At 53.9% G+C, this 57,110-nt stretch carries 55 protein-coding genes, 2 tRNA genes and 1 pseudogene (2 of these 58 cut by a window edge); 23 read left to right on the forward strand and 35 right to left on the reverse strand.

Going from position 1 to position 57,110, the window contains the following annotated elements; translation table 11 throughout:
• Positions 1-321, reverse strand: partial view of an NAD(P)H-binding protein gene (locus P9J57_RS18370; protein WP_015701089.1) — the 5' portion only. The gene continues 315 nt to the left of window position 1, outside the view; only the first 321 of its 636 coding nucleotides appear in the window; it begins with the start codon at positions 319-321; its stop codon lies beyond the left edge, outside the window.
• 146 nt (positions 322-467) lie between these two features.
• On the opposite strand from P9J57_RS18370, the gene P9J57_RS18375 reads away from it, so the two are divergent.
• Complete coding sequence (locus P9J57_RS18375) at positions 468-989, forward strand: type 1 glutamine amidotransferase domain-containing protein (protein ID WP_013024366.1); 522 nt, start codon at positions 468-470, stop codon at positions 987-989.
• Positions 990-1,028: 39 nt separating this feature from the next.
• On the opposite strand, the gene P9J57_RS18380 is transcribed toward P9J57_RS18375, so the two are convergent.
• Positions 1,029-1,457, reverse strand: a complete 429-nt coding sequence (locus tag P9J57_RS18380) for a YhbP family protein (protein ID WP_014606741.1) — start codon at positions 1,455-1,457, stop codon at positions 1,029-1,031.
• Between the two features lie 82 nt (positions 1,458-1,539).
• Here P9J57_RS18380 and P9J57_RS18385 point away from each other — a divergent pair, with 82 nt between their 5' ends.
• Positions 1,540-1,827: a GIY-YIG nuclease family protein gene (locus P9J57_RS18385; protein ID WP_483279346.1), complete on the forward strand. Its 288-nt coding sequence runs from the start codon at positions 1,540-1,542 to the stop codon at positions 1,825-1,827.
• Here P9J57_RS18385 and P9J57_RS18390 read toward each other — a convergent pair.
• Together P9J57_RS18390 and ubiT are read right to left on the reverse strand one after the other, a co-directional pair.
• Positions 1,811-2,317 (reverse strand): GNAT family N-acetyltransferase, encoded by a 507-nt coding sequence (locus P9J57_RS18390; RefSeq protein ID WP_105082536.1) that lies wholly within the window; start codon positions 2,315-2,317, stop codon positions 1,811-1,813. The genes P9J57_RS18385 and P9J57_RS18390 overlap by 17 nt on opposite strands.
• The gene (ubiT, locus tag P9J57_RS18395) at positions 2,311-2,835 is read right to left on the reverse strand and encodes a ubiquinone anaerobic biosynthesis accessory factor UbiT (protein WP_483279514.1); all 525 of its coding nucleotides are present in this window, start codon (positions 2,833-2,835) and stop codon (positions 2,311-2,313) included. Before ubiT ends, P9J57_RS18390 begins: the two co-directional genes overlap by 7 nt.
• A 205-nt stretch (positions 2,836-3,040) precedes the next feature.
• On the opposite strand from ubiT, the gene ubiU reads away from it, so the two are divergent.
• The 3 genes from ubiU to P9J57_RS18410 all read left to right on the forward strand — a co-directional run bounded on the left by ubiU (position 3,041) and on the right by P9J57_RS18410 (position 6,053).
• A complete protein-coding gene (gene ubiU, locus P9J57_RS18400; RefSeq protein ID WP_210531450.1) occupies positions 3,041-4,036 on the forward strand; it encodes a ubiquinone anaerobic biosynthesis protein UbiU in 996 nt (331 codons plus the stop codon).
• Between the two features lie 9 nt (positions 4,037-4,045).
• The gene (locus tag P9J57_RS18405) at positions 4,046-4,930 is read left to right on the forward strand and encodes a U32 family peptidase (RefSeq protein WP_022622356.1); all 885 of its coding nucleotides are present in this window, start codon (positions 4,046-4,048) and stop codon (positions 4,928-4,930) included.
• 112 nt (positions 4,931-5,042) lie between these two features.
• Positions 5,043-6,053, forward strand: a complete 1,011-nt coding sequence (locus P9J57_RS18410; protein WP_013024359.1) for a luciferase-like monooxygenase — start codon at positions 5,043-5,045, stop codon at positions 6,051-6,053.
• A gap of 91 nt (positions 6,054-6,144) precedes the next feature.
• Here P9J57_RS18410 and P9J57_RS18415 read toward each other — a convergent pair whose 3' ends face one another.
• From P9J57_RS18415 to rlmE, 17 genes are all read right to left on the reverse strand, one after another.
• Positions 6,145-8,037 carry a DEAD/DEAH family ATP-dependent RNA helicase gene (locus tag P9J57_RS18415; protein ID WP_014595165.1) on the reverse strand — a complete coding sequence of 631 codons (1,893 nt, stop codon included), beginning with the start codon at positions 8,035-8,037 and terminating at the stop codon, positions 6,145-6,147.
• Positions 8,030-8,110, reverse strand: coding sequence for a protein YrbN (gene yrbN / locus P9J57_RS18420; RefSeq protein ID WP_100208641.1), 81 nt, complete (start codon positions 8,108-8,110; stop codon positions 8,030-8,032). Before yrbN ends, P9J57_RS18415 begins: the two co-directional genes overlap by 8 nt.
• 104 nt (positions 8,111-8,214) lie before the next feature.
• Positions 8,215-9,099, reverse strand: coding sequence for a lipoprotein NlpI (gene nlpI / locus P9J57_RS18425; protein WP_013024357.1), 885 nt, complete (start codon positions 9,097-9,099; stop codon positions 8,215-8,217).
• A 129-nt stretch (positions 9,100-9,228) separates the two neighbouring features.
• On the reverse strand, positions 9,229-11,358 hold the full coding sequence (pnp, locus tag P9J57_RS18430) for a polyribonucleotide nucleotidyltransferase (RefSeq protein WP_014606747.1): 2,130 nt from the start codon (positions 11,356-11,358) through the stop codon (positions 9,229-9,231).
• A gap of 306 nt (positions 11,359-11,664) precedes the next feature.
• Positions 11,665-11,934 carry a 30S ribosomal protein S15 gene (gene rpsO, locus P9J57_RS18435; RefSeq protein ID WP_006121766.1) on the reverse strand — a complete coding sequence of 90 codons (270 nt, stop codon included), beginning with the start codon at positions 11,932-11,934 and terminating at the stop codon, positions 11,665-11,667.
• Positions 11,935-12,057: 123 nt separating this feature from the next.
• Positions 12,058-13,002 carry a tRNA pseudouridine(55) synthase TruB gene (gene truB / locus P9J57_RS18440; protein ID WP_014595163.1) on the reverse strand — a complete coding sequence of 315 codons (945 nt, stop codon included), beginning with the start codon at positions 13,000-13,002 and terminating at the stop codon, positions 12,058-12,060.
• Positions 13,002-13,409 (reverse strand): 30S ribosome-binding factor RbfA, encoded by a 408-nt coding sequence (gene rbfA / locus P9J57_RS18445; RefSeq protein WP_483279347.1) that lies wholly within the window; start codon positions 13,407-13,409, stop codon positions 13,002-13,004. The genes truB and rbfA overlap by 1 nt, the downstream gene beginning before the upstream one ends.
• A gap of 65 nt (positions 13,410-13,474) precedes the next feature.
• Complete coding sequence (gene infB / locus P9J57_RS18450; protein WP_013024353.1) at positions 13,475-16,159, reverse strand: translation initiation factor IF-2; 2,685 nt, start codon at positions 16,157-16,159, stop codon at positions 13,475-13,477.
• A gap of 17 nt (positions 16,160-16,176) precedes the next feature.
• Positions 16,177-17,664: a transcription termination factor NusA gene (gene nusA, locus P9J57_RS18455; protein WP_014595162.1), complete on the reverse strand. Its 1,488-nt coding sequence runs from the start codon at positions 17,662-17,664 to the stop codon at positions 16,177-16,179.
• A gap of 24 nt (positions 17,665-17,688) precedes the next feature.
• The gene (rimP, locus tag P9J57_RS18460; protein WP_006121761.1) at positions 17,689-18,141 is read right to left on the reverse strand and encodes a ribosome maturation factor RimP; all 453 of its coding nucleotides are present in this window, start codon (positions 18,139-18,141) and stop codon (positions 17,689-17,691) included.
• 211 nt (positions 18,142-18,352) lie between these two features.
• A tRNA-Met gene (locus P9J57_RS18465) sits at positions 18,353-18,429 on the reverse strand.
• 59 nt (positions 18,430-18,488) lie between these two features.
• Positions 18,489-18,575 (reverse strand) — tRNA-Leu (locus tag P9J57_RS18470).
• Between the two features lie 56 nt (positions 18,576-18,631).
• Positions 18,632-18,967, reverse strand: coding sequence for a preprotein translocase subunit SecG (secG, locus tag P9J57_RS18475; protein WP_014606749.1), 336 nt, complete (start codon positions 18,965-18,967; stop codon positions 18,632-18,634).
• Positions 18,968-19,185: 218 nt separating this feature from the next.
• A complete protein-coding gene (gene glmM, locus P9J57_RS18480) occupies positions 19,186-20,520 on the reverse strand; it encodes a phosphoglucosamine mutase (protein WP_013024349.1) in 1,335 nt (444 codons plus the stop codon).
• A 6-nt stretch (positions 20,521-20,526) separates the two neighbouring features.
• A complete protein-coding gene (folP, locus tag P9J57_RS18485; protein WP_014595161.1) occupies positions 20,527-21,360 on the reverse strand; it encodes a dihydropteroate synthase in 834 nt (277 codons plus the stop codon).
• A gap of 80 nt (positions 21,361-21,440) precedes the next feature.
• On the reverse strand, positions 21,441-23,372 hold the full coding sequence (ftsH, locus tag P9J57_RS18490; protein WP_015701098.1) for an ATP-dependent zinc metalloprotease FtsH: 1,932 nt from the start codon (positions 23,370-23,372) through the stop codon (positions 21,441-21,443).
• Positions 23,373-23,485: 113 nt separating this feature from the next.
• The gene (rlmE, locus tag P9J57_RS18495) at positions 23,486-24,115 is read right to left on the reverse strand and encodes a 23S rRNA (uridine(2552)-2'-O)-methyltransferase RlmE (protein WP_014595159.1); all 630 of its coding nucleotides are present in this window, start codon (positions 24,113-24,115) and stop codon (positions 23,486-23,488) included.
• Positions 24,116-24,241: 126 nt separating this feature from the next.
• Here rlmE and yhbY point away from each other — a divergent pair, with 126 nt between their 5' ends.
• A complete protein-coding gene (gene yhbY / locus P9J57_RS18500) occupies positions 24,242-24,535 on the forward strand; it encodes a ribosome assembly RNA-binding protein YhbY (protein WP_013024345.1) in 294 nt (97 codons plus the stop codon).
• A 106-nt stretch (positions 24,536-24,641) separates the two neighbouring features.
• Here yhbY and greA read toward each other — a convergent pair whose 3' ends face one another.
• Positions 24,642-25,118 (reverse strand): transcription elongation factor GreA, encoded by a 477-nt coding sequence (gene greA, locus P9J57_RS18505; RefSeq protein ID WP_006121754.1) that lies wholly within the window; start codon positions 25,116-25,118, stop codon positions 24,642-24,644.
• 246 nt (positions 25,119-25,364) lie between these two features.
• Here greA and dacB point away from each other — a divergent pair, with 246 nt between their 5' ends.
• Entirely contained in the window at positions 25,365-26,798 is a 1,434-nt protein-coding gene (dacB, locus tag P9J57_RS18510; protein WP_014595158.1) for a serine-type D-Ala-D-Ala carboxypeptidase, read from the forward strand.
• Positions 26,799-27,274: 476 nt separating this feature from the next.
• On the forward strand, positions 27,275-27,700 hold the full coding sequence (locus P9J57_RS18515) for a hotdog fold thioesterase (RefSeq protein WP_019106705.1): 426 nt from the start codon (positions 27,275-27,277) through the stop codon (positions 27,698-27,700).
• Between the two features lie 47 nt (positions 27,701-27,747).
• Here the strand turns inward: P9J57_RS18515 and cgtA are convergent, their stop codons facing one another.
• From cgtA to rplU, 3 genes are all read right to left on the reverse strand, one after another.
• Positions 27,748-28,920, reverse strand: coding sequence for an Obg family GTPase CgtA (gene cgtA / locus P9J57_RS18520; protein WP_013024341.1), 1,173 nt, complete (start codon positions 28,918-28,920; stop codon positions 27,748-27,750).
• 241 nt (positions 28,921-29,161) lie between these two features.
• Positions 29,162-29,419, reverse strand: coding sequence for a 50S ribosomal protein L27 (gene rpmA, locus P9J57_RS18525; RefSeq protein WP_009092448.1), 258 nt, complete (start codon positions 29,417-29,419; stop codon positions 29,162-29,164).
• Positions 29,420-29,434: 15 nt separating this feature from the next.
• Entirely contained in the window at positions 29,435-29,746 is a 312-nt protein-coding gene (gene rplU / locus P9J57_RS18530; protein ID WP_013024339.1) for a 50S ribosomal protein L21, read from the reverse strand.
• Between the two features lie 255 nt (positions 29,747-30,001).
• Between rplU and ispB the strand changes: the two genes are divergently transcribed.
• Both ispB and P9J57_RS18540 read left to right on the forward strand, forming a co-directional pair.
• Positions 30,002-30,973: an octaprenyl diphosphate synthase gene (gene ispB / locus P9J57_RS18535; RefSeq protein ID WP_013024338.1), complete on the forward strand. Its 972-nt coding sequence runs from the start codon at positions 30,002-30,004 to the stop codon at positions 30,971-30,973.
• Positions 30,974-31,205: 232 nt separating this feature from the next.
• A complete protein-coding gene (locus P9J57_RS18540) occupies positions 31,206-31,487 on the forward strand; it encodes a helix-turn-helix domain-containing protein (RefSeq protein WP_013024337.1) in 282 nt (93 codons plus the stop codon).
• A 73-nt stretch (positions 31,488-31,560) separates the two neighbouring features.
• Here the strand turns inward: P9J57_RS18540 and murA are convergent, their stop codons facing one another.
• From murA to mlaF, 7 genes are all read right to left on the reverse strand, one after another.
• Positions 31,561-32,820, reverse strand: coding sequence for a UDP-N-acetylglucosamine 1-carboxyvinyltransferase (gene murA / locus P9J57_RS18545; protein WP_014595155.1), 1,260 nt, complete (start codon positions 32,818-32,820; stop codon positions 31,561-31,563).
• 64 nt (positions 32,821-32,884) lie between these two features.
• Positions 32,885-33,142 carry a BolA family iron metabolism protein IbaG gene (gene ibaG, locus P9J57_RS18550; protein WP_010251880.1) on the reverse strand — a complete coding sequence of 86 codons (258 nt, stop codon included), beginning with the start codon at positions 33,140-33,142 and terminating at the stop codon, positions 32,885-32,887.
• Positions 33,143-33,264: 122 nt separating this feature from the next.
• Positions 33,265-33,561 carry a lipid asymmetry maintenance protein MlaB gene (gene mlaB, locus P9J57_RS18555; RefSeq protein WP_013024334.1) on the reverse strand — a complete coding sequence of 99 codons (297 nt, stop codon included), beginning with the start codon at positions 33,559-33,561 and terminating at the stop codon, positions 33,265-33,267.
• Positions 33,561-34,193, reverse strand: coding sequence for a phospholipid-binding protein MlaC (mlaC, locus tag P9J57_RS18560; RefSeq protein ID WP_024472197.1), 633 nt, complete (start codon positions 34,191-34,193; stop codon positions 33,561-33,563). The genes mlaB and mlaC overlap by 1 nt, the downstream gene beginning before the upstream one ends.
• Positions 34,194-34,209: 16 nt before the next feature.
• Complete coding sequence (gene mlaD / locus P9J57_RS18565) at positions 34,210-34,764, reverse strand: outer membrane lipid asymmetry maintenance protein MlaD (protein WP_014595154.1); 555 nt, start codon at positions 34,762-34,764, stop codon at positions 34,210-34,212.
• Positions 34,765-34,768: 4 nt separating this feature from the next.
• Entirely contained in the window at positions 34,769-35,551 is a 783-nt protein-coding gene (gene mlaE / locus P9J57_RS18570; protein ID WP_013024331.1) for a lipid asymmetry maintenance ABC transporter permease subunit MlaE, read from the reverse strand.
• A gap of 4 nt (positions 35,552-35,555) precedes the next feature.
• Positions 35,556-36,371: a phospholipid ABC transporter ATP-binding protein MlaF gene (gene mlaF / locus P9J57_RS18575; RefSeq protein ID WP_014595153.1), complete on the reverse strand. Its 816-nt coding sequence runs from the start codon at positions 36,369-36,371 to the stop codon at positions 35,556-35,558.
• Between the two features lie 212 nt (positions 36,372-36,583).
• Between mlaF and P9J57_RS18580 the strand changes: the two genes are divergently transcribed.
• The 11 genes from P9J57_RS18580 (at position 36,584) to npr (ending at position 44,578) form a co-directional block, all read left to right on the forward strand.
• Positions 36,584-37,564, forward strand: coding sequence for a calcium/sodium antiporter (locus P9J57_RS18580; RefSeq protein ID WP_013024329.1), 981 nt, complete (start codon positions 36,584-36,586; stop codon positions 37,562-37,564).
• Between the two features lie 16 nt (positions 37,565-37,580).
• On the forward strand, positions 37,581-38,567 hold the full coding sequence (gene kdsD / locus P9J57_RS18585; protein ID WP_013024328.1) for an arabinose-5-phosphate isomerase KdsD: 987 nt from the start codon (positions 37,581-37,583) through the stop codon (positions 38,565-38,567).
• A 13-nt stretch (positions 38,568-38,580) separates the two neighbouring features.
• Complete coding sequence (gene kdsC, locus P9J57_RS18590; RefSeq protein ID WP_013024327.1) at positions 38,581-39,147, forward strand: 3-deoxy-manno-octulosonate-8-phosphatase KdsC; 567 nt, start codon at positions 38,581-38,583, stop codon at positions 39,145-39,147.
• A complete protein-coding gene (lptC, locus tag P9J57_RS18595) occupies positions 39,144-39,725 on the forward strand; it encodes an LPS export ABC transporter periplasmic protein LptC (protein ID WP_014606755.1) in 582 nt (193 codons plus the stop codon). The genes kdsC and lptC overlap by 4 nt, the downstream gene beginning before the upstream one ends.
• A complete protein-coding gene (gene lptA / locus P9J57_RS18600; RefSeq protein ID WP_014606756.1) occupies positions 39,694-40,248 on the forward strand; it encodes a lipopolysaccharide ABC transporter substrate-binding protein LptA in 555 nt (184 codons plus the stop codon). Before lptC ends, lptA begins: the two co-directional genes overlap by 32 nt.
• Before the next feature lie 5 nt (positions 40,249-40,253).
• Positions 40,254-40,979 carry an LPS export ABC transporter ATP-binding protein gene (gene lptB, locus P9J57_RS18605; RefSeq protein WP_013024324.1) on the forward strand — a complete coding sequence of 242 codons (726 nt, stop codon included), beginning with the start codon at positions 40,254-40,256 and terminating at the stop codon, positions 40,977-40,979.
• A gap of 48 nt (positions 40,980-41,027) precedes the next feature.
• A complete protein-coding gene (gene rpoN / locus P9J57_RS18610) occupies positions 41,028-42,464 on the forward strand; it encodes an RNA polymerase factor sigma-54 (RefSeq protein WP_013024323.1) in 1,437 nt (478 codons plus the stop codon).
• A gap of 21 nt (positions 42,465-42,485) precedes the next feature.
• Positions 42,486-42,773, forward strand: coding sequence for a ribosome hibernation promoting factor (gene hpf, locus P9J57_RS18615; RefSeq protein ID WP_013024322.1), 288 nt, complete (start codon positions 42,486-42,488; stop codon positions 42,771-42,773).
• A gap of 152 nt (positions 42,774-42,925) precedes the next feature.
• A complete protein-coding gene (gene ptsN, locus P9J57_RS18620; protein ID WP_013024321.1) occupies positions 42,926-43,405 on the forward strand; it encodes a PTS IIA-like nitrogen regulatory protein PtsN in 480 nt (159 codons plus the stop codon).
• Positions 43,406-43,454: 49 nt separating this feature from the next.
• A complete protein-coding gene (gene rapZ, locus P9J57_RS18625) occupies positions 43,455-44,309 on the forward strand; it encodes an RNase adapter RapZ (RefSeq protein ID WP_013024320.1) in 855 nt (284 codons plus the stop codon).
• Entirely contained in the window at positions 44,306-44,578 is a 273-nt protein-coding gene (npr, locus tag P9J57_RS18630) for a PTS phosphocarrier protein NPr (protein WP_013024319.1), read from the forward strand. Before rapZ ends, npr begins: the two co-directional genes overlap by 4 nt.
• A gap of 2 nt (positions 44,579-44,580) precedes the next feature.
• Here the strand turns inward: npr and mtgA are convergent, their stop codons facing one another.
• The gene (gene mtgA, locus P9J57_RS18635; RefSeq protein ID WP_013024318.1) at positions 44,581-45,300 is read right to left on the reverse strand and encodes a monofunctional biosynthetic peptidoglycan transglycosylase; all 720 of its coding nucleotides are present in this window, start codon (positions 45,298-45,300) and stop codon (positions 44,581-44,583) included.
• A gap of 796 nt (positions 45,301-46,096) precedes the next feature.
• A pseudogene (arcB, locus tag P9J57_RS18640) lies at positions 46,097-48,516 on the reverse strand (aerobic respiration two-component sensor histidine kinase ArcB).
• A gap of 890 nt (positions 48,517-49,406) precedes the next feature.
• On the opposite strand from arcB, the gene P9J57_RS18645 reads away from it, so the two are divergent.
• Together P9J57_RS18645 and P9J57_RS18650 are read left to right on the forward strand one after the other, a co-directional pair.
• On the forward strand, positions 49,407-54,938 hold the full coding sequence (locus tag P9J57_RS18645; RefSeq protein WP_014606757.1) for a glutamate synthase-related protein: 5,532 nt from the start codon (positions 49,407-49,409) through the stop codon (positions 54,936-54,938).
• Positions 54,939-55,115: 177 nt separating this feature from the next.
• Positions 55,116-56,873, forward strand: a complete 1,758-nt coding sequence (locus P9J57_RS18650) for a sulfite reductase subunit alpha (protein WP_013024315.1) — start codon at positions 55,116-55,118, stop codon at positions 56,871-56,873.
• Between the two features lie 113 nt (positions 56,874-56,986).
• Here the strand turns inward: P9J57_RS18650 and sspB are convergent, their stop codons facing one another.
• On the reverse strand, positions 56,987-57,110 hold the end of the coding sequence (gene sspB / locus P9J57_RS18655) for a ClpXP protease specificity-enhancing factor (protein WP_013024314.1). It continues 362 nt past the right edge of the window; only the last 124 of its 486 coding nucleotides appear in the window; its start codon lies off the right edge, out of view; its stop codon occupies positions 56,987-56,989.

Genomic DNA, 57,110 nt, shown 5'->3' on the forward strand with positions numbered 1-57,110 from the left:
CAGCATCTTTCTGGCCCCCAGACGTAACGCGTTCAGGGCGGTATCCACCACCAGCGTGTAATCCACGTGAATAAAGGCCTCTTTACTGCCCGCCTGCTTACGCGTGGTGCCCAGACAGCAAAATACCGTCGTCAGCGGTGCCTCCAGCGGGCGCAGGACATCCGTGAGATCGGCTTCAACAGGGTTGACGACCTTGTTCATTGCGGGAAGCGCACGACGGCTGGGCGCAATAATTTCATCCACGCGCGGATCGTCAATCAGTAAACGCAGCAGACAGGATCCCACTAAGCCGGTTGCGCCCGTCAGTAATACACGATTCATCTCAGAATATTCCCTGTTTTGCTGCCAGCCGTGCAAAATCTGGCCAATGTGAGCCGCCTGGCTTGCGTTCTCAGAATCGACAACCAGGCTTAACAGGTCATCAGGATAGCGCAGTATGCGCCTGACATGCCTAAAGGAGAGTATAGATGAGCACCAGAATTGCGGTTCTGATCACCGATGAATTTGAAGACTCTGAGTTTACCTCGCCAGCCGAAGTCTACAAACGTGCGGGCTATGAGGTGGTTACCATTGAGGAGCAGGCGGGTAAAACCGTGAAGGGCAAACAGGGCGATGCTGAAGTCACCATCGATCGCAGCATCGACGACGTTAGCCCGGCGGAATTCGACGCACTGCTGCTACCGGGTGGACACTCGCCGGATGCACTGCGCGGTGACGACCGCTTTGTTGCTTTTACCAAAGACTTTGTGGCCAGCGGCAAACCCATATTTGCTATCTGCCACGGGCCACAACTGCTGATCAGCGCCAACGGCGTTCGCGGTCGTAAAATGACCAGCGTGAAGGCCATTGCGATCGACCTGATCAATGCGGGTGCCGACTTCCGTGATGAGGAAGTGGTGGTTGACGGTGACAAGCTGGTCACCAGCCGTACGCCGGCGGATCTGCCTGCCTTTAACCGTGAGTCCCTGCGTATTCTGCAGGCACTGTAACGGCCCACGCCCTTTTCCGCCAGGAAGGGGGCGCTTTATTTACGCCTCGCGTTGCCAGACAATTTTTTTGCCGAAACCCAGCGCATTGTCGGTCATTTTCAGCTCATCAAGCGTAATTTCCCACAGGGGCGCAGAAACCTTGCGCGAAACCGGGAAGCGACGTTGGTACGCGGTGCGCGCCTCAGACGCGTCTTCTTCGCTGAGCGGCCGGATATGACCCCGATACTGCACGCCTTTTATCAGCAGTACCGTCTTCGGCTGTCCATTGATTGTCCCCGCCACGCGGTTATTTTTCATTGCTAACAGGCCATGACGCGTATCCGACTCCGTCATGAGCCAGAAAGCCATGCGTAATTCATCAAACACGTAGTAGCAGTTTGCACACCACAGATCATCGTCAGCACAGCAGCACAGGGACAGCACATGCTGCTTTTTCAGGTAGCGAACAAGATGGGCAAGGTCAGACACAATCAACTCCGGGTAAGGGCGACGGATAGCACGGCGCAAAGAAGCGCGCTACACTGCCGGGCGGGCATTTCTGGAACACATTATGAGTCAGCACTGGCAACTTTACCTGATACAAACGGCCGCAGGCATGCTATATACCGGCATCACAACCGACGTTGCGCGCCGCCTTGGACAACATGCCTGTGGGCGCGGGGCCCGGGCCCTGCGCGGTAAGGGCCCATTGGCGCTGGTCTATGCCTGCGCGGCGGGCGACCGGTCGCAGGCTTCCGCGCTGGAGTACCAGGTTAAGCAACTGACCCGTCAACGAAAACTACAGTTGGTTGCCGAGCAACCCGTAAGCCTTACCGCCTGGCTCACGGCAGTGGATTAAAAGGCGCGGAATACTCAATGCGCCCTTCGGCCCCGTCAAACGCGTTGTCTGCCAGAGGGTACACCAGGAAAGAGGCTTCACTATCCGGCCAGCGGCAGTGCAACCCATGCCGTGCTGCGGGCTCGAAACCCAGGTGGCTATACAATGCGGGATCGCCCCTTACCACAACGGCGCTGTAGCCAAACTCATTCAGCGTATCCAGACCTTCGTAGACCAACTGTTTCGCTATGCCCTGACCACGCAGGCTTTCATCCACGGCCAGCGGAGCCAGTCCGACCCAGTTGCGATCTTCCCCCTGCAGGGTAACCGGGCTGAAGGCGGCATAGCCCAGCACCTGCCCTTCATCGTCTGTGGCGACGACGCCCAGCGTTAGCAGCCCGTCTTCACGCAGGGCCTGAGTCAACTCGGCTTCGGCTGAGGTGGGAAAACAGCGTCGCAGTAATGCATCGATACCGGCGGCATCCACGCCAATTTCTGTACGTATTAACATGAGACACCCGCGCGTGCCTGTGCGGCTTTCGCGTCCTGTTGCATTGTTGTCTCCACGATTGCGGCCATCTGTTCAATGGCGGTACGTAACCCCTTGGGCATGGTGTTGAGTTCAATTGCATCCATTACGTTCTTAACCTCCAGTCCCAGTTCCGTATCCCCTTCGATCAGCAGTCGGCGCTGAAAGAAAAGCATATCAGGATCCGCTTTGCGTGCTGCTACCAGCAACAAATCATTGGCGTTGCCCCGGAACCAGACATCTGCTTCGGCATGCTGCAACACCCTCAGTTGGCCGCCTTCCAGCGTGGTGATCCACGTGAGATTAATATCGCTAATCTCAATCCCCAAAAAGCGTCCCTGAAGAAAGTCTAACTCACCTTCGGCTAAAACATGACGAAATTGCCAGTTTAAGAGTTGTTGCAAGAGCTGCTTCTTCAACATGAAGGGAGCAAGTGTTGCAGGTAAACTAAGGATTTTAGGGCCGTTTTTGACTAAACTGGCAGATAACCGCTGGAACACGTTTTGCACTCCTGTCACAAAAATTTTAGCTATATTGCCATAGAGTGCCATTCCCGCCTCCTTTGAGATCAATAAAACCTATCGTAAGCGGGTTAAAAAAAAGCCAGGCTATCTCATCAATGACCGTTTCACTGCCCTAAATCAACATTTGCCCAAAGCGCCATGACTAGACTCGTGCTCCATCTGCATCACGAGAGGATTGAGTATGGAGCTGCTGTGTCCGGCCGGAAACCTGCCTGCGATACGAAGTGCGGTCGAAAATGGTGCCGATGCGGTTTATGTCGGACTGAAAGACGACACCAACGCGCGTCACTTTGCAGGATTGAATTTTACAGATAAGAAACTGCACGAAGCGGCGTACTACCTTCATCAGCATCGCCGTAAGCTGCACGTGGCGATCAATACCTTTGCACATCCTGACGGCATGCAGCGCTGGCAGCGGGCTATCAATGTGGCGGCAGACAGCGGTGCTGATGCGCTGATCCTGGCGGATATTGCAACGCTGGAATATGCCACCGCGCGCTATCCTCACATCGAACGTCATCTGTCAGTGCAGGCTTCCGCCACCAATCTTGAGGCCATTCGTTTTTATCATCGCCATTTCGATTTGCACCGAGTGGTGCTGCCGCGCGTACTGTCGATTCATCAGGTAAAACAGCTGGCGCGCAGTACACCGGTTCCGCTGGAGGTCTTTGCCTTTGGCAGCCTGTGCATCATGGCCGAGGGCCGCTGCTACCTCTCTTCCTGGCTAACCGGTGAATCGCCAAACAGTAAAGGCGCCTGCTCCCCCGCGAAGTTTGTTCGCTGGCAACAAACGCCGGCCGGCATGGAGGTGCGCCTTAATGACGTGCTGATCGATCGCTATCGCGCAGAGGAAAGCGCCGGCTATCCCACGCTGTGCAAAGGCCGTTATCAGGTTGACGACCAGCGCTATCACGTGCTGGAAGAGCCCACCAGCCTGAATACGCTTGAACTGTTGCCAGAGCTGATGCGGGCAGGCATTGCCTCCGTAAAAATCGAAGGCCGTCAGCGCAGCCCTGCCTACGTATCCGATGTCGCCCGCGTCTGGCGTCAGGCTATCGATCGCTGTCAAGCTCAGCCGGATAACTTTGAAGTGGCACAGCAGTGGATGAAAACGCTGGGGGCCCTGTCAGAAGGCACGCAGACCACCTTAGGCGCCTATCATCGTGACTGGCAGTGAGGAAAAACCATGAAATACTCTCTCGGCCCCGTGCTCTGGTACTGGCCCACCGCCACGCTGGAACATTTTTATCACCTCACTGCTGACAGCAGCGCTGACATTGTTTGTCTTGGGGAAGCCGTCTGCAGCAAGCGACGCGCCACGCCTTTTGCCGCCTGGATGGATTTAGCACGAATGCTGTCAGCCCGTGGGAAGCAGGTGGTCATTAGCACGCTGGCTTTGCTGCAATCCCCTTCTGAGCTCAAAGAGCTACAGCGCTATGTAGAGAACGGCGAGTTTATTATTGAGGCCAACGACCTGGGCACCGTGAATATGGCGGCAGAGCGCAAGCTGCCCTTCGTTGCGGGACCCACGCTCAATGTTTATAACGCCGATACGCTGCAGCTTTTAGTCAAAGAGGGCATGACGCGCTGGTGCTTGCCCGTTGAAATGCCGCGCGACTGGCTAGTGGAGCTGCTCCAGCAGTGTGAGACAAGAGGCATCCGCCAGCAGTTCGAGGTGGAGGTGCTGGGTTATGGTCATTTGCCGCTGGCCCTGTCAGCCCGCTGCTTTACAGCACGTTCGGAGAATCGCGCCAAAGATGCCTGCGAAACCTGCTGTATTCATTATCCCCATGGACGCCGGGTCCTCTCACAGGAATCGCAACAGGTTTTCGTCCTGAACGGTATCCAGACTCTGAGCGGTTACTGCTATAACCTGGGGAACGATCTGGTTGGTATGCACAACTATGTAGATATCGTGCGGTTGTCACCTCAGGATGAGGAAACCTTAAGCCTTATTGACCGTTTCCGCGCAAATGAAGAGGGGCAGGCCCCCCTGGATCTGACGAAAAATCGGGACTGTAATGGCTACTGGCGCAAGCTGCCGGGCATGGTTTTGCAGGCTGGAGACTGAAAGGCACATACAGGCAACATACGGCGAGTGTAAAAAGTTTTAATATGGCGGATGTTACGCAATACTTGATGGCGCAGGGTATGACACCTGCGCTATACACTCTGGAGTACTCATGTCTGAGAAAAAAAGCGTTCGCCTCTCCGTACTCGATCTTGCCCCTGTTCCTCAGGGCGCCACGCCTCGTGATGCGTTTCACCATTCACTCGCGCTGGCGCGTCAGGCTGAAGCCCTGGGATTCGAACGTTACTGGCTGGCTGAACACCATAATATGACCGGCATTGCCAGTGCCGCCACGTCTGTGCTGATTGGCTATCTGGCCGCGAACACCACAACGCTGCGTCTGGGTTCGGGCGGCATTATGTTGCCGAATCACGCGCCGCTGGTGATTGCAGAACAGTTCGGCACCCTGGCCTCGCTTTATCCCGACCGTATCGATCTGGGATTAGGCCGCGCCCCCGGCTCGGATCAGCGCACCATGCTGGCCCTGCGCCGCAACCTGTCGGGCATTCAGGCCGATACCTTCCCGGACGATGTCGCTGAGTTGATCGACTGGTTTGATGCGGAAGCCGGCGCGCAGCCACCTGTTCAGCCGGTGCCCGGTTTAGGCCTGAAAATTCCGGTGTGGCTGCTGGGTTCCAGCCTTTACAGCGCACAGCTGTCGGCCAAAATGGGACTGCCGTTTGCCTTCGCCTCGCACTTTGCACCGGACCAGCTGTTCCAGGCTCTGCATGTCTATCGCGAGAACTTTACGCCTTCAGCCCGTCTCGCCGAGCCGTACGCTACGGTGTGCATTAACGTGGTTGCCGCTGACAGCGAAAGTGACGCGCGTTTCCTGTTCACTTCAATGCAGCAGCAGTTTATTAATCTGCGCCGCGGCAAGCCGGGCCCGCTGCCTGCCCCGGTCCAGAACATGGACAGCCTGTGGTCGCCGTCAGAACAGTATGGCGTTCAGCAGGCGCTGAGCATGTCGCTGGTAGGGGATGTCGAGAAAGTGCGTCACGGACTGGCTTCACTGCTGCGTGAAACCCAGGCGGATGAGATAATGGTTAACGGTCAGATTTACGATACGCAAGCCCGTCTGCACTCGTTTAAGCTGGCGATGGACGCTGCACGCAGCCTGTAAATCAGCAGCCGCCCTTCTGGGATAAGCCAGAAGCAGGACAAAAAAAGGGAAGCCCGCAGGCTTCCCTTTTTATTACGACGATTTAGCTCGCTTACGCGTCACGACGACGTGGTGCAGCCGCACCGTCTTCACGACGTGGACCACGACCGCCTTCGCGGTTGAAGCTGCGTCCGCCTTCACGACCACCTTCACGGCGCTCAGAAGAGAAACGACGCGGGCCCTGACCTTCAGGACGTGCACCGCCGCCACGACGTTCGCCAGCACCGGCGCCAGGACGACGCTCGCCACGGCCACCTTCGTGCGGCTGAGCATCACCCAGCAGCTGCATATTCATTGGCTTGTTCAGAATACGCGTACGGGTAAAGTGCTGCAGCACGTCACCTGGCATGCCTTTCGGCAGCTCGATGGTGGAGTGCGTACCAAACAGTTTGATGTTACCGATGTAACGGCTGCTGATATCGCCTTCGTTGGCAATTGCGCCCACGATATGACGCACTTCAACACCGTCGTCACGGCCCACTTCAATGCGGTACAGTTGCATATCGCCAACGTCACGACGTTCGCGACGTGGACGGTCGCCATCACGGCTTTCGCGTGGACCACGTGCATCACGGCTCTCACGACGATCGTCACGCTCACGGAATTCACGACGCGCTGGACGTGGTGCATCAGCAGGAACGATCAGCGGACGCTCACCCTGTGCCATTTTCAGCAGCGCAGCAGCCAGCGTTTCGATATCCAGCTCTTCTTCAGGCTGCATCTTCGCCAGCAGCGCACGGTACTGTTCCAGATCGCTGCTTTCCAGCTGCTGCTGAACTTTTGCCGCGAACTTAGCCAGACGACGCTGACCCAGCAGTTCTGCATTTGGCAGCTCAACTTCTGGAATGGTCAGCTTCATGGTGCGTTCGATGTTACGCAGCAGACGACGCTCGCGGTTCTCTACGAACAGCAGTGCGCGACCTGCACGACCAGCACGACCGGTACGGCCGATACGGTGAACGTAAGATTCTGCGTCCATCGGAATATCGTAGTTAACAACCAGGCTGATACGCTCAACGTCCAGGCCACGGGCCGCAACGTCGGTAGCAATCAGGATATCCAGACGACCATCTTTCAGGCGCTCCAGCGTCTGCTCACGCAGTGCCTGGTTCATATCGCCGTTCAGTGCCGCACTGTTGTAACCGCTGCGCTCCAGCGCTTCAGCCACTTCCAGCGTTGCGTTTTTAGTGCGCACGAAAATGATCGCAGCATCGAAGTCTTCTGCTTCAAGGAAGCGAACCAGCGCGTCAGTTTTACGGCCGTAAGCCGTCCAGTAACTCTGGCTGATGTCTGGGCGCGTAGTCATGCTTGACTGAATGCGCACTTCCTGCGGATCTTTCATAAAACGCTTGGTAATACGACGAATCGCTTCTGGCATGGTGGCAGAGAACAGTGCGGTCTGATGACCTTCTGGGATCTGCGCCATGATAGTTTCAACGTCTTCGATGAAGCCCATGCGTAACATTTCATCGGCTTCGTCCAGCACCAGACCACGCAGGTTAGACAGATCTAACGTGCCACGTTTCAGGTGATCCAGCAGACGGCCTGGAGTACCTACGACAACCTGTGGTCCCTGGCGCAGGGCGCGCAACTGCACGTCATAACGCTGGCCGCCGTAAAGGGCAACCACGTTCAGACCGCGCATATGTTTAGAGAATTCGGTAACAGCTTCAGCTACCTGCACCGCCAGTTCGCGGGTCGGTGCCAGCACCAAAATTTGCGGTGCTTTAACAGTTGGATCGATGTTGTGTAACAGCGGCAGCGAGAACGCTGCAGTTTTACCACTCCCGGTCTGCGCCATACCTAATACGTCACGGCCCGCCAGCAGGTGAGGAATACACTCAGCCTGGATTGGGGATGGCTTGACATAGCCCATGCCGTTCAGTGATTCAAGGAGTTCGGCGTTCAGGCCAAGTTCTGCAAAAGTGGTTTGAATATCAGTCATGTAGTACACGTGCCTCGTTGATTGCGGCGGCCAGTCTACATAACTCGTCGTGAAAACTTTCAGTCATTTTCATCAAAAAGTGTGAACCGGCTCAAATTAGAAGTTTTGACGAACAGAAAAGCCCTCATCCCTGAAGATGATGACTTGACAGGTTTTACAGGCAAAAAAGTTCGTCAGCTATTGCTGGTCAGATTCTGATAAATCGTCTTGTGCCTGGCCGAGTTGCGCCAGTTCCAACAATGCGTATCGGTGTTCAACAAAGTTATTCACGTTGTTGGCAACCGCCAGTTTGAACAACGCTTCTGCGTTGTCCTTCTCCCCCAGACTTAGGTAATACTTACCTAAATAGAAGTTGGTTTCACTGAGATGTTCAGCGAGCGAGGTGTTATCCGTTGCGTCCGCCTTGAGACGTTCCATCAGTGTTGCTTCGCTGATGTCGCCCAGGTAGAACTCGACAATATTCCATCCCCATTGGTCCTTGACCGCTTTGTCGTAACGCTGCTTAAGCGCCACTTTTGCTTTGTCGGCATCCATCCTGCTTTCAACCAGGTAGAGCCACAAGCTGCGGAAAGGATCGTTAGGATCGTCTTGATAAAACGCCAGCAGATCATCTTGCGCTAACTTGTATCGACCGCCGTAATAGAGGGCGATACCACGATTTAAATGCGCATAGTTGTAAGTTGGATCAAGCTCAAGTACAGAATCAAACGCTTCATAGGCGGCATCAAAGTTGCCCGCCTGCGTTAAGTATATACCAAGATAGTTAAACACTTCTGGCATATCTGGTCTTATAGACAGCGCTTGCGAAAAATCGTTCCGCGCTAATGCCCTCAGACCCAAACTATCATACAACACTCCGCGCTCATATAACAGCTGTGCGCGTTCATCATCGGTAAGGGCTCGACTGGCAAGAATTTGTTCCATGCGAGCCAGAATCACTTCCTGTTGCAGTGTGGGCTGTAAAGGTACTGCAAGAACTTCGTTCTTACGCCAATTGGAGTTGCTGCATCCTGCCAGCGTCAAAGCTGTCGCAACAAAACACCAGCGCAAAAAAGGCTTCATTTCCCACTCCCGAATACAAACATTGGGACAACCATCCTGTTATCCGCCTGCTGTGCACAAGGATTCCCGCCCTCGCGATGACACAAAAGCCTCTCCCTGCCAGGCAAGGAGAGGCAAATCAGGAAAGACTTATTCAGCGTCAGGTGCGCTCTCAGCTGCAACAGCTTCAGGCTTGGTTTCTGTCGCTTCTTTGATGCTCAGACGTACGCGGCCCTGGCGATCGACTTCCATCACCTTCACCGGGACTTCCTGACCCATCTGCAGATAGTCAGTCACTTTCTCAACGCGCTTATCGGCGATTTGAGAAATATGCACCAGACCTTCTTTACCACCGCCGATAGCGACGAAGGCACCAAAGTCTACGATACGTGTGACTTTACCGCTGTAGATACGGCCCACTTCGATTTCTGCGGTGATCTCTTCGATACGACGAATCGCTTCTTTCGCTTTCAGACCATCGGTTGCTGCGATTTTCACGGTACCGTCATCTTCGATTTCGATGGTTGTACCGGTTTCTTCGGTCAGCGCACGGATCACAGAACCGCCTTTACCAATCACATCTTTGATCTTGTCTGAATTGATCTTGATGGTGTAAATGCGCGGTGCGAACTCAGAGATTTCCTGACGCGGCGTGCTGATAGCCTGTTCCATTACGCCCAGAATGTGCAGACGCGCACCTTTGGCCTGGTTCAGCGCAACCTGCATGATCTCGCGGGTGATGCCTTCAATTTTAATGTCCATCTGCAGCGCAGTGATACCTTCACGGCTACCGGCGACTTTAAAGTCCATATCGCCCAGATGATCTTCATCACCCAGGATGTCGGACAGGACAACAAACTTGTCGTCTTCTTTCACCAGGCCCATTGCGATACCCGCAACAGAGGCCTTGATTGGCACACCGGCATCCATCAGTGCCAGAGAGGCACCACAGACCGAGGCCATAGAAGAGGAACCGTTAGATTCGGTGATTTCAGAAACCACACGCACGGTATACGGGAAATCTTCAGCTTTAGGCATCACGGCCAGCACGCCGCGCTTCGCCAGACGACCGTGACCGATTTCACGACGCTTAGGCGAGCCCACCATACCAGTCTCACCAACGGAGTACGGAGGGAAGTTATAGTGGAACAGGAAGCTGTCGGTGCGTTCGCCCATCAGCTCATCCAGGTTCTGCGCATCGCGGGTGGTGCCCAGCGTCGCGGTCACCAGCGCCTGTGTTTCACCACGGGTGAACAGTGCGGAACCGTGTGTACGTGGCAGAACGCCCGTGCGCACGTCCAGACCACGGATCATGTCTTTTTCACGGCCATCAATACGTGGCTCGCCGTTCAGGATGCGGGTACGAACCACATTCTTTTCCAGGCTGTGAACGATATCGCCGATTTCGGCCGCATCGAGTGATTCATCTTCTGCCAGAAGCGCAGCAATGGTTTCGTCTTTAATGACGCCAACCTGGGTGTAACGCTCTTGCTTATCGGTAATGCGGTATGCATCGCTGATACGGGTTTCGGCCAGCGCCGCAACGCGTGAAATCAGTGCAGTATTTGCCTGCTCTGGCTGCCAGTCCCAACGCGGTTTGCCCGCTTCGGCAACCAGTGAGTTGATGTTTTCAATCACGATCTGCTGCTGATCGTGGCCAAACACCACCGCACCCAGCATCTGCTCTTCAGACAGGATTTCCGCTTCAGATTCCACCATCAGAACGGCGTTCTGTGTACCGGCAACCACCAGGTCCAGACGGGATGTTTTCAGCTCATCAGCCGTTGGGTTCAGTACGTACTGGTCATTGATATAACCTACGCGTGCCGCACCGATAGGGCCGTTGAAAGGCAGACCTGACAGCGCCAGGGCTGCAGAAGCACCGATCATGGCAACGATGTCCGGGTGAACCTGTGGGTTAACTGAAACAACGGTCGCAATAACCTGCACTTCGTTGACGAAACCTTCCGGGAACAGCGGACGCACCGGACGGTCAATCAGACGTGAAATCAGGGTTTCGCCTTCGCTTGGGCGACCTTCACGACGGAAGAAGCTACCTGGGATACGACCAGCAGCGTAAGTACGCTCCTGATAGTTAACGGTCAGTGGGAAAAAGTCCTGACCTGGCTTGGTTTTTTTCTGACCAACAACGGTGACAAATACTGCGGTATCGTCCATGCTCACCATCACGGCGGCGGTCGCCTGGCGAGCCATCATGCCGGTTTCCAGCGTGACGGTATGTTGACCATATTGGAATTTGCGTACGATCGGATTAAGCAAAATCAAAGTCCTTAACATCGGGGCAGTGCTATATTGAGCCTGCCATTGATTACCGATCCTCGTTGCATCCTCGCGACTAATGACAACCCTTAACCGCCCCTGCGGTAAAAGCCTCTCATTAGCCGCGCGAACCTCTGCAAACAAAGATCACACCCAACAACAATACATGAGTTTGCTCAGGATTGCTGCGCATTGCTCGAAAAAAGGGGCCATAAAGGCCCCCTTTTCATGAAACTCGCACAAATCAGATCGCCAGTCGGGTTTTAGCGCACTTAAGTGGCATCCCTGACGACCCGATTTTAAGACTTAGCGACGCAGACCGAGACTTTCGATCAGGCTGCTGTAGCGTGCAACGTCTTTACGCTTCAGGTAGTCCAGCAGCTTACGACGCTGAGATACCATGCGCAGCAGACCGCGGCGGCTGTGGTGGTCTTTCTTGTGCTCAGAGAAGTGGCCCTGCAGATGGCTGATCTGCGCGGTCAACAGTGCAACCTGAACTTCGGTTGAACCGCTGTCGTTAGCACCACGACCATATTTAGCAACGATCTCTGCTTTAGCTTCTACGCTTAGAGACATAATAAACTCCAGTTAAATGAATGTATGGGCGCCGATCTCTAATTCAGCATCCCGCTTTAAAGCCGCGCCATTCTACTCTTCGCCAGAGGGCAACGCAAATGCCCAACGCGGAAAGCGCACAACTTAATTCTGATACTCCACCACTAAACGGCGGGGAGCAATTCGGCCATCCTCGGCAATTTCAGCCATGCCGATAAATTTGCCCTCTTCACCTTCGGTGACGCGTACTAAGCCCTGGGCTGGCGCCTGACTGGCGTGAACCGGCTGCCCCTGCTTAAAGTACGCGGCGACATCGGATGAGACGTTAACCGCCGGATAATCGGACGCCGGGCTGTCCATTGGCAGAAGCAGCGGATCAAGGTGCTGCGCCAGATCTTCACCTGTCTCACTGGCGCGATGCTGCAGTGCCTGGAGCTGCTCCAGTGTGACCATCTTCTCAAACGGATAACGGGCAACCTGTACCCGGCGCAGCATGATGACGTGCGCACCGCAGCCAAGCTTCTCGCCCAGATCGTCAATAATGGTGCGAATGTAGGTGCCTTTGGAACAGTGGACGTCCAGCTCCAGCTCATTGCCCTGCCAGCGAATAAACTGCAGCGCATAAACGGTAATCGGGCGGGGTTCACGTTCGATGGTGATGCCTTCACGTGCGTACTCATACAGTTTTCTGCCCTGATGTTTCAGTGCAGAAAACATGGAAGGCACCTGCATGATATCGCCACGAAAACTGTCCAGCGCCGTGTCGAGTTCTGACTGAGTGAAGGTCACAGGACGAGTCTGCACCAGATTGCCGTCCGCATCGGAGGTATCGGTGCGTTCACCCAGGCGGGCAATCACACGATAGCGCTTATCGGAGTCCAGCAGATACTGAGAAAACTTGGTGGCTTCACCCAGGCAAATCGGCAACATGCCGGTGGCCAGAGGATCGAGCGCGCCGGTATGTCCTGCACGGTTAGCGTTGAAAATACGCTTGACCTTTTGCAGGACATCGTTGGATGACATCCCTTGTGGTTTATCCAGCAATAAGACGCCATGGACGTCGCGACCGCGACGACGAGGACGACTCATTACACCTCCTCGTCATCGTCCGTGGCCTCAGGACCACGACGCTCAACGTCTTTTTTCACCACGTTGGTGACGAGGTTAGACATGCGCATCCCTTCGATCAACGAGTTGTCGTAGAAGAAGGTCAGTTCCGGCACGATACGCAGGCGCATGGCTTTACCCAGCAGCGTGCGGATATAACCCGAGGCTTCTTTTAACGCTTTCAGGCCATTTTGTACGGCTTCTTCATCTTTATCATTGAGGAAGGTAACAAACACTTTGGCGTAAGCGAGGTCACGGGATACCTCAACGCCAGAAACGGTCACCATCATGCCCAGGCGCGGATCTTTAATTTCACGCTGCAGGATCATGGCTATCTCTTTTTGCAGCTCCTGCGAAACACGCTGCGGACGGCCAAATTCTTTCGCCATTTTTATTTCTCCCAAATAATTCGGGAGGCCAGCGGCCTCCCAAATTGCATCATTAACGCTAAGACTTAAGCGATAGTGCGTTTAACTTCAATCACTTCGAAGACTTCGATCATATCGCCGACACGAACGTCATTATAGTTCTTCACGCCGATACCGCACTCCATGCCGTTACGCACTTCGTTCACGTCATCTTTAAAGCGACGCAGTGATTCCAGTTCGCCTTCGTAAATCACCACGTTATCGCGCAGTACGCGGATTGGGTTGTGACGTTTGATATTGCCTTCCGTCACCATACAACCTGCCACTGCACCAAATTTCGGTGATTTGAACACGTCACGCACTTCAGCCAGACCGATAATCTGCTGTTTGTACTCTGGAGCCAGCATACCGCTCATCGCGGCTTTCACTTCGTCAATCAGGTTATAGATGACGGAGTAGTAACGCAGATCCAGGCTTTCAGCATCGATCACGCGGCGCGCGGACGCGTCAGCACGAACGTTGAAGCCCAGCAGGATAGCGTTGGATGCCGCTGCCAGCGTGGCGTCGGTTTCGGTGATCCCGCCTACGCCTGAACCGACAATCTTCACCTTCACTTCGTCGGTGGAGAGTTTCAGCAAGGAGTCGGAGATCGCTTCCACAGAACCCTGTACGTCAGCTTTGAGCACGATGTTCAGTTCGGACACTTCGCCTTCGGTCATGTTCGCAAACATGTTTTCCAGCTTAGATTTCTGCTGACGCGCCAGTTTCACTTCGCGGAATTTGCCCTGACGATACAGTGCCACTTCACGCGCTTTCTTCTCGTCACGTACCACGGTCGCTTCATCACCCGCTGCCGGTACACCGGACAGGCCGAGGATCTCAACCGGGATTGAAGGACCCGCTTCCATCACTTCGCGGCCCAGCTCGTCACGCATCGCACGGACACGGCCGTATTCGAAGCCGCACAGGACGATGTCGCCCTTGTTCAGCGTACCTTCGCGTACCAGCACGGTGGCAACCGGACCACGACCTTTGTCGAGGAACGATTCAATCACCACGCCGCTCGCCATACCTTCACGTATAGCGGTCAGCTCAAGAACTTCAGCCTGCAGCAGGATAGCATTTAACAGGTCATCGATACCGGTACCCGCTTTCGCAGAGACGTTAACGAACATGTTTTCGCCGCCCCACTCTTCCGGGATGATCCCGTACTGCGTCAGCTCGTTTTTAACACGATCCGGATCGGCTTCTGGCTTATCGCACTTGTTCACCGCAACCACTACCGGCACTTTCGCCGCTTTGGCGTGCTGGATAGCTTCAACGGTCTGTGGCATCACGCCATCATCTGCCGCGACGACCAGGATAACGATATCCGTTGCCTGCGCACCACGTGCACGCATCGCGGTAAACGCGGCGTGGCCCGGGGTATCCAGGAAGGTTACCATGCCGTTTTCAGTTTCGACGTGATACGCACCGATGTGCTGCGTAATACCGCCCGCTTCGCCAGAGGCGATTTTGGTCGAGCGGATATAGTCCAGCAGGGAGGTTTTACCGTGGTCAACGTGGCCCATGATGGTCACGACCGGCGCACGGGATTCCTGTGCGGCATCGGTATCACGATCGTCCATTACCGCTTCTTCCAGCTCGTTCTCACGACGAAGGGTCACTTTGTGGCCCATTTCTTCGGCAACCAGCTGTGCGGTTTCCTGGTCGATGACCTGATTGATGGTCGCCATGGCGCCCATTTTCATCATCGCTTTAATGACCAGTGAACCTTTGACGGCCATTTTGTTAGCCAGTTCGGCAACGGTAATGGTTTCGCCAATGATGACATCACGGTTAACCGCCTGCGCTGGCTTGTTAAAGCCCTGCTGCAGTGCGCTTGGTTTGCGATGCTTACCGCCTTTACCGCCACGAACCTGCGCACGCGCTTCTTCGCGGTCAGTTTTGGCTTCTGAATGCTTGTTGCCTTTTTTCACCGGACGGGCAGCTTTCGCACTGCGGGTACGGGCACGGCCTGCTTCAACCTGACGATCGTTCTCGTCTTCGGCCTGGCGGGCATGCGTAGAGGTGGTGACATGATAGTCGCCCTTATCCTCTTCTTCAGGCTTTTCCCATTCAGCCGCTTTTTCTACGGCTAAACGGCGGGCTTCTTCCGCAGCGAGGCGGGCAGCCTCTTCCAGCTTACGGCGCGCTTCTTCTTCCGCTTTACGCTTCAGTTCGGCGGCTTCCGCTTCACGACGTGCTTTATCGGACTGCGCGGCCTTGGTCACTTCGTCGGTAGGTTGATTAGTCACTTTCTCATTTTCCGCTGCTGCACGCTTGGCCTTTTCAGCGGCTTCGCGCCTGGCTTTCTCTTCGGCTTCACGTTGCGCTTTCTGTTCCGCTTCACGACGCGCTTGTTCAGCGGCCTCGCGTTGCGCCTGCTCTTCCGCTTCACGCTGTGCCTCAGCTTCCGCTTCTGCCTGAGCTTGCTCAGACTCTGCATCACCTTTCACGTACGTACGCTTTTTGCGGACTTCGATTTGCACCGACTTACTTTTACCCCCGGTGCCAGGAATATTCAAGGTGCTACGCGTTTTGCGCTGCAATGTCAGTTTGCCTGAACCGGCCTGACCATGCTTCAGGTGAGACAGTAAGGTTTCTTTCTCGTGCTGGGTCACCGCATCATTTTCAGACTTTGGGATCCCCGCATCAGCAAACTGCTGTACCAGGCGATCGACCGAAGTCTGAATTTCTGCTGCCAGCGATTTTACGGTTACATCTGTCATGCTGTTCCTTCCTGTTATTACGCGTCATCGCCGAACCAGCAGATATTGCGTGCGGCCATAATTAGCGCGCCAGCTTGCTCATCAGTCAGCCCTTCAATATCCGTCAGGTCGTCAACACCTTGCTCGGCGAGATCTTCCAGCGTGCAAACGCCTTTCGATGCCAGACGGAAAGCCAGTGCACGATCCAGACCTTCGAGATTCAGGAGGTCTTCTGCAGGTTCCTGATTACCCAGGCTCTCTTCTTTTGCCAGTGCCAGGGTGGTTAACGCATTTTTTGCTCGTTCACGCAGGGCTTCAATGGTCTCTTCGTCGAGGCCGTCAATTTCCAACAGCTCGTTGATTGGCACATAGGCCATTTCTTCCAACGTTGAGAAGCCCTCTTCCACCAGAATGGTGGCGAACTCTTCGTCGATGTCGAGATGTTTAGTGAACATATCGATCGCCGCATGTGCTTCAGCCTGATGCTTGGCCTGCAGATCATCGACGGTCATCACGTTCAGCTCCCAGCCACTCAGCTGTGAAGCCAGACGCACGTTTTGGCCATTACGGCCGATCGCCTGGGCCAGATTGCCAGCCTCAACAGCGATATCCATCGTGTGGTTATCTTCATCAACCACGATTGACGCCACATCGGCCGGAGCCATGGCGTTAATCACAAACTGTGCCGGGTTGTCGTCCCACAGCACGATATCGATTCGCTCGCCGCCCAGCTCACTAGACACTGCCTGAACACGCGCACCGCGCATACCCACACAGGCACCAACGGGATCGATACGTTTGTCATTGGTTTTTACTGCAATTTTGGCACGCGAACCCGGATCGCGGGCAGCGGCTTTAATTTCAAGGACTTCTTCGCCAATTTCTGGCACCTCAATGCGGAACAGTTCGATCAGCATTTCAGGTTTAGAACGCGTCACAAACAGCTGCGCGCCGCGTGCTTCAGGACGCACGGCATACAAAACGCCGCGGATACGATCGCCCGGGCGGAAGTTTTCACGTGGCAGCATGTCTTCACGCAGGATCACGGCTTCAGCATTGTTGCCCAGGTCCAGCGAGATGTTGTCGCGGTTAACTTTTTTCACCACACCGGTGATGATTTCGCCTTCCTGCTCGCGGAACTGATCCACCACCATCGCACGTTCGGCTTCGCGCACTTTTTGTACGATAACCTGTTTCGCCGTCTGCGTCGTGATACGGTCAAACGTAACAGATTCAATCTGGTCTTCTACGTATTCGCCCAGATTGAGAGACTCGTCTTCGTAGCGCGCCGCATCCAGCGTAATTTCGCGCGTAGGCTGCGTAACCTGCTCTACGATTTCCCAACGACGGAACGTGTCGAAATCGCCGCTCTTACGGTCGATGCTGACGCGTACGTCAATTTCCTGCTCGTACTTTTTCTTGGTCGCAGTCGCCAGCGCGCTCTCCAGCGCTTCGAAGATTTTCTCACGCGGCAGGGCTTTTTCGTTAGAAACGGCTTCTACAACAGCTAAGATCTCTTTGTTCATCCTGGTTAGCCTCAATCCGGACTTTTAAAAGTGGGGGACCAGGTTCGCTTTCTGAATATTACTCAGCGCGAACACCTCGTCGTTACCCTCAACGTTTACCGTTATCATCTCGCCCTCAACAGACTTGATGATTCCCTGCCATTTACGGCGGTTTTGAACGGCCATACGCAGCACCAGGCTCACCTCATCGCCGGTAAAGCGTGCATAATGTTCTGCAGTGAACAGAGGACGATCGAGCCCCGGTGAGGACACTTCAAGGTGGTAAGGCACCGTGATGGGATCTTCCACATCCATCACCGCACTCACCTGGTGGCTGACGTCCGCGCAATCGTCAACATTGATGCCATCTTCACTATCAATATAGATGCGCAGGGTTGATGTGCGACCACGAACGAATTCAATTCCGACCAGTTCGTAGCCGAGCGCTTCTACCGGAGCAGATACCAACTCTGTCAATTTTTGCTCTAATGTGGACAAGCCCACCCCCAAGACATAAAAAAAGGGCCTATAGCCCAGTATTACGATTCGCTAATAACAAAAAACCCCGAATATTCGGGGCTTTTTATCACTGGACCCTGTATGCCGCACTGCGGCCCGGACGCCCATCCAAAAGAATTTTTTTCAAAATTCGCTGCTTATGCGCCCGTCGATGCACACAGTATATTTGAAAAAGAACTCTAAGGGAAAGTGGTTGCGGGGGCCGGATTTGAACCGACGACCTTCGGGTTATGAGCCCGACGAGCTACCAGGCTGCTCCACCCCGCGTCCGAAAACGTGGCGAATATTACGCCGAACATGCATAAAATGCAAGTAATACTAAGATTTGGTACCGAGGACGGGACTTGAACCCGTAAGCCCTTTCGAGCACTACCACCTCAAGGTAGCGTGTCTACCAATTTCACCACCTCGGTACTGCACTGACTGCGACGCTGTTCTGCCGCTTTTTCCTGACGCTATATTGCTGCTATTAGTGCGGGATATCATTGCCCGGCGTAGCCGGTTTAGCTGGCTGAGTCTGCTGTTGAGACTGAGCTGGCGCAGTGAGGTTTTCCCACTCGCTTCCTTTGGACGTCTTGTTACTGTTCAGGTTACCCAGAATCAGGCTGATCACGAAAAACAGCGTAGCCAACACTGCGGTCATGCGAGTCATAAAGTTACCCGACCCGTTCGAACCAAACAGCGTGCCAGACGCGCCTGCACCAAATGATGCTCCCATATCAGCGCCTTTGCCTTGCTGCAGCATAATAAGACCCACGAGGCCAATCGCTACAATAAGGAAAACAACTAACAGAGCTTCGTACATAATCAACCTGTTTCCTTGCGCGTAATCCGCACAGTTAAAGCTTCAACCAATATGACGGGGAGTATGTTCATCACCCATCAGAAGCGGGTGTGAATACTAACCAATGGCGCATACCTCTGCAAGTGCAATTTAGCTGTGGCAGGCTGATTGCAGAAAAAAGCGCCAGTGCGATGATTTTACAGGCAGGAACAGCACGCTGTCCCGGCCTGTCACCTGCGTCAGACCGCTTTCACCGCATCCGCAATCTGGTTAGCCAGCGCCGTCACCTGGGCTGCATCCTCGCCTTCTACCATCACGCGGATTAACGGCTCCGTACCGGATTTACGCAGCAACACGCGCCCACGGCCGGCAAGGGTTTTCTCCACGTCCTGCGCCACGGTTTTCACCGTTTCGCTTTCCAGAGGATCGTGTTCACCCGTAAAGCGCACGTTGACCAGCACCTGAGGCAGCATCTTCATCCCAGTGCACAGGTCATGCAGGCTCATGTGATTGCGCACCATCGCAGTAAGCACTTGCAAACTTGCTACGATCCCATCACCGGTAGCGATTTTATCCAGCAGAATCACGTGGCCTGAGTTTTCAGCGCCGAGCCGCCAGCCTTTTTCCTGTAATTTTTCGAGCACATAGCGGTCACCCACTTTGGCCCGCACAAAAGGAATGCCTAACTGCTTCAGCGCCAGCTCCAGCCCCATATTACTCATCAGCGTGCCGACAACGCCGCCGCGCAGTTGCCCCTGGCGCAGGCCTTCACGGGCGATGATATACAGAATCTGATCGCCATCGACCTTCTCGCCCAAGTGGTCCACCATCATGATGCGATCGCCATCGCCATCATAGGCCAGGCCGATGTCCGCCTTCTCGGCCAGAACGCGCTGCTGCAGCATTTTCAGATCGGTCGCACCGCACTCTTTGTTGATGTTCATGCCATCAGGCTGTACACCAACGGCAATCACCGTTGCGCCCAACTCACGCAGGACATTCGGCGCGATGTGGTAGGTGGCACCGTTAGCACAGTCCACCACAATTTTCAGGCCACTCAGGCTCAGCTCACTGGGGAAGGTGCCCTTACAGAACTCAATGTAACGTCCGGCGGCATCCACAATTCGGCTGGCGCGACCCAACAGGGATGATTCCACACAGGTCAGCGGCTTTTCCATTTCCAGTTCAATCGCTTCTTCTACTTCGTCAGGTAGCTTGGTGCCTTCGGCTGAGAAGAACTTAATGCCGTTGTCGTCAAACGGGTTATGGGAGGCGGAGATAACAATACCGGCCTCAGCGCGAAACGTGCGGGTCAGATAGGCAATAGCAGGCGTCGGCATTGGGCCGGTAAATGCCGCTGACAGCCCTGCGGCGGCCAGTCCTGCCTCCAGTGCAGATTCCAGCATATAGCCCGAAATGCGAGTGTCTTTGCCGATAATGATTTTTTTTGAACCGTGGCGCGCCAGCACTTTGCCCGCAGCCCAGCCGAGTTTTAAAACAAAATCCGGGGTAATCGGAGACTCTCCCACTTTGCCGCGAATACCATCTGTACCAAAATATTTACGATTACTCATGCTCTGTCATCCTTTAGCTCTTTGTGTCGCCTCGACCACCCGCATCGCCTCGACCGTTTCTTTTACATCATGAACGCGAATAATGTGTGCTCCCTGCATGGCGGCGATCACCGCGCAGGCCAGGCTGCCGGTCAGACGCTGGCCAGGCCCGACATTCAGCAGCTGACCAATCATTGATTTTCGTGACATGCCAACCAGCAGGGGCAGACCAAAATGGTGAAATTCGCCGAGTCGGGCCAACAGTTCATAATTGTGGCTGAGATTCTTACCGAAACCGAAGCCCGGGTCGAGCAGCAGATTCTCTTTTTTTATTCCGGCCGCCTCGCAGCGGGCCAGTTGCTCAACGAAGTAAGCATCCACTTCGCTGAAGATATCTTGATAGGCCGGTGCCTGCTGCATGGTGCGCGGCTCGCCCTTCATATGCATCAGGCATACCGGCAGGCCAGTCGCGGCGGCGGCGGCCAGCGCTCCTGGTTCAGACAGAGAGCGCACGTCATTGATGATGTGCGCCCCCACGCTCGCCGCTTCCCTGATGACCTCAGCCTTAGAGGTATCCACGGAGATCCAGACTTCAAAGCGCTGAGCGATTGCTGCCACCACGGGAATGACCCGCTCAAGTTCTTCCTCAACGCTGACCTCATCCGCGCCGGGACGCGTAGACTCGCCGCCCACGTCGATGATGGTTGCGCCGGCATTCACCATTTCATTGGTATGCGTGAGTGCATCCACCAACGCATTGTGTTTACCACCATCCGAAAAAGAGTCCGGCGTGACGTTAAGAATGCCCATCACATGTGGAAACGACAAATCAAGATGGGAATCACGGGCGAACAATTTCATGGTGATGTACTCCTTGTAGCGCAATGTATAGATGTAAAAAACCCCGGACCAGCCGGGGTTTTATTAAAAGACGTGAAGTCTTATTTGTCGAACTGTTCTGACATGGTGTTGCCTGGATTTGGCGTACGCGGCTCATCGACCGGACGCGGTGCCTTTGGCGTGCCATTGTTATCAGAATTGCTGCTGGTGCCGGGATCTTCCCAGCCCGCAGGAGGACGCACTTCACGGCGAGCCATCAGGTCGTCAATCTGCGGTGCATCAATGGTTTCATACTTCATCAGCGCATCTTTCATCGCATGAAGGATGTCCATGTTTTCACCCAGAATCTGACGCGCACGCTGGTAGTTCGTATCAATCAGGTGTTTAACTTCCTGATCGATAATACGCGCGGTTTCATCTGACATATGCTTGGCTTTCGCCACAGAACGGCCGAGGAACACTTCACCGTCTTCTTCTGCATACAGTAACGGACCGAGTTTTTCAGAGAAGCCCCACTGGGTCACCATGTTACGTGCCAGGTTGGTCGCCACTTTGATGTCGTTTGATGCGCCGGTTGAGACATGCTCAACACCGTAGATGATTTCTTCTGCCAGACGACCACCGTACAGGGTCGAAATCTGGCTTTCCAGTTTCTGACGGCTGGCGCTAATCGCATCGCCTTCAGGCAGGAAGAAGGTCACACCTAATGCACGACCACGCGGGATAATGGTGACTTTATGCACCGGATCGTGTTCCGGCACCAGGCGACCAATAATGGCGTGACCGGCTTCGTGATAAGCCGTGGACTCTTTCTGCGCTTCCGTCATCACCATGGAGCGGCGCTCTGCACCCATCATGATCTTGTCTTTGGCTTTTTCGAATTCCACCATCGATACAACACGCTTGTTGCTGCGGGCAGCAAACAGCGCGGCTTCGTTTACCAGGTTAGCCAGATCGGCACCAGAGAAGCCCGGCGTACCGCGCGCGATGATCGCCGCGTCAATATCCGTTGCTAATGGCACGCGGCGCATGTGCACTTTCAGGATCTGCTCACGGCCACGCACGTCTGGCAAGCCAACAACAACCTGACGGTCAAAGCGGCCCGGACGCAGCAACGCGGGGTCAAGCACGTCTGGACGGTTGGTTGCGGCAATCACGATGATGCCTTCGTTGCCTTCAAAACCGTCCATCTCAACCAGCATCTGGTTCAGGGTTTGTTCACGTTCATCGTGACCGCCACCTAAACCGGCACCACGCTGACGACCTACCGCATCGATTTCATCGATAAAGATAATGCACGGTGCCGCCTTCTTGGCCTGTTCAAACATATCGCGCACACGAGATGCACCGACACCGACGAACATTTCAACAAAGTCAGAGCCCGAAATGGTAAAGAAAGGCACTTTCGCTTCGCCGGCAATCGCTTTTGCCAGCAAGGTTTTACCGGTACCCGGCGGGCCAACCATCAGCACGCCTTTCGGAATTTTACCCCCGAGCTTCTGGAAGCGGCTCGGCTCACGCAGGTATTCAACCAGCTCACCGACTTCCTCTTTCGCTTCGTCGCAGCCTGCAACGTCAGCAAAAGTGGTTTTAATCTGATCTTCCGTCAACATACGGGCTTTGCTTTTACCAAAGGACATCGCGCCTTTGCCACCGCCGCCCTGCATTTGACGCATGAAGAAAATCCACACACCAATCAGCAGTAACATTGGGAACCATGAAATGAAGATAGATGCCAGCAGGCTCGGCTCTTCAGGTGGTTCACCAACCACTTTGACGTTCTTGGTCAACAGGTTATCGAGTAACTTGGGGTCATTGACAGGAATGTAAGTGGTGTATTTATTGCTGTCTTTTTTGATAACGTTAATTTCACGCCCGTTAATACGTGCCTCGCGGACCTGATCCTGGTTCACTTCCGACAGGAAGGTTGAATAATCAACCCTACGGCCATTCGACTCGCTGGGCCCAAAGCTCTGGAAGACCGACATCAGCACGACCGCGATGACTAGCCAGAGAATCAGGTTTTTCGCCATGTCACTCAAGGGATTAACCTCATATTACAACGGTGTTAACAGATAGCGTAGGGTACTATAGATCCTTCGTACATGGAATCGCAGCAGGAATGCCGGGTTATCCATCACGTCGGTTACAGTTTGCGCCCAGTCGCCACAATATAAACTTCACGTGAACGTGAACGTGAAGCGTCAGGCTTACGTATTTTCACTTTCGTAAACAGGGAGCGAATTTCCCGCAGGTATTCATCAAAGCCATCTCCCTGGAACACTTTCACAACAAAACTGCCGCCGGGAGCCAAAATATCACGGCACATATCCAACGCCAGCTCAACCAAATACATCGACCGGGGAATATCTACGGCAGGTGTACCACTCATATTCGGTGCCATATCCGACATGACGACCTGGACCTTCTGCTCGCCCACACGTTCAAGTAACGCTTTGATCACCGATTCTTCACGAAAATCACCTTGAAGGAAATCGACACCAACAATAGGATCCATCGGCAGAATATCACAAGCGATAACGCGACCTTTGGACCCAATTTGCTGTACCACATATTGCGACCAGCCACCGGGTGCAGCACCCAGATCTACCACGGTCATCCCGGGTTTGAAAAGCTTGTCACCCTGTTGGATTTCATCAAGTTTAAACCAGGCGCGCGAACGCAACCCTTTTTTCTGTGCCTGGAGCACGTATTTATCGCTAAAGTGTTCCTGTAGCCAGCGGCTGGAGCTGGCTGAACGCTTTTTACCGGTCATAAAATTTCCAACTAAATCGTCATCGTAGCGATAAATCTGCACGCGATAGGCTGCGTCGATTTGGCGATATACCCGAGATGGCGGTAGAATGAACCGTTTTCAATCCCCGAGTAAGTAAATAATACGATGAATCTAAGTACCAAACAAAAACAGCACCTCAAAGGCCTCGCCCATCCGCTCAAGCCAGTCGTCATGCTCGGAGGCAATGGCCTGACCGAAGGTGTACTGGCTGAGATTGAACACGCGCTGGAACATCACGAATTGATCAAGGTGAAAATTGCCTCTGAAGAACGTGAAACCAGGCAGCTGATCGTTGAAGCTATCGTACGTGAAACCCGTGCCAGCAACGTTCAGGTCATTGGCAAAACGCTGGTGCTGTATCGCCCCGCTAAAGAGAGCAAAATTTCTCTGCCACGCTAGGTGGGCAAAGAAAGTGCCATGCTCTTACATGGGATAAAAGGCCGCAGCGCGGCCTTTTTCCTTTCTTTACACTGTACGGCAATGCTTTTCAGACAATTGCACCCTGTCAGATGTACTCCACCTTCAGGATTTCGTACTCGACATCGCCGCCTGGCGTTTTGATAATCGCCACGTCATCAGCTTCTTTCCCCACCAGGCCACGGGCCATCGGCGAGTTAACAGAAATCAAATTCTGCTTAAAGTCTGCCTCATCATCACCCACGATGCGATAGGTAAACTCTTCATCCGTGTCCACGTTCAACACGGTTACCGTTGCGCCAAAAATCACGCGGCCGGTTTTCGGCATCTGTGTGACGTCAATGACCTGCGCATTAGAGAGTTTGGCTTCAATCTCCTGAATGCGTCCCTCACAGAACCCCTGTTCTTCACGCGCGGCGTGGTATTCGGCGTTCTCTTTCAAATCGCCGTGCTCGCGGGCCTCCGCGATGGAGGCAATAATGCGCGGGCGCTTCACCGTTTTCAGCTCATGCAGCTCTTCGCGCAGCCTTTCAGCGCCTCTTAACGTCATCGGAATCTGGTTCATTTTAGCTCCTCGTCATCATTCCTGTTTCACGGTGCATCCTGACCGGTGACTGCAGAAAAAAGCGTTCTGCGGCGCAAGACCTCGTTTTGCAAATAAAAGAAGACTGACCCGGAAAGTGTTCCAGGCCAGAAAAGGTTTTGCAATTTGATACGTATTTTAACCCAGAGTTCCCTGCGGGTCATCGTTTACTTTCCACCGTCCAGGGACGTAGTATTGTCGCCTTCACCTGTCAGTTGCCGCGAGATTATGCGATTTTCACGACTTGTTACCGGATTAACCTGTGCTTTTATGCTGCAGGCACAAGCAGCGCCAGTTGATGAATACATGCAATATCTGCCAGATGGTGCCAATCTGGCTTTGCTGGTGCAAAAAGTGGGCGCATCCACGCCAATTATCGATTACCACGGGAAACAGATGGCACTTCCCGCCAGTACCATGAAAGTGATCACCGCCCTGGCGGCATTGCTGGAACTGGGCGGTGATTACCGTTTTCAAACCACCTTTGAAACCAAAGGCGCGCTGGTCGATGGCACGCTTAATGGTGATTTAGTAGCCCGGTTTGCTGGCGATCCCACGTTGGGTCGTCAGGATCTGCGGAATATGGTCGCGGCGTTAAAAAAACAAGGCATCACACACATCAAAGGTAATCTGGTCATCGATACCTCGGTGTTTGCCAGCCATGATGCGGCGCCTGGCTGGCCGTGGAATGACATGACCCAGTGCTTTAGCGCACCGCCGGCGGCGGCTATTGTGGATAAAAACTGCTTCTCGGTTTCACTCTACAGTGCCGACAAACCGGGCGAAAATGCCTTTATCCGCATTGCGTCCTACTACCCGGCTCACATGTTAAGCCAGGTGCGGACGATTGGGCGCAACAGCGGTGACGGACAATACTGCGAGCTGGACGTGGTGCCTGGCGAGCTGAACCGCTACACCTTAACCGGCTGTATGCGTCAGCGTAGCGATCCGCTTCCTTTAGCCTTTGCGGTTCAGGATGGCGCGGCCTGGGCAGGCGAAATCCTGAAAGCAGAACTGCGTTCCGCCGGTATTGATTACAGCGGCCATCTGCTACGTCAGACGCAGGTGACCGAGCCGGGCACCGTGCTGGCATCAACGCAGTCAGCGCCGCTGCATACGCTGCTGCATATGATGCTGAAGAAGTCCGACAATATGATTGCCGACACGGTGTTCCGCACCATTGGCCATCATTACTTCAACGTACCGGGTACCTTCCGCGCAGGATCAGATGCGGTTCGTCGCATCCTGCGTGAAAAAGCCAATATTGATTTGGGTAACAGCATCCAGGTGGATGGTTCGGGCCTGTCACGTCACGATCTGATCTCGCCCGCCACCATGATGCAGGTGCTGCAATATATTGCGCAGAACGACAGCAAACTGGATTATATTTCGATGCTACCGCTGGCCGGACACGATGGCACGCTGCAGTACCGTGGCGGACTGCACGAAGCCGGTCTGGATGGCAAGGTCTCGGCTAAAACCGGCTCACTGCAGGGCGTATATAACCTTGCAGGCTTTATCACCACCTCTAGCGGGGCACGCGTGGCGTTTGTGCAGTTCCTTTCTGGCTATGCGGTTCCGCCGCAGGATCAGCGCACACGCCGTATTCCGCTGGTGCGCTTTGAAAGCCGGCTCTATCGCGATATCAATAAGAATTACTGATTTATGTTAGGAAACGCAGCGGGCGACCACCTGCTGCGTTTTTTTTATCATCGCCAAAAAGTCAGGGATAACGCCTCGGCTTCAGGCGCGCAACAGTCTGTTCAGGATACCTTCGCCTGCGCGCCAGGCCGCATCACTCCCAGCCGCATGGCTTTTTTTATGCCAGGATCTTACAGAATCGGTACCTGTTTAGCGGGTTATCTGCGCCCCGCCTCACGCTGGCACCCTGGGTAATCGCATAAATTTTCTTAACCTAATCCACCCGGATTCAGGGACGATAACGGGGATCGCAGGCAGAGGCTGCAACGCCCTGTCGCCCGGCCCAGTAAACGCCCTTCTTTTACCCTTGAGATGCAATGCTGATGTAAAACTGGACAGCCGCAGGCGGTTATCACTACGCTAATTCTTTCGCCTCTGCGTTACGTCATGTGACATCGCAGCGTGGAAGACGATGGCGCAACCCTGGGAGCCTGACAATGGCAACGATCTGGAAACGCGTAGTTTGTCTGGATGCGCTCAATGCGCAGAGCACTCATACGCTGGTGGCGCATGTGGGCATCATTTTCACCGCAGTGGGTGATGACTATCTTGAAGCCACCATGCCAGTAGACAGCCGCACGCAGCAGCCCTTTGGCCTGCTGCACGGCGGCGCCTCAGTGGTGTTAGCCGAAACGCTGGGTTCTGTGGCGGGTTATCTGGCATCAGAGGATGGCAGCCGCGTGGTGGGCATCGAAGTGAATGCCAGCCATCATCGGGCCGTTTCAGGTGGTATGGTGCGCGGTATCTGTCGTCCGCTGCATGTGGGGAAGCGGAATCAGACGTGGCAGATTGAGATTCGTCACGAGCAGGATAAATTATGCTGTAGCGCACGGCTTACCGTTGCGGTGCTGGCGCAGCCCTGAAAGAAATCTGCCCCCGTTCCGGTGGAAAGGGGGCAGTCATAAGCGGTCTAGCGCTGGTAGATGATTTCGACGCCTTCGTCGTCATCCTCATCCCAGTCGTCATCCCACTCTTCATCTTCTTCAACCGCCGCGGTTTCAATGGCTTCTTTGTGGTAATCGTCCCACATGAACTCCACTTTCTCCGGCTGTTTTTCTTCAACGTCAGCTTCTTTCGGATTGGCGTTGATAAAGCTCATGACGTCCCAGCACAGGTCCGTAACGCCCTGACGGCTGGCGGCAGAGATAAGATAGTATTTATCTTCCCAACCCAGCGCCTCGGCAATGGCTTTTGCACGCGCCTGAGCTTCTTCTTCATCAATCAGATCGACTTTGTTGAATACCAGCCAGCGCGGCTTGTTAAACAGCTTATCGCTGTATTTCTCCAGCTCACCCAAAATAATACGGGCGTTCTCAACCGGATCGCTCTCGTCAATGGGCGCAATGTCGATCAGGTGCAGCAGCACGCGGCAGCGTTCCAGGTGCTTCAGGAAGCGAATACCTAAACCTGCGCCCTCGGCTGCGCCTTCAATCAGGCCGGGGATATCGGCCACCACAAAGCTCTGCTCGCTATCCATACGCACCACGCCCAGGCTTGGCACCAGCGTAGTAAAGGGATAGTCCGCCACTTTTGGTTTAGCAGCAGAAACCGCACGGATAAAGGTCGATTTCCCGGCGTTAGGTAAACCCAGCATGCCTACGTCAGCCAACAGCATCAGCTCCAGCTGCAGGTCGCGTTTCTCACCGGGCGTACCCATGGTTTTTTGACGCGGACTGCGGTTTACCGACGATTTAAAGCGGGTATTTCCCAGACCGTGCCAGCCGCCTTTTGCCACCATCAGGGTCTGCTGGTGGCGCGTCATATCGCCCAGCGTTTCGCCCGTTCCCTGGTCGATAACACGGGTTCCTACCGGCACTTTAACGGTGATATCTTTACCACGCTTACCGGTACAGTCGCGACTCTGACCATTCTGTCCCCGCTCGGCGCGGAACGACTTTTCGAAACGATAATCGATCAGGGTGTTAAGGTTTTCGTCAGCCACTAAGAATACGTCGCCGCCGTCACCGCCATCACCGCCGTCCGGGCCGCCTTTCGGGATATATTTTTCACGGCGGAAACTGACACAACCATTACCGCCATCACCTGCGACGACCAAAATTGTCGCTTCATCTACAAACTTCATTTTCTTTCTCCGTCACACAATCGTCTGCAATACGCTGCAGACGGGTCCGCCAGGGTCTTCTGCGCGACCAGCGGCGGATAAATCAAAACTGGCTGACGCCAGCGTGTACATAAAGTGTACAGCAAACATTCAGGCGATGTCGCCTGTCGGGCAAGGGGTCGCAGAATGTAAAAAGCCCCGCAACAGTTGCGGGGCCTTCAATTCGTGCGTTCAGACGTTAACCGTCTGCGTCACGACAACCTTACTCAGCAACGATGCTGATGTATTTACGGTTGTTCGGACCTTTAACTTCGAATTTTACTTTGCCGTCTGCAGTAGCAAACAGGGTGTGGTCACGACCACAACCAACGTTGCTACCTGCGTGGAATTTGGTGCCACGCTGACGAACGATGATGCTACCTGCCAGAACAGATTCGCCACCGAAACGTTTTACGCCCAGACGTTTTGCATTGGAGTCACGACCATTTCGAGTCGAACCACCAGCCTTTTTATGTGCCATTTGTCAGATCTCCTCTTACGCCGTGATACCAGTGATTTTCACATCAGTGAACCACTGGCGATGGCCAGCTTGCTTACGGTAGTGCTTACGACGACGAAACTTAACGATCTTAATTTTCTCGCCACGACCATGAGCAACAACTTCTGCCTTGATCACACCGCCTGAAACCAGTGGCGCGCCGATTTTCACGTCTTCGCCATTTGCAATCATCAGAACCTGGTCAAACTCAATGGTTTCACCGGTTGCGATGTCCAGCTTTTCCAGGCGAACGGTCTGACCTTCGCTTACTCGGTGTTGTTTACCACCACTTTGGAAAACCGCGTACATATAAAACTCCGCTTCTGCGCTTGCCTTTCAGTTCATCAGGCGGCGCGCTAAATATTCACAATAGGGCGCGAATTCTACGCAAAACTCAAACAGAAGACAAGAGCACTTTGCACACTCTTGCAGAAAAAAAACACAGGCTCAATGCAAACGTTTCTCAACCTGAAAATTCAAGTACAATCAGTAACAGATTACTGAACGCTGGCTGGGTAAAACCGCTTACCATGGCAAAGAAACGAGTCATAGCTGAAAAGACGAATGAACTTAGAACAGATTAACGAATTAACCGCACAGGACATGGCTGCCGTTAACCAGACCATACTCGACCAGCTGAATTCAGATGTCTCGCTCATCAACCAGCTGGGTTATTACATCATCAGTGGCGGCGGTAAACGCATTCGCCCCATGATTGCCGTGCTGTCGGCGCGCGCCATGGGTTATCAGGGCGATCTCCACGTCACCAACGCGGCGCTGATCGAATTTATCCACACCGCCACGCTATTGCATGACGATGTCGTGGATGAATCCGATATGCGCCGTGGCAAGGCCACCGCGAACGCTGCATTTGGTAATGCAGCCAGCGTGCTGGTCGGTGATTTTATTTATACTCGCGCCTTCCAGATGATGACCAGCATGGGATCGCTACGTATCCTGGCGCTGATGTCTGAAGCGGTGAACGTTATCGCGGAAGGGGAAGTGCTTCAGCTGATGAACGTCAACGATCCTGACATCACAGAAGAGAGCTATATGCGGGTGATCTACAGCAAAACAGCTCGCTTATTCGAAGCCGCCTCTCAGGCCTCGGCGATTTTAGCGGAGGCAACGCCAGCGCAGGAAAAAGCCCTACAGGATTATGGGCGCTATCTGGGAACCGCTTTCCAGTTAATTGACGATTTACTTGACTACAGTGCCGATGGGGAAACCCTGGGTAAAAATACCGGTGACGACCTCAGCGAAGGTAAACCCACCCTGCCACTGCTTCACGCCATGAACCATGGTTCGCCTGAGCAGGCGAAGATGATCCGCGATGCCATCGAACAGGGCAACGGTCGCCATTTACTGGCGCCCGTTCTGGAAGCGATGAACCAGTGTGGCTCACTGGAATGGACGCGTCAGCGTGCGGAGCAAGAGGCCGATAAAGCCATTGCAGCCTTGCAGATTCTGCCAGAAACCCCGTGGCGCTCAGCCCTGGAAGCGCTGGCGCATATGTCAGTCCAACGCGATTTCTGATTTCTGTTCCTGACGGAGCCACCACGGCTCCGTGACCTTCTCCCACTCCCCTTCTTCTTTCACGCGTTACACTCCTTTTGCGTCAGGCCGCTCAGTTCTGTCTGCTTGCCTAAATATTACTGGAATCTTATGGAAATTTTCTGATATAAAATTCGACAACTTTCCAGATAGGATGTAGACAAGTCAGCATCACTCGCGCGTTACGCACTGACAAGGACAAGGAGAAAAGGTTATGCAGAGCAGGACAGAGGACTGGCATCCCGCCGATATCATTGCCGCACTACGTAAACGTGGCACCACGCTGGCGGCGCTTTCACGTCAGTCGGGATTAAGTTCATCAACCCTGGCCAACGCGCTCTCGCGCCCCTGGCCCAAAGGCGAATGGCTGATTGCCGATGCGATCAATGTTCATCCGTCAGAGATATGGCCAAGTCGTTATTACGATCCCGAAACCCATTGTCTCCTGGATCGCAAAAAGCGTGTGCGACCGACTCACAACGAGACCAAAAGCTAGCGTAACGCGATCGGTAGCCGAAAAAAAACCAGCCTTGTGATAAGGCTGGTTTCATTAGCACGACGCCGCGAGATTATTCGCCGCTGATGCGCTCAATATTCGCCCCCATCGCTTTGAGCTTATCTTCGATATGCTCGTAGCCACGGTCAATATGGTAAATACGATCGACCAGCGTTGTTCCTTCCGCAATACAGCCTGCCAAGACCAGACTGGCCGAGGCACGAAGATCCGTTGCCATCACCTGCGCACCTGACAAGGTTTCTACACCGTGACAGATTGCAGTATTGCTCTCAATTTCTGCATGCGCGCCCATACGAATCAGCTCAGGGATATGCATAAAGCGGTTTTCGAAGATGGTTTCGGTAATCAAACCCGTTCCTTCTGCCACCAGATTCAGCAAGGTAAACTGTGCCTGCATATCGGTCGGGAATCCCGGATGGGGAGCCGTACGCACGTTAACCGCTTTAGGTCGCTTGCCGTGCATATCCAGGCTGATCCAGTCTTCACCGGTTTCGATGTCTGCCCCTGCATCGCGCAGCTTCGCCAGCACCGCATCCAGCGTATCGGGCTGTGCATTTCGGCAGATGACTTTACCGCCGGAGATGGCTGCCGCAACCAGGAAGGTGCCGGTTTCAATGCGATCGGGCAGTACACGGTAAACGCCGCCGCCCAGACGCTCGACGCCTTCGATAGTAATTTTATCGGTACCGGCACCGCTGATTTTGGCGCCCAGCGTGTTGAGGAAGTTGGCGGTATCAACGATTTCAGGTTCACGCGCCGCATTCTCAATCACGGTAGTGCCGGTTGCCAGCGTCGCTGCGCTCATGATGGTGACGGTCGCGCCCACGCTGACTTTGTCCATCACGATCAGCGCGCCCTTCAGGCGTCCGTTAACGGATGCTTTGACATAACCTTCTTCCAGCTTGATCTCTGCACCTAACTGCTCAAGGCCCGTAATATGCAGGTCAACCGGACGCGCACCGATGGCGCAGCCGCCCGGCAGTGACACTTCGCCCTGGCCAAAACGCGCCACCAGCGGACCCAGCGCCCAAATTGAGGCACGCATGGTTTTCACCAGTTCGTAAGGCGCACAAAAAACGTCTACACCGCTGGCATCAACGTGTACAGAACCGTTGCGCTCAACCTTTGCACCCAATTGCGTCAACAGCTTCATGGTGGTGTCGATGTCACGCAGCTTTGGCACATTCGTGATCTCTACCGGCTCTTCAGCCAGCAAAGCAGCAAACAGAATGGGTAGCGCGGCGTTTTTCGCGCCGGAAATAGTGACTTCACCACTTAAGCGGGTGGGGCCTTGCACACGAAATTTATCCATTAACACGGTTCTCAATTAACTGGCTATAAAACGGTCACGCTCAGGCGAGCAGCCCCGGAGGGAATCAAAAACCGTTGAGTTTACGGTCACGCGCCCACTCTGCAGGCGTGTAAGTTTTGATGGAGACGGCATGAATACGGTTGTCCGCAATAAATTCCATCAGCGGCGCATAGACAGCCTGCTGCTTCTTCACGCGGCTTAACTCACCAAACAGCTCACCCACGGCGATAACCTGGAAATGGCTGCCATCATTGCTCATGACATGAACTTCATCTAAGGGCAGCGCTGCCATCAGCACGGCCTGAATCTCACTGTTTTCCATTGCTCTTAACTTCACTTAATAATAATAAGGCTGACATAGTAGAGGAAAGTGCCTGATTCTTAAATACGCAAAAGCCCCTGTACGGGACCGGGGCTTTGACGAGAAAGGCCAGTTCAGGCGCTTTAATCCGCAGAAACAATAATTTGTTGCAGGTTGTAAAGGGTGATCAACGACTGCAATTTGTCGCCGATTCCCACAAAGCGCAGCGAGCCTCCCTGCTGCGAGGTAATCTCCCGCAGGTGAACCAGCAGCGCAAGTCCCGATGAATCCACCCTTTGCAGGGCGGAAACATCGATCAGTTCGACCGCGTTAACCAGCGCTTCACGCTGCTCCCACAGACTCAGCAGCGTGTCACGATCCAGCTCGCCTTCCAGCCGCAGCGTGTTTGCCTCGCGTGACCAGTGCAGTGATGCCTGCATTATTTGTTTTGATCCAGGGTGATAGGCTGTTTCGCTGAGGCTTCCAGCTGAGCGGTCAGCGCATCGATCCCCTTGGTACGCAGCAGATCGCCCCACTCATTCTGTTTGGTGGTGATCATGCTCACGCCTTCCGCGATCATATCGAAAGCCTGCCAGTTGCCGGTCTGGCTGTTCTTACGCCACTGGAAGTCGAGGCGTACAGGCGGACGGCCCTGAGGATCGATAATGGTCACGCGGATAGCCACAATATTGGTGTTGCCAATCGGCTTCTCAGGTTCAATCTGATAAGTCTGACCGTGATACAGGGCCAGCGCCTGGCCATAAGCCTGAGCCAGATAGTCGCCAAACGCTTTGAAATAAGCTTCACGCTGTGCCGGTGTGGCATCGCGGTAGAAGCGGCCCAGCACTAATGCACCGGCATATTTGATTTGCACGTAAGGCAGGAGCTCCTGACGAACGATCTCACGCAGATAGTTTGGATCCTGCTTAATTTTCGGCTGTTCGTTCTTGAGACGGGTGAACGTTTTGTTAGCCGCTTCGTTCATCAGTTTATAAGGATTGCTTTGATCGGCCGCGGTGGCTGCCAGTGGCGTGACCACCAGCATGGCGATCATCAGAAAACGTTTAAACATCATGTTATCCCTCTATTTAAGGTTGAGCCGCTGCTGCCGGTGCGGCCATCTCGCCGCCCTGCGCGTCCTTACTGTCACTGGTTTGCTTGTTGCCTTTATTGTCGCCGCTTTTATACAGGAACTGGCCAATCAAATCTTCCAGCACCATCGCCGACTTGGTATCGCGAATCGTCCCGCCGTCATTCAGCATTGACGATCCTAGCTCAGGATCGTCAAAGCCGATATTTAACGACAGAAACTGCTCGCCCAGTAACCCCTGAGTGCGGATCGCCAGCGAACTGGTATCCGGAATCTGATTGGCATATTTATCACTGATATCCATTGTGACGCGCGGCAGTAACGTTTTAGGTTCAAGAGAAATGTCCGTTACGCGCCCAATCACCACGCCGCCAATTTTCACTGGCGAACTGGCTTTCAGGCCGCCGATGTTATCGAAGGTGGCATACAGTTTCCAGGTGGGCTCCGTACCTAAAGATTTGAGATCTGCCACGCGCAGGCAGAGAAACAACACGGCAATCATTGCCATGATCATAAACACGCCAACCCAAATTTCGCTTTTTTTGCTTTGCATCGCATCAATTCCCAAACATCAGTGCTGTCAGCACAAAATCTAAACCGAGCACCGCCAGTGATGCATGCACCACGGTGCGCGTCGTGGCGCGGCTAATCCCTTCAGAGGTCGGGATGGCATCGTAACCGTTGAACAATGCAATCCAGGTGACAGTGACGGCAAACACAGCGCTTTTAATAATGCAGTTGACCACATCGCTACGAAAATCGACGGCGTTTTGCATCGCCGACCAGAAGAAGCCAGGGTCAATCCCTTTCCAGCTCACGCCTACCAGCGCTCCGCCCGTAATCCCTACAGCAGTAAAGATTAACGCCAGCAGCGGCATGCTGATAAAACCCGCCCAAAAGCGCGGCGAAACGACACGGCGCAGGGGATCGACCGCCATCATCTCCATACTGGAGAGTTGCTCCGTGGCTTTCATCAGCCCGATTTCTGCCGTTAAGGCCGATCCTGCGCGCCCTGCAAACAGCAGCGCCGTCACAACCGGACCCAGTTCACGCAGCAGCGACAGCGCCACCAGCATGCCCAGACTGGTTTCAGCGCCATAGGTGGTTAACACCAGATAGCCCTGGAGGCCCAGCACCATGCCAATAAACAGACCGGAGACGACAATGATGACCAGAGACAGTACGCCGATGCTGTAAAGCTGTTTGATCAGCAGCGGAAAGTGTTTACGGAACGCGGGCTTACCGACCAGCGCATGAAAAAGCATTAAACCGGCACGCCCAAAGCTGGCGCAGGTTCCTATTCCCCGGCGTCCTAACGACGCCAGTGCTTTCAACAACATCAGCTTAGATTCTCCCTGAGCCGGTTAAGTCGGCCAAATAGTCGCCCGCCGGAAAACGAAACGGCACTGGCCCATCCGCAATGCCGTCAATAAACTGGCGCACACGGGGATCGTTGTTAGCACGCAGGTCTGGCGTCGTGCCGTGCGCAATAATTTTTTGTCCTGCCACAATGTAGGCGTAATCAGCAATACTCAACACTTCGGGCACGTCGTGGGAAACCACGATGCAGGTCAGGCCCAGCGCATGATTCAGTTCATCAATAAGCTTAACCAGCACGCCCATGGTAATGGGATCCTGCCCTACAAAGGGTTCATCGAACATAATGAGTTCAGGCTCAAGCGCAATCGCGCGCGCCAGCGCAACCCTGCGAGCCATCCCGCCTGACAGCTCCGCAGGCTTCAGCTGCGCAGCACCGCGTAGACCCACGGCTTCCAGCTTCATCAGTACGGTACTGTGTAAAATCGGCGCGGGCAGCCGGGTATGTTCACGCAGCGGCCAGGCCACATTTTCGTATACCGTTAAGTCGGTAAACAGCGCGCCTGACTGAAACAACATGCTCATCTTTTTACGCGCTTCATACAACTTTGTGCGCGACAATGTCGGAATGTTCTCATCCCGAAACCAGATCTCACCGCTGTCAGGTTGCAGTTGCCCGCCAATTAAGCGTAGCAGCGTTGTTTTCCCGATCCCCGACGGCCCCATAATCGCCGTCACTTTACCTTTTGGCACCGTCAGCGAAATATCGTCGAAAATTTTGCGATCGCCACGTGAAAAACTCACGCCACGAACCTCAACCAGGTTCGTTTTTTGTTGGATCATTATCACCTCTATTACGGATCGGGCGTCAACATAGGGTACGATGGTAGCCTGTTAAGGCTAAACGCACGATAGCTTTACAGAAACTTAATACAAAGATTTGGCGAAAACGGTCATAAAATTTACTTTTGCCGCTCAGAAGGTCAAAATCAGCGCCTGTTTTGTCACAAAGAACCTGAAGGCGAGCCGACAGGGGTTTTAAGCAAGGATTTTTCATGTTCGTCGCTACCGCACTGCTGATTATCGGACTGCTTTTACTGGCTTATGGTGCCGATCGTCTGGTGTTTAGTGCTGCAATACTTTGTCGATCCTTTGGCATCCCGCCCTTGATCATCGGCATGACCGTCGTCAGTATCGGCACCTCGCTCCCGGAGATCATTCTCTCTTTCTCGGCAGCGCAGTACGGACAGATGGATCTGGCGGTGGGCACCGCGCTTGGCTCAAACATCACCAACATTCTTTTGATTCTCGGTGGCGCGGCCTTGCTGCATCCCCTGAGCATCCATTCCAATTTAATACGCCGTGAACTGCCGCTGATGGTGCTGGTCTCACTTCTTAGCGGCATCATGTTATTTGATAACTATCTTAGTCGCCTGGATGGCCTTGCACTGATTGCTATCGCCGCGATTTATCTGATAGTGACCATCCGCATCGCGCGCAAAGCAGAGAAGGACAATAACGATACGTTAACGCGCGAACAATTAGCCGAACTGCCGCGTGAAGAGAGCGGAAATACCGTCGCCTTTCTCTGGCTGGCCGTCGCACTGATTATCCTGCCCATGTCGACGCACATGGTGATCGATAACGCGACCGTATTTGCGGATTACTTTGGCGTCAGCGAGTTGGTCATGGGGCTGACGCTCATCGCGGTCGGCACCAGTCTGCCAGAGCTGGCAACCGTCATCGCGGGCGCGCTGAAAGGTGAAGATGATATCGCTATCGGCAACCTGATTGGTGCCAATATTTATAATCTGGCTATCGTTCTGGGTCTGCCGGCCCTGATTCATCCCGGCAGCGTAGACTATCACGCATTTGCGCGCGATTACTGGATAATGCTGGGTGTCAGCGTGCTGTTCGCCATGCTTTGTCTGCTGCGTCGTCGCCGGGTTGGCCGTACGGCGGGCTCGCTTTTACTCTGTGGTTTCTTCGTCTGGGTAACGCTGCTGTGGCTACAGCCGGCGTTTATGGACGGCTAACAAGGACAGATTCGCCATGTCATATCAGCAACCAACGGTAAATTTTGATTTTCAGAAAGCCGGTAAAACGGTATTACGCATCGAGCGCGAAGGCCTGGAGCAGCTTGATCAATATATTAATGAGGCTTTCGCCGACGCCTGCGCACTGATTTATGCCTGTCAGGGAAAAGTGGTGGTCATGGGGATGGGCAAGTCGGGCCATATCGGGAAAAAAATGGCGGCCACCTTTGCCAGCACCGGCACGCCGGCGTTCTTTGTGCATCCCGCTGAAGCCAGCCATGGCGATCTTGGCATGGTAGGTAAAGACGATGTCGTCATCGCGATATCTAACAGTGGCGAATCCAGTGAGATTTTGGCGCTGATACCGGTAATGAAACGCCAAAAGATTCCGTTGATCTGTATGACAAGCCGTCCTGAAAGCGCCATGGCCCGCGCCGCAGATATCCACCTGTGCGTGAAAGTCCCACAGGAGGCCTGTCCGCTCGGCCTGGCCCCCACCACCAGCACAACCGCAACGCTGGTCATGGGCGATGCGCTGGCCGTTTCCCTGCTGGAAGCCCGCGGCTTTACGCCAGAAGACTTTGCCTTGTCCCATCCGGGCGGTGCGCTGGGCCGGAAGCTGCTGCTACACGTCAGCGACATTATGCACAGCGGGGATGAACTCCCGCACGTCACTCGCGATGCTTCCCTGCGTGATGCCCTGCTGGAAATTACCCGTAAAAATCTCGGCCTGACGGTTATCGTGGACGATCTGATGAAGATCGAGGGCATCTTTACCGATGGTGACCTGCGCCGCATCTTTGATATGGGCATTGATTTTCAACACGCCACTATCGCTGAAGTCATGACCCGGGGTGGCATTCGCGTGCGGCCTAACGTGCTGGCGGTGGATGCGCTGAATTTGATGCAAACCAAAAACATTACTTCCCTGCTGGTGGCCGATGACGACCGTCTGTTGGGTGTGGTACATATGCATGACATGCTGCGCGCTGGCGTAGTGTAAACAGGAAGACATAATGCAGTCGGAAAATGCCACTTTAGAAACGTGCTACGGCCCGGTCAGTTCAGATGTCATGACGCGCGCCAGTAAAATTCGCCTGCTGATCTGCGACGTTGACGGTGTGATGTCGGATGGCCTGATTTATATGGGGAACAGCGGCGAAGAGCTGAAAACCTTTAACGTGCGCGATGGCTATGGCGTTCGCTGCCTGCTGACCTCTGACGTCGAAGTGGCTATTATTACCGGCCGCACGGCCAAATTACTGGAAGACCGCTGTAAAACGCTCGGGATTCGCCACCTTTATCAGGGGCAATCAGATAAGCTTTTGGCCTATGGTGAACTTCTGGATACACTGTCGCTCTCTGACGATCAGGTCGCCTATATTGGCGACGATCTGATTGACTGGCCAGTGATGGCGAAAGTCGGGCTAAGCGTGGCTGTCGCCGATGCCCATCCATTGCTATTGACGCGCGCGAACTACGTTACCCGTATTGCCGGTGGGCGCGGCGCGGTGCGGGAGCTGTGCGATCTCATCTTAATGGCGCAAAATAAATTCGAGGATGCCAAAGGGCAATCAGTATGAGTAAAAGCAGGCGTTGGATAACGTTGGGTCTGGCCTTGATTGCGCTGGTGCTTATTGGCTGGAATTTCACTAACCGGGATGGCGACAACAGCGCGCCGGTAGCGAATAATGATCAAACGCCAACCTACACTAGTGCCAATTCGCATACCGTAGTCTACAACCCGCAAGGCGGGCTGGCTTATAAGCTGATATCGGACAAAGTCACCTATTACGAAGACAGCGGAATAAGCTGGTTTGATAATCCGGTGATGACTACCTATGACGAAAATAAAATGCCGACCTGGACGGTACGTTCAGATAAAGCAAAGCTTACCAAAGATCGTATGCTGTATCTGTACGGCCATGTTGAGCTGAATGCTCTGGCTCCAGATTCTGAGCTTGAGAGAATTAAAACGGATAACGCTCAGGTCAATCTTGTCACGCAGGACGTCGCCTCTGACGACCAGGTGACGTTATATGGCCGCAGTTTTAACTCTACCGGTATGAAAATGCGCGGTAATTTACGGACAAAGAACGCCGAGTTAATCGAAAAGGTCAAAACTTCTTATGAAATTCAAAATGAACAAAAACCGCATTAAGTTTTTACTGGCCAGTATGCTGCTTGCAACCAGCCTGCCTGCTCTGGCGCTGACCGGTGACTCGGACAAACCCGTCAATATCGACTCTGAGAATCAGTCTCTGGATCTGCAAGGCAATGTCGCGACCTTCACCGGTAATGTTATTGTCACCCAGGGATCGATCAAAATTACTGCGGATAAAGTGGTGGTCACGCGTCCGGGCGGTGACAGTAAAAAAACCATCGTTGATGCTTACGGTAACCCTGCCACCTTTTACCAGATGCAGGACAACGGCAAACCGGTTCAGGGTCATGCGTCCAAACTGCATTATGAGCTTGCCAATGACTTTGTTGAGCTGACCGGCAACGCCTACATTGAGCAACTGGACAGCAACATCAAAGGCGACCGCATCACCTATCTGGTAAAAGAGCAAAAAATGCAGGCTTACAGCCAGGGCCAGAGCAAGCGCGTAACGACCGTGCTGGTGCCGTCGCAGTTGCAGGATAAGCCCGCGTCAACCAACAGCGAAAAAAAGAGTAACTGATCACTATGGCCACATTAATCGCAGAAAACCTGGCAAAGGCTTATAAAGGCCGCCGCGTGGTTGAAGACGTCAGCCTGCAGGTAAAGTCCGGTGAAATCGTCGGGCTGTTGGGTCCAAACGGTGCGGGTAAAACGACCACCTTTTACATGGTGGTGGGCATTGTTCCGCGCGATGCGGGACGCATCATTATTGATGACGAAGATATCAGCATCCTGCCGCTTCATGCGCGTGCGCGCCGCGGCATTGGCTATCTGCCGCAGGAAGCCTCAATCTTTCGTCGCCTGAGCGTTTACGACAACCTGATGGCGGTCCTGCAAATTCGTGATGACTTAACCGAAGAGCAGCGACAGGATCGGGCTAACGAGCTAATGGAAGAGTTTCACATTGCTCATCTGCGCGACAATATGGGGCAATCGCTGTCGGGTGGTGAGCGCCGTCGCGTAGAAATTGCGCGTGCGCTGGCAGCGAATCCGAAATTTATCCTGCTGGATGAACCCTTTGCCGGGGTCGACCCGATTTCCGTTATCGACATCAAAAAAATCATTGAACACCTGCGTGACAGTGGCCTTGGTGTTCTCATCACCGACCACAACGTGCGTGAAACGCTGGCGGTCTGTGAACGCGCCTATATCGTCAGTCAGGGAAACCTGATTGCGCACGGTACGCCGAATGAAGTCCTTGCAGATGAGCAAGTTAAACGGGTTTATTTGGGTGAAGAGTTCAGACTCTGATAAGGTGTCGTTAATACTGATGTTTACCCGGGAATATCCATCCTGTCTATGAAGCAAGGTTTGCAACTCAGGCTCAGCCAACAACTGGCGATGACCCCACAACTGCAGCAGGCGATACGTCTGCTGCAGCTCTCTACGCTCGAACTCCAGCAAGAGTTACAGCTGGCGCTGGAAAGCAATCCCCTGCTTGAGCAAACCGATCTGCACGATGAAATAGACGCGAAAGAGTATCAGGAAGGCGAAGCGGGACTGGATACCCGAGAAGCGCTGGAACAAAAGGACATGCCTGAAGAGCTGCCGCTTGACGCCACGTGGGACGAGATTTACACCGCAGGCACGCCTTCAGGAACCGGCACCGATTATCAGGATGACGAGCTGCCGATTTATCAGGGCGAAACCACACAGTCACTGCAGGACTATCTTATGTGGCAGGTCGAGTTAACGCCCTTCAGCGATAACGACCGTGCCATTGCGACCTCTATCGTCGATGCCATTGATGACACCGGTTATCTTACCGTTTCACTTGAAGAGATTCTCGACAGTATCGGTAACGACGAGCTGGAAATCGACGAAGTCGAAGCCGTGTTAAAGCGCGTTCAGCGTTTCGATCCTGTCGGCGTCGGCGCGCGTGATTTGCGCGACTGCCTGCTGGTGCAGCTGTCGCAGTATGCACCTGAAACGCCGATGCTGGCGGAAGCAAAATTGATCGTCAGCAGCCATCTCGATTTGCTGGCGAACCACGATTTCCGCAGCCTGATGCGCGTAACGCGTCTGAAAGAAGACGTACTGAAAGAGGCGATGCTGCTGATTCAGTCGCTCGATCCGCGCCCGGGTCAGTCGATTAACACCGGTGAACCCGAATACGTGATTCCCGATGTGCTGGTACGTAAAGTGACGACGCGCTGGACGGTCGAGCTGAATACCGACAGCCTGCCCAGGTTGAAGATCAACCAGCAATATGCCGCCATGGGCGGAGCCGGACGCAACGACAGCGACAGTCAGTTTATCCGCAGTAATTTGCAGGAAGCCCGCTGGCTGATTAAAAGTCTTGAAAGCCGTAACGAGACATTGTTAAAAGTCTCCCGCTGTATTGTGGAACAGCAGCAGGCCTTTTTTGACCAGGGTGAAGAGTTTATGCGTCCTATGGTGCTGGCCGATATTGCCCAGGCGGTGGACATGCATGAATCGACGATTTCCCGCGTGACCACGCAAAAATACCTTCACAGCCCACGAGGCATTTTTGAACTGAAGTATTTTTTCTCCAGTCATGTTAATACTGAAGGTGGCGGAGAAGCGTCATCTACCGCTATTCGTGCGCTGGTGAAAAAATTAATCTCGGCGGAAAACCCCGCCAAGCCCTTGAGTGACAGTAAACTGACCTCCATGTTATCTGATCAAGGGATAATAGTGGCACGTCGAACCGTCGCTAAGTACCGCGAGTCTTTGTCCATACCGCCTTCAAATCAGCGTAAACAGCTGGTTTGACAGAAATGAGAAGGAAGACCTATGCAGCTGAACCTTACCGGGCAAAATGTTGAAATCACCGAACCCCTGCGTGAGTTCGTGACAACGAAATTTGCCAAACTGGAACATTACTTTGATCATATCAATCAGGTGTATGTTGTCCTGAAAGTTGAGAAGGTGACGCAGATTGCTGATGCAACCCTGCACGTCAACGGTGGCGAGCTGCACGCCACATCTGAAGCGGAAGATATGTATGCGGCAATTGACGGATTGATTGACAAGTTGACCCGTCAACTGACCAAATATAAAGACAAGCTAAAAAAACACTAACCTTCACGCTGGCAGGCGCGCCCGGCGCGCAAAGCTGAAAGGATGGGGCGGATTAACCGCCCCGTTTTGTCATCTGTGCCAGCGCCATTATTCCGCGACGTGATGTTTACGTACCGGGTTGATGGCTATGTGAACTCGCAAGTGAAACGACAATGAACAATGATTTAACACTGGAACTGAGCACGGTGCTTTCGCCAGACTGCACCCGCAGTAGCGTACACTGCCAAAGCAAAAAACGGGCGCTGGAGATTATCAGCGAACTGGCCGCTAAGCAGCTCAACCTGCCGCATCAAACGCTGTTTGAAGCGATCCTAACCCGTGAGCGCATGGGGAGCACCGGTATCGGTAACGGTATCGCGATCCCTCACGGCAAGCTGGAGGAAGATACTTTACGGGCCGTAGGCGTCTTTATCAGCCTGGAGCAACCCATCGCTTTTGATGCCGTGGATAACCAGCCTGTCGATCTGCTTTTTGCGCTACTGGTGCCGGCTGACCAGTGTAAAACCCATTTACATACGCTGTCGTTAGTGGCAAAACGACTGGCGGATAAAACGGTTTGCCGTCGCCTGCGTGCCGCGCAGAGCGATGAAGAACTGTATGCGATTATTACCGAAGCACAAACAGAGCAATAAAGCGCGTGATTTACCGGCGTAAGCCGGCTTTAAAACGGGAGAGAAGGTCATGGTGCTGATGATCGTCAGCGGTCGGTCAGGCTCGGGAAAGTCAGTGGCGCTTCGCGCGCTGGAAGACATGGGTTTTTACTGCGTTGATAACCTGCCAGTGGTGCTGTTGCCTCAACTGGCTGAATCACTGGTCGAGCGCAATATCTCTGCGGCCGTGAGTATTGACGTACGCAATATGCCCGAATCTCCTGAGATTTTTGAGACGGCGCTCAGCAGTTTGCCTTCAGCATTCTCACCGCAGTTGCTGTTTCTTGATGCCGATCGCAACACGTTGATCCGCCGTTACAGTGATACGCGCCGTCTGCATCCCTTATCCAGCAAGAATCTGTCGCTGGAAAGCGCGATTGACGAAGAGAGCGACCTGCTTGAGCCGCTGCGTTCCCGTGCCGATCTGATTATTGATACTTCAGAGATGTCGGTACACGAACTGGCGGAGATGCTGCGTACCCGCTTGCTGGGTAAACGTGAGCGTGAGCTGACAATGGTGTTCGAATCGTTTGGCTTCAAGCACGGCATTCCTATTGATGCAGATTACGTTTTCGACGTGCGCTTTTTGCCTAACCCGCACTGGGATCCCAAATTACGTCCCATGACCGGTCTGGACAGGCCCGTGGCCGCGTTCCTCGATCGCCATACTGAAGTCCATAACTTCATATATCAGACGCGTAGCTATCTGGAACTCTGGTTGCCGATGCTGGAAACCAACAACCGTAGCTATCTTACCGTGGCGATTGGCTGTACTGGCGGCAAACATCGCTCCGTGTATATTGCCGAACAGCTGGCTGACTATTTCCGCTCGCGGGGTAAAAATGTACAGTCTCGTCATCGCACGCTGGAAAAACGTAAATCATGACCGTTAAGCAAACCGTGGAAATCAGAAATAAGCTCGGCATGCATGCACGTCCTGCTATGAAGCTGTTTGAACTGGTGCAGAGTTTCGATGCCGAAGTGCTGTTGCGTAACGAGAGCGGAACAGAGGCCGAAGCCAGCAGCGTTATCGCGTTGCTGATGCTGGATTCGGCCAAAGGCGGTCATATTGAGATCGAAGCCAGCGGTCCACAGGAAACGGAAGCCCTGGCTGCCGTCATTGAACTGTTTGAAGCCGGATTCGACGAAGACTAACGTCAGTTCAGGTGATTGCGCTGCAGGAAGCCTTCGCCACCCAGCTGACGCATCTGGCGCAGGATCCACTGCTGGCGTTGACGGACATAGCCTGAAGGTGCATCTGCGCGGAAGCGCAGCGGATTAGGCAAGACAGCAGCCAGCAGCGCCGCTTCGGACAGGGTTAATCGGCTGGCAGGTTTATGAAAGAAGCGGCGTGAAGCCGCCTCTACCCCGAACGTGCCTTTGCCAAACTCCGCGATATTCAGATAAACCGTCAGGATCCTCCGTTTGGTCCATACGGTTTCCAGCCCGACGGTTAATCCCGCCTCCAGTCCTTTACGCACCCAACTCCGGCCATCCCATAAAAACAGATTTTTTGCCGTTTGCTGTGACAGCGTGGATGCTCCACGCATCCGGCTGTCACTGTCGTCCAGTACGGACCGGATTGCCGCTACGTCAAACCCCCAATGGTCGGGGAAGTGTTGATCTTCAGAAGCGATGACGGCCAGTTTCATCCAGGGTGAAATTTCATCTGCTCCTACCCAGTCCGAATGAGAGACGTAGCCAAAATCGCCCCTGAACCAGGCACCTACCTGACGTTCTGCCATCACGGCTGAAAAGGGGACAGGAATGAACGAAAAGAGCAGAATGCCCGCCAGCCACAGCCCCAGCCAAATAAACACAATGCGCATCACTACAGGCTTCACGCGCCGCCACAGGTTCCCTTTATGCTTACTCATGCGCTCGTCTCAAGATTTTTATGCGTTAATTAATTTCAGGCGTGACCACTGCCCGGCGTACACTTTTTTACTGACAAATGCGCTGCTACATTGTGCAACGTTTATAACAAAACAATGAAAATGCATTCTGAATGCAACAATAGTTTGAATGAGTTCAATTACTTCCAAGCGTAAGGAATCGGTTCCATCTTTTTTGTAATGCGCTCACCGTTCTAAAAAGATGATACCATTTTGTGACAATCCCATACCTCAATGTTTCACAAAACTTATATATAATTCTGCGGACTGTAAAAAGCCCTCACGGCACCTGCTGATAAAATGTTCACTCAGTGACCTTGCTAAGGGATTTATTTGTCACACAGCGTTATTTCAACTCTATGTTTTTGCCGAATTATAAAAGACTTTCTATCGGCAAAACCTTTTGATGATGAGATAAGATCCGGTGACCCGAAACGTTTTGGGTCCGATCGACCTGTTTTCTTCATTATTCTTTATTATCATAAGTTTATATCTATTTTACTCGCAAGCTACGGCAAAAAATTTTGGTTACCGCGCGCAACACAGGTTTTGTTAACAAATTTGGCTTAAGCCCGTACAAAAAACAGTAGGTTTGATTAAAAAACAACCAATACGACGGTAAAATTGATTCATTGCTTGACTATGTTGTCGAATTAATGTTTCCTGTATTTAAACGCGGTTCAACATCACAAATTTTAATGAATCTTGTCACAAAGTAATTTGAATTTGCTAAGGTGTTGCAAGTGTTAACCAATACCCCGCTGTTGCATGAATAACATTAAGCATAGCAGCAGCGTCTTTTTCCCTGGTGTTGGCGCAGTATTAGCGCACCCCGGCTTCGGCTGGGGTCATTTTTTTGTATCAACGCTGTTTTTCAGCAACCCACTCGCGCAGTACCTGCACATCGTGTTGCCATTCACGCTTCAGTTCTTCGACCCATTCGCCCACGTTGTCCCACCATGCCGGTAGTTCAGGGCTTTGAATCTGCTTTGCCACCTGCTGAAGATGCTGTAACCCAACCGAGCCTGCTGCACCCTTGATTTTATGTCCTTCCTCCGCAATGCCTTTTTGGTCACGCGCCATCATGTTGGAATCCAGCACCTCAAGATAACCCGGCATCATCTGTTCAAACATAGTCAGGCTTTGCGTAATCAGCTTCGGCCCCACCAGATCCAGATATTGTTCGAGCATAGGAACATCCAGTATTGCATCGGTTTTACTGTTATTCACGAACCTGGCCGGCTGCGCATCGCTCTCAGACTGATAGTCCCAAAACTTTTTAATGATGGCCGTTAACGCGGGCACGGCAAGGGGCTTACTAAGCACGTCGTCCATGCCAGCGTCGAAGTACTCTTTTTTGTCTTTCAGCACGTTGGCCGTTAACGCAACCAACGGCGGCAGGTTTGCGTCTGGATGTTGCTGACGGATGGCGCGTGACACATCCATCCCGGTCATGTCCGGCAGTTGGATATCTAACAGCACCAGATCAAACTCAAGCGGATCGAACATCTCCAGTGCCGCCTTGCCGGTCATCGCCACTTCTACGCTGCATCCGAGTTTTTCCAGTACCGAGCGTGCAACAACGACATTCAGCTCGATATCTTCCACCAGCAGGACGTGCAAAGCCGGGAGCGGAAGCGGGTCGTCCACGCCTTCATCTTCCACTTCTTCTGCAATGCGTGGCGCTTTTATCACAACGGTAAAGCAGGAGCCCTGCCCCGGTGCGCTGTTTACGCTGATATCCCCGCCCATGGCCTGTGCCAGGCGGCGTGACACTGCCAGACCAATACCGGTTCCGGTCGCCGGCTTCCCGCCGTGTTGATCGGTAACCTGATAATACATCGCAAAAATTTTATCCTGCTCTTCCTGCCGAATCCCCTGCCCTGAGTCCTGAACCTCAAAGCGCAGCGTTTCATCCTGCTCGTACGCGACGCGTACGACGATCTCTCCCTGCTGGGTGAATTTCACCGCGTTACCAATCAGATTCCACAGAATCTGCCGCAGGCGCGTGCCATCAGTTGAGATCTTATGCGGCAGTGGGAGTTGTGGCGCCATGACAAACTTCAACCCTTTAGGCTGTGCCAGCAGGCCTGAGAGGTTTTCCAGATCGGCCAGGAAACTGGTGAAGTCGACCGGCTGGTTATCCAACTGAACCTTGCGGCGTTCGATCTTATCGACTTCAATGACGTCATTGAAAATGTTGCCCAACGTAATCGCGGAAACGTGGATCGTTTTCAGGTACTTAAGCTGCTCCTGGTTCAGATCGGTATCCAGCAAGATGCGACTGAGCCCGACAATGCCGTTAAGCGGCGTACGAAGCTCGTGGCTGATCGTTGAGATAAAGGTGGTCTTCTCGCGGCTGGCACTCTCCAGCGCGTCCTGATAGCGTTTACGCTCGGTAATATCGCGTCCGAAGCCCATCAGCCCACTGCGCTTACCCACGCGGTCATAATAGGGCACTTTGCGGATCTCAAAACAGGCTTTACGGCCATCGGGATACTGCAGCCACTGCTCATAGGTCAGCGAGACGTTATGCCGGAAGACTTTTTCGTCTGTCTCCAGCACCTTGGTGGCCGTATCGTTGTCATAGATGTCGCGAGGCGTCAGACCAATAAGCTGTTTTTCGCTTTTGCCGGTTAACAGCTCCATGGCCCGGTTACAGCCCGAAAACTGTTTGTCGATATTGCGGTAAAAGACCAGATCCGGTGAGGCATCCAGGAACGAACGCAGAAAGGAAGACTGTTGCTCCAGCTCAATTTGCGCCTGCTCGCGGCGCGCCACCTCTTCACGCAGCTTCGCCATCACCTGCTCACGTGCTTCCTCAGCTTTTTTACGATCGGCGATTTCATTATTAAGCTGTGAGATGGTCTCTTTCATCTGTTGATTTAGTTCGAGATCGCGCGTGCGCATCTCTTCCAGCTTATCCACCAGCCTTGCCAGACGCTGACGAGACTCTTCCAGTTGGTCAACCACCACAGAAAGGAAGTAGACCGCCCAGGGCGTGATTAAGAGGCCAAAAAAGACCGAACGCACCATATCGATACTTTCGACGTGGCCACGCAGTACCATGGTGACCGCCATCTGCACAATCATCGCCAGCACGACCAGCGCGGAGGCCAGCAGCAGCGAGAAACGTACCAGGCCAAGCTTGACCATTAAATCAACATAATATTGCGCCAGCAGGCGAATCTGTTTCATAAACACTCCCTGGATGAGAACAGCCACATGATAGCGTATTTATTTCGCTGTCGTCGCAGTGCATAAGGTAAGATCGCCGCGCGGATGCACTTATATGGTGCAAAACACGGTCTCTTCGCCGACGTTCAGCTCCTTAATGCTAAAACCCTTGACTAATTGTGCTAACTCAATGAATCTGTAAGGCCGCCATTTTGCAAGGCGGGCTATTCCTGCCTCTGCTTTTTCGCCAAATAACCTCCTGTTATCGCGACGCCATGCTTTTCATGCATACTCATTCATATAAATTGCAGTTTTAAGCAACCTGACGTGATTAATTTTGCTAATCATGATGCCCTTATTCATTCAAATTTGGTGCTATAAGAAAAACAGATACATCCTGTGCTTACACTGCCTGCAGCAGCATTTGATGCTGTTTAGTCCCTTATCGCCAGCATACTTCAGTGATTTCACGCCTTCTGCACAGTGATACAGTTCACATTTCATACCCTATACCTGAATGGCAAACTGACACATTTTAGACATAAAAAAATAATAAATTCATTCAGTTAAGGATACAAAGACGGGATTAAACTGTGTCAGTATCACTATTTGACCTCGATTCGCTTTCCCGATAAGTTGGAATTCCGCTGAAAGCTTTCATGATGGATACGTGTCACGGCATATCTATGCAACATGACGCCCACATGGTTTGAGTCATCTCCTTTCGAGAACGGAAAAATCAAGCGCAACGCCTCAAGGGACCTTTCTCCTGGCGATGAAAAGTGCGTAAAACCCAATCGCGCAGGCTGTCAGGCGCGGAAATGAAAGAATTTGCGCTGGGAAGTGTGCAGTTGAACTCAGTGCCTGAAACAATGCAGGTAATGTCTAAAGCAGTTTTAAGGAGACCCTCAATGTCCAGTAAAAAACCTGATTCCTATGGCTTATATGACCCAGCAGCAGGAAGTGACAGCTGTGGTGTAGGTTTCATTACCCGTAAGGACGGCGAGCAGACTCATGAAATTCTGCGCATGGCGCACAGCGCACTCTGTACGGTTCCGCACCGTGGCGGTATGTCCGCCGAAGGCGTGGGCGATGGCGCCGGGGTTAACGTCGATCTTTCCCTGCATTTTTTCCGTAAAATTACCGGTCAGGCGCTTGAGGCCGGACGCTTTGGTGTAGGTAACTTCTTCGTGCCGAAAGACACGGAACTGCGCGCCAATGCCGAACGTTTAGTCGAAGAGACGCTAAATCGCTTTAATCTGCCGGTTATCCTGAAGCGTGAAATGCCGCTGGATAACAGCGTCACGCGCCCGGCTGCCATGCAGTTTCAGCTTCCCATTGTGCAGTGGATTTTTGCCGCACCTCAGGACATCAGCAATCAGATCGATTTCGAAAAACTGATTTATCGCGCCCTGCTGACGATCGAGGCACAAGCCTTTACCCAAACCGAATTTGGCGGGTTATATCCACTGTCATTGTCGTCGCGCACCCAGGTCTTTAAAGCGCGCCTGAATTCGAATGAAGTGATCCCTTACTTCAAAGATCTGACCGATCCCGATCATCACGTACGCGGACTGTTTTTCCATACTCGCTTCTCAACGAATACCGATCCGCACACCACCATGGCACAGCCTTTCCGGTTGATGGCCCACAACGGTGAGCTGAATACCGATCGTAAAAACCGCATCGCCGAATCTGCGTTGGCTTCCGCCCGTGGCAAAACTATTGTGCGTCCGAAAGGCCAGTCAGACAGTTCGCGACTGGATCAGAGCATTCACAGCCGCCTGATGGAAGACGATCTGGACCTGATCACCGCGGTGGTGTCGATGATGCCGCCTGCCTGGGAAAACGATACCGCGCTCTCCCCTGCCGTGCGTGACATGCTGGAATACTTTTCGCTTTATGAAGAGAAAAACGATGGCCCGGCCGCCTTAATTTTTGGTAACGGCGAGGTAATCGGTGCGCGTCTTGATCGCCTGGGGCTGCGCCCGCTGCGTTCAATCGAAACGGCGGAATACATCGGTGCCATGTCCGAAGCGGGACAAATTGCCTTTCCCCCTGAAAGCGTGCTGCGCCGTGGCCGTATTGAAGCCGGCGGCATGCTGTATTTTGACCATCGCGAAAAGCGCAGTTACACCACGCACCAGGCGCTGGAGAAGCTGGCTGCTGAAAAAGACTATGCGGCATTGCTCGGCAAGTCGCGTGTCGATTTACGAGAGCTGCCGGTTATTCCTGCTGAACAACAGGGTTCTCCCCTGCGCTATCGCGGCGATCTGAAAACCTATCAGCGCTTCGTGGCGTACTACTACAACCAGGAAAGCTTTAAGTTCATGATGGATCCGATGCTGAACACCGGCGCCGAGAAAATCTCTGCGATGGGTTACGGCAATGCGATTAACGGCCTCTCCGATCATGAAGGCGGCATGGCGCACTACTTCTCGCAGCGCTTTGCCCAGGTGACCAATCCACCACTGGACTCCATTCGCGAAGCGGATGGCATGACGCTGCGCGTGGCGCTGGGCGCTAAACCGCATCTGGGCCGCAGTAAAGGTCGGCAGATCATTGTGCCAACCCCGATTCTGACCCATCTGGACATGCTGCAGCTGCGCGAGCAGAACGTGGCCCCTTACGCTCGCTTCGAAATGCTTTACGAGCCGGTCACCGGCAAAGATCTGCTGAGCCGCACAGCGAACGCCAGCGCGCTGGAAAAAGCGATTGACGATCTGGCACAGCAGGTGGTGGATTTTGCCCGCTCAGAGGGCGGCATTGCCGTACTGACCGATCGCCATATCTCTTCTACCCAGGCCGCATTGCCCATGCTGCTGGTCATTTCTGCCGTTAACCAGCGTCTGGTACAGGAAGGTTTACGCCTGGATGTGTCGCTGGTGGTGGAGAGCGGACAGATCATCTCTTCTCACCATATTGCGGCTACGCTGGGCTTTGGCGCGTCAGCCGTTTATCCGCTCGGCGTGCAAATGCGTGCTGAGGAAAAATTTGGTGAAGGCGAAGAAGGCAACAAAGCCTTTAAACGCTACGCTAAAGCGGCCGAAAAAGCCCTGATGAAAACCATGGGTAAAGTGGGGCTGTGTACCGTTGAGAGCTACAGCAGCGGCGAGTTCTTCGAGCCTAACTTCCTGAATACCGATGACCCGGTACTGAGAAAGTATTTTCCAAACATCAAAACGCCTGTGGGCGGCGCGGGCTTCGCAACCATCGCTCAGATGGCGGTGGACTGGCATCAGAGCGCACTGAAAATTCAGGGCGAGTCCGAAGTGCCGCTGTTAGGCCTGTTTAAAGAACGTGCAGAGGGCGCAGGCCACTCTTACGGCACCATTGCCGTACGCACCTTTATTGATATGACGGAAGAGCCGATTCGCTTCGCGGACAAAGCGCGTGAAGAGGATAACTTTATTCGTCTGATGACGCTGGCCCGTCTGGACAATGCCTTTGGCATCAAGCCGGAGACGTTTAAAGACAGCAGCTTTGAGCGCATCCCGGATGAGGTGATGAATGATTTTGCCATTACGGCCGATTATCGTCAGTTCTCCAGCCTGATGTACGAAGAGCGCAAACGCCGCCCAGCCGCGCTGCGCGATATTCTGGCCTTCCCGGCAGATCTTACCCACATCGACAGTGAGGCCGAATTCCGGCGTAAGCTGGGTCGCTACTCGCTGACTAACAATGGTTTTGCCACCCGCGGCCTGGTCTGTGACGCCATTGAGGGCAGCCAGAATGCCTTTATGCTGCGTCTGACCGATGCCATTGCCGGACTGAAACCAGAAAGTGAACGCCTGCTCAACCTGTCACGTGCGCTGAAAGCCCGTTTCAACGACGAGATTGAAACCGCAGAAGTGGTTGCAGGCGGCCTGAAAGTCACCGCCAGCGGCAAAGCGGCGGACTACCTGTCACGCATTTTCACGGCGCTGCCGTCGCTGCCGTTGAGCGATATTCAGCCCGCGAGCGAAATTACCCGCACTTTCGCGTCTGGTGCGATGAGTCACGGTGCGCTGGTCGCACCGGCGCATGAAGCCGTTGCGCATGGCACCAACATGGTCGGGGGCATGAGTAACTGTGGAGAAGGCGGTGAGCACTACTCCCGTCACGGCACCATTCGCGCTTCACGTATCAAACAGCTGGCGTCAGGCCGCTTTGGCGTCTGGGCGGCCTACCTGGCCGATCCGATGCTGGAAGAGCTTGAGATCAAAATCGGCCAGGGCGCCAAGCCCGGTGAAGGCGGTCAGCTTCCGGCGGCAAAAGTTACCGTAGAGATCGCTGCCGCACGCGGCGGCACGCCAGGCGTTGAGCTGGTTTCCCCGCCGCCGCACCACGATACCTACTCTATCGAAGATCTGGCTCAGCTGATTCACGACTGTAAAGCGGCCCGCGTGCGCGTCATTGTGAAGCTGGTGTCATCTGAAGGTATTGGCACCATCGCCGTGGGCGTGGCGAAAGCCGGTGCTGACGTGATTAACGTTGCCGGTAACACGGGTGGTACAGGCGCCGCCTCGGTGACCAGCCTGAAATATACCGGTCGCGTTGCCGAAATCGGTATCGCCGAAGTTCACCAGGCCCTGTGTGCAAACGGCCTGCGCGACAAAGTTCTGCTGCGTTGCTCAGGCGCACAGCAAACCGGCAGCGACGTGGTGAAATCCGCACTGCTGGGCGGCGACAGCTTTGAGTTTGGTACCACCGCGCTGATGATGCTGAAGTGCGTGATGGCGAAGAACTGTAACGTTAAATGCCCGGCGGGATTAACCACTAACGCCGAAGCCTTTGATGGCGATCCACGCCAGCTGGCACAGTACTTCCTGAACGTAGCGCATGAAGTGCGTGAGATTCTGGCGCGTATGGGCCTGCGCTCCCTGCGTGAAGCCCGTGGCCGCGCCGATCTGCTCCATCTGATGGATCACCCGTTGGAAGTCGGTAAGCTGGACCTGCGTGCCATGCTGACCGTGGTGCCCGAGCTGAAGATTGCTAAGCCAGTTTATCTGGAGAAAGATTTTGAACTGGATGACCGCTGGGTTGAAGAACTGAGCCAGCAACTGGTCGATCAGGGTAAAACCTCTCTGCAACTGGGTAAGGATGTTGTACTCAACAACCGCAATAAAAGCGTGGGCGGCCAGTTAGCTATCGATATTGAGCGCATGCTGAATCACACCCTGACGGCTGCACAGATTCAGGCAATGCCGGCCGTGCTACGTGACGATCGCGGTCGTCGCTATCTGGCACCTGCCAGCGTAGAAATCACCACGACCGGCTCTGCCGGTCAGTCCTTCGGGGCCTTCTGCAATGACGGCATGCTGATGAAACATCGTGGAACCTGTAACGATGGCGTCGGCAAAGGTCAGTGCGGCGGCGAACTGGTCGTGCTCTCACCGGGCGGCGGCGCGCAGGACAGCGATGGCAACGTTCTGATCGGTAACTTCGCTCTGTTTGGCGCCACCGGCGGCCGTCTGTTCGTTCAGGGCCAGGCCGGCGATCGCTTCGCGGTGCGTAACTCCGGTGCCACTGCGGTGGTGGAAGGCGTCGGTGACTTTTGCTGCGAATACATGACCAACGGCGCAGTGTTAAACCTGGGCACCTTTGGTAAAGGCTTCGGTAACGGCATGAGCGGCGGCTTTGCTTATCAGTACGATCCCTATGGTTCACTGGCGAGCCATGCGGCGGGCGACTCCGTTCTGTTTGGCTCAATCGCTGACCCGGATGAGCTGGCACAGATTCATAAGCAGGCGGTTCTCACCATGCTGAACTGGCACCTGGAGGCCACGCAGTCTCCGCGTGCCGCCTGGCTGCTGGAGCACTGGGAAACCGAATGTCAGCACTTTGTCTACGTTATGCCGCGTTCCCTGCTGCTTTACCAGGATGGCGGTGAAATTCTGAAGGCCAAGTCCCGCAAGGATCTGCTGGAAGAGCTGTCAACGGCGCTGGCAGGCCATCAGGTTGCCAAGTTTAAAGCCGCCTGGCGCGAAGGCAAGACCATTGCCGACGGCGCGGTTCCGGCTTATGGCGCGACAGATACGCAGGAAATGTTTGTTTTACTGAATAACTACACCGTATTGAGCTTTGCCCAGCAGTTGGCACTCAGCAAGCTGCCGAAAGGCACGCCGGTTGAAGACGCCGCCGTGGAGAAAGCCGTGCGGAATCTGCTGATGACAGAAGACTTTTCACTGGTGAGTAAGCTGCAACGCCATGCGCGAGCAGCGATTGAAAGCTATAGCGACAGCGAGTTGGCCAGCCTGATCGGTTCAAAACGCATGTCCGATTACAAAGCGGCACTGACGCAACGTAATATCCGCTCAATGGACAGCCTGGCCACTTACGGCTGGATCATGTATCAGGATGCCTGCAACCGTGACATTCTCGGTCGCCTGCCTGATTTTGAAGAGTTGTTTGCGCGTGCGGCGTTACCTGAAATTGCAGCGGCCGTGGGTAAACTGGCCTGACAGCAGGCTCAGTGAACAGAACTGTGTTTAATGATGATGACCCTGATTTGTTCGACGTGCCGGGCGCAGCGGCATCCTTATCCTCTCAGCAGCAGGCTGTTGCTGAGGGCACAGGAACCGCCCGCCATCGGCACAGCGAAGCATGACGGTTAAGAGCGGGATTGAGTAAAGGTATCCATGAAAATTCCATATATTCCTGAAGATGCACCTTTCAATGGTGATCAGAAATACTGGCTGGCGGGCTTCCTGGCCGGCCTGCACTCCCGTTTGTTGGTGCTGGAAGACAAACAGCAGCCGGCTGCGGGCAGCAGCGCTGCCGCGACCACCCAACTGCACATCCTTTATGGTTCTCAGACCGGTAATGCTGAGGCGCTGGCCCAGTCAGCGGCGAAGTCAGCCCGTGCCAAAGGTCTGGTGCCGGTCGTTCAGGCATTAGGCGATGTGGATCTCGACGTGTTCGCTACCATGCGGCACGTGCTGATTGTCACTTCGACCTATGGTGAAGGTGAAATGCCCGACAACGCCCAGCTGTTTTGGGACGCGATTTCCGCCAGTACCGCGCCACGTCTGGAGCAGATGCACTTCGCCGTGCTGGCCATTGGCGATACCGGCTATGACGGATTCTGTCAGGCAGGTAAGTTCCTGGATATGCGCCTGGAACAGCTTGGGGCAAAGCGCGTTGTTGACCGCATTGACTGCGATATCGATTACGAAGAGCCGTCAAATGAGTGGATTAACAGCACGATGCCCCAGTTTGCCAGCAGCGCAGGCAGCAGCGGCACGGTGCTGGAGAGCGCCCCGGAAGCGCCGGTTATTCCTGGCAGTAACAAATCGAATCCGTATGCGGCAGCCCTGATCACCAATAAACGCCTGTCGAGTGAGCAATCGGCAAAAGATATTCGCCACGTCGAGTTTGATCTCACCGACAGCGGCCTGAAGTATGAAGCCGGTGACGCACTTGGCGTGATTCCGGTCAACGAGCCGTCGCTGGTCAGCCTGCTGCTTACCCAGTTGAACGCCGATTACCAGACGCCGGTGCCGGGATTCGACAGGAGCCTGGGCGACCTGCTGACCTACCAGTTTGAAATTTCAGAGCCTTCACGCAAGCTGATCGAGTGGGTGGGCCAAAACACCACCAACCAGGAGCTGCGTCACGTGCTTCAGCACGACGACAAAGACGCGCTCGGTGTCTGGCTATGGGGCAAAGATACGCTGGATCTGCTCCAGCTCGAACTGACGCGTAGCCTGAGCGTACCCGAGTTCGTCGCCCTGCTGCGCCCGCTGCAGCATCGCGCCTACTCCATCTCGTCCAGCTCAAAAGCGCATCCGAATCAGGTTCACCTGACCATCGCCTCAGTGCGCTATCACAGCGGTGGTCGCAACCGCAGCGGCGTGTGCTCTACCTATCTGGCTGAGCGTGTACGCCGTGGTGAAAAGCCCGCGATCTTCATCTCACCCAACAAAGCCTTTCGCGTTCCGGCTAACGGCAACGCCCCGCTGATTATGGTCGGCCCCGGCACCGGTATCGCCCCGTTCCGCGCCTTTTTGCAGGAGCGTCAGGTAACAGGTGCTCAGGGTAAAAACTGGTTGTTCTTTGGCGATCAGCATCAGGAACACGACTTCATTTATCGCGAAGAACTGACGGCCTGGCAGGAAAGCGGTCTGCTCACGCGTCTCGATCTGGCGTTCTCACGCGATCAGGACAAGAAAATCTACGTGCAAAACCGGATGCTGGAACAGGGTGCAGAGCTCTATGCCTGGCTGCAGGAAGGCGGTCACTTTTACGTGTGTGGCGATGCATCACGCATGGCGAAAGACGTGGATAGCGCGCTGTATGAAATCGTACGTCAGTTTGGCGGGCTCTCCAGTGAACGGGCCGCTGACTACATCGATCAGTTGAAGAAAGAGAAACGCTACCTGCGCGACGTTTACTGATCGCTGCGGCAGAAAGCAAAAATCCGGGCAACCTGTGTTCCCGGATTTTTTTATGCCTGTTACCGGCTGGCAGACAGGCAAAAAAATACCCGTCAGGTGACGGGTATTCTGTGTTATTTCACCACGCGCAGTGCGGGACGGCCACCACGTGGCGGGGGATCGTCATCCGGTGAATTATCGTCATCGCTGGCATCATCAGGGCGGTCGCCGTCAATCACTGACATGACCGTCTCTTCC

The organism is Pantoea sp. nfd-35 (assembly GCF_056892255.1).

Excerpts from the sequence above, each read along its gene's own strand:
- mlaF (WP_014595153.1), bottom strand. The coding sequence starts at position 36,371 with ATGATCCAACAAAAAACGAACCTGGTTGAGGTTCGTGGCGTGAGTTTT.
- infB (WP_013024353.1), bottom strand. The coding sequence starts at position 16,159 with ATGACAGATGTAACCGTAAAATCGCTGGCAGCAGAAATTCAGACTTCG.
- hpf (WP_013024322.1), top strand. The coding sequence starts at position 42,486 with ATGCAGCTGAACCTTACCGGGCAAAATGTTGAAATCACCGAACCCCTG.
- rapZ (WP_013024320.1), top strand. The coding sequence starts at position 43,455 with ATGGTGCTGATGATCGTCAGCGGTCGGTCAGGCTCGGGAAAGTCAGTG.
- rpoN (WP_013024323.1), top strand. The coding sequence starts at position 41,028 with ATGAAGCAAGGTTTGCAACTCAGGCTCAGCCAACAACTGGCGATGACC.
- P9J57_RS18415 (WP_014595165.1), bottom strand. The coding sequence starts at position 8,037 with ATGACTGATATTCAAACCACTTTTGCAGAACTTGGCCTGAACGCCGAA.
- P9J57_RS18375 (WP_013024366.1), top strand. The coding sequence starts at position 468 with ATGAGCACCAGAATTGCGGTTCTGATCACCGATGAATTTGAAGACTCT.
- ibaG (WP_010251880.1), bottom strand. The coding sequence starts at position 33,142 with ATGGAAAACAGTGAGATTCAGGCCGTGCTGATGGCAGCGCTGCCCTTA.
- P9J57_RS18405 (WP_022622356.1), top strand. The coding sequence starts at position 4,046 with ATGAAATACTCTCTCGGCCCCGTGCTCTGGTACTGGCCCACCGCCACG.
- P9J57_RS18385 (WP_483279346.1), top strand. The coding sequence starts at position 1,540 with ATGAGTCAGCACTGGCAACTTTACCTGATACAAACGGCCGCAGGCATG.
- P9J57_RS18390 (WP_105082536.1), bottom strand. The coding sequence starts at position 2,317 with ATGTTAATACGTACAGAAATTGGCGTGGATGCCGCCGGTATCGATGCA.
- dacB (WP_014595158.1), top strand. The coding sequence starts at position 25,365 with ATGCGATTTTCACGACTTGTTACCGGATTAACCTGTGCTTTTATGCTG.
- secG (WP_014606749.1), bottom strand. The coding sequence starts at position 18,967 with ATGTACGAAGCTCTGTTAGTTGTTTTCCTTATTGTAGCGATTGGCCTC.
- P9J57_RS18645 (WP_014606757.1), top strand. The coding sequence starts at position 49,407 with ATGTCCAGTAAAAAACCTGATTCCTATGGCTTATATGACCCAGCAGCA.
- mtgA (WP_013024318.1), bottom strand. The coding sequence starts at position 45,300 with ATGAGTAAGCATAAAGGGAACCTGTGGCGGCGCGTGAAGCCTGTAGTG.
- ftsH (WP_015701098.1), bottom strand. The coding sequence starts at position 23,372 with ATGGCGAAAAACCTGATTCTCTGGCTAGTCATCGCGGTCGTGCTGATG.
- cgtA (WP_013024341.1), bottom strand. The coding sequence starts at position 28,920 with ATGAAGTTTGTAGATGAAGCGACAATTTTGGTCGTCGCAGGTGATGGC.
- lptB (WP_013024324.1), top strand. The coding sequence starts at position 40,254 with ATGGCCACATTAATCGCAGAAAACCTGGCAAAGGCTTATAAAGGCCGC.
- nusA (WP_014595162.1), bottom strand. The coding sequence starts at position 17,664 with ATGAACAAAGAGATCTTAGCTGTTGTAGAAGCCGTTTCTAACGAAAAA.
- ubiU (WP_210531450.1), top strand. The coding sequence starts at position 3,041 with ATGGAGCTGCTGTGTCCGGCCGGAAACCTGCCTGCGATACGAAGTGCG.
- murA (WP_014595155.1), bottom strand. The coding sequence starts at position 32,820 with ATGGATAAATTTCGTGTGCAAGGCCCCACCCGCTTAAGTGGTGAAGTC.
- npr (WP_013024319.1), top strand. The coding sequence starts at position 44,306 with ATGACCGTTAAGCAAACCGTGGAAATCAGAAATAAGCTCGGCATGCAT.
- lptA (WP_014606756.1), top strand. The coding sequence starts at position 39,694 with ATGAAATTCAAAATGAACAAAAACCGCATTAAGTTTTTACTGGCCAGT.
- rpsO (WP_006121766.1), bottom strand. The coding sequence starts at position 11,934 with ATGTCTCTAAGCGTAGAAGCTAAAGCAGAGATCGTTGCTAAATATGGT.
- lptC (WP_014606755.1), top strand. The coding sequence starts at position 39,144 with ATGAGTAAAAGCAGGCGTTGGATAACGTTGGGTCTGGCCTTGATTGCG.
- truB (WP_014595163.1), bottom strand. The coding sequence starts at position 13,002 with ATGAGTCGTCCTCGTCGTCGCGGTCGCGACGTCCATGGCGTCTTATTG.
- folP (WP_014595161.1), bottom strand. The coding sequence starts at position 21,360 with ATGAAATTGTTCGCCCGTGATTCCCATCTTGATTTGTCGTTTCCACAT.
- P9J57_RS18410 (WP_013024359.1), top strand. The coding sequence starts at position 5,043 with ATGTCTGAGAAAAAAAGCGTTCGCCTCTCCGTACTCGATCTTGCCCCT.
- mlaD (WP_014595154.1), bottom strand. The coding sequence starts at position 34,764 with ATGCAAAGCAAAAAAAGCGAAATTTGGGTTGGCGTGTTTATGATCATG.
- ptsN (WP_013024321.1), top strand. The coding sequence starts at position 42,926 with ATGAACAATGATTTAACACTGGAACTGAGCACGGTGCTTTCGCCAGAC.
- P9J57_RS18515 (WP_019106705.1), top strand. The coding sequence starts at position 27,275 with ATGGCAACGATCTGGAAACGCGTAGTTTGTCTGGATGCGCTCAATGCG.
- glmM (WP_013024349.1), bottom strand. The coding sequence starts at position 20,520 with ATGAGTAATCGTAAATATTTTGGTACAGATGGTATTCGCGGCAAAGTG.
- rlmE (WP_014595159.1), bottom strand. The coding sequence starts at position 24,115 with ATGACCGGTAAAAAGCGTTCAGCCAGCTCCAGCCGCTGGCTACAGGAA.
- P9J57_RS18650 (WP_013024315.1), top strand. The coding sequence starts at position 55,116 with ATGAAAATTCCATATATTCCTGAAGATGCACCTTTCAATGGTGATCAG.
- P9J57_RS18540 (WP_013024337.1), top strand. The coding sequence starts at position 31,206 with ATGCAGAGCAGGACAGAGGACTGGCATCCCGCCGATATCATTGCCGCA.
- ispB (WP_013024338.1), top strand. The coding sequence starts at position 30,002 with ATGAACTTAGAACAGATTAACGAATTAACCGCACAGGACATGGCTGCC.
- mlaC (WP_024472197.1), bottom strand. The coding sequence starts at position 34,193 with ATGTTTAAACGTTTTCTGATGATCGCCATGCTGGTGGTCACGCCACTG.
- greA (WP_006121754.1), bottom strand. The coding sequence starts at position 25,118 with ATGAACCAGATTCCGATGACGTTAAGAGGCGCTGAAAGGCTGCGCGAA.
- mlaE (WP_013024331.1), bottom strand. The coding sequence starts at position 35,551 with ATGTTGTTGAAAGCACTGGCGTCGTTAGGACGCCGGGGAATAGGAACC.
- P9J57_RS18580 (WP_013024329.1), top strand. The coding sequence starts at position 36,584 with ATGTTCGTCGCTACCGCACTGCTGATTATCGGACTGCTTTTACTGGCT.
- nlpI (WP_013024357.1), bottom strand. The coding sequence starts at position 9,099 with ATGAAGCCTTTTTTGCGCTGGTGTTTTGTTGCGACAGCTTTGACGCTG.
- rpmA (WP_009092448.1), bottom strand. The coding sequence starts at position 29,419 with ATGGCACATAAAAAGGCTGGTGGTTCGACTCGAAATGGTCGTGACTCC.
- kdsC (WP_013024327.1), top strand. The coding sequence starts at position 38,581 with ATGCAGTCGGAAAATGCCACTTTAGAAACGTGCTACGGCCCGGTCAGT.
- rbfA (WP_483279347.1), bottom strand. The coding sequence starts at position 13,409 with ATGGCGAAAGAATTTGGCCGTCCGCAGCGTGTTTCGCAGGAGCTGCAA.
- yrbN (WP_100208641.1), bottom strand. The coding sequence starts at position 8,110 with ATGAAAATGACTGAAAGTTTTCACGACGAGTTATGTAGACTGGCCGCC.
- mlaB (WP_013024334.1), bottom strand. The coding sequence starts at position 33,561 with ATGCAGGCATCACTGCACTGGTCACGCGAGGCAAACACGCTGCGGCTG.
- kdsD (WP_013024328.1), top strand. The coding sequence starts at position 37,581 with ATGTCATATCAGCAACCAACGGTAAATTTTGATTTTCAGAAAGCCGGT.
- rplU (WP_013024339.1), bottom strand. The coding sequence starts at position 29,746 with ATGTACGCGGTTTTCCAAAGTGGTGGTAAACAACACCGAGTAAGCGAA.
- yhbY (WP_013024345.1), top strand. The coding sequence starts at position 24,242 with ATGAATCTAAGTACCAAACAAAAACAGCACCTCAAAGGCCTCGCCCAT.